Below are 55,270 nucleotides of genomic sequence, written 5' to 3'. Positions count from 1 at the left end.
GCTCCGCACCCATCTCGGCGGCCTCCGGTGATCCCCGACACCTCGGTATGACGATCCCTTGACATGGAAGCGTTGATCGATGTGTCATGCCGGTCACAGAGCGGTTTCTCGTTGGGAGTTCGACCGCCGCACGGTCGAGCCACACGGGGACGACGGAACGCTTGCGAGACGTGCCGGGCCCCGCGCCGCCACGGGGGCCCGGCACCCTCTCAGCCGTGCAGGCGGGGCTGCTGCCCGGGCTCGACGACCACGAACTGGCCCATCATCCCGTTGTCCTCGTGCCTGAGGACGTGGCAGTGGAACATGTAGGCCGTGGTCGGGTCGGCGTAGTCGGCGAACCTCGCGATCACCGTGTACCGCTGGTGCGGCTCCAGGAAGACGGTGTCCTTCCAGCCGCCCAGCTGCGGCGGGGGCGCCTGCCCGTCCACCTTCAGCACCTGGAACTGCACGTCGTGGATGTGGAAGCTGTGCGGCGTGTCGTGGCCGTTGGCGACGTTCCAGACCTCGGTCGTGTCCTTGACGACCACCGCGTCGGCGCGGCCCATGTCCATGCCGCGGCCGTTGATCTTCCGGCCCTGAAACGTGAAGCTGCGGGTCTGCGCGGCCTGCGCCGGGTCGAGGCGCGGCGTGCTGAGCAGCGTCCCGGGCAGCGTCGCCGGGGTCAGCGCCGGCGCGGCGCGCAACTGCAGGATGTCGAAGGAGTCCTGGCCGCCGTTGAACTTGCTGTCCAGGCCCCCGCCCAGCGGCCTGGTGCTGCGCAGCGCCACCCGCTCGCCCGGGCGCAGCGACACCACGATCTCGGCCCGCTCACCGGCCGAGAGGCGCACACGGTCGGTCATGTACGGCTTGTCCAGCAGGCCGCCGTCGGTGCCGACCAGCGCGAACGGGCGGCCGTCGGCGAGGGTGAAGCTGTAGACGCGCGCGGTCGAGGCGTTGAGCAGGCGGAGGCGGACGAGCTCGGAGCGTACGTCGAGGAACGGGGCGGGGGTGCCGTTGACGAGGATCTCGTCGCCGAGCACGCCGATGTCGCTGCCGAAGCGCTCGTCCATGCTGAGCTGGTCGCCGTCGAACTTCTTGTCCTGCACCAGGACCGGGATGTCGTCGACGCCGTAGTCGTGCGGCAGGGCCCGCTGCGCCGGCTCGCCGTCGTCGACGATGAACATTCCCGCGAGGCCGCGGTACACCTGCGTCTCGGTCCGCTCGCTCGGGTGGGGGTGGTACCACAGCGTCGCCGCCGGCTGGTCGATCGTCCACGCCGCCTGGAAGAGCCCGCCGGCCGGGATCGGGTGGTGCGGCCCGCCGTCCTGGCTGGCCGGCAGATGCATGCCGTGCCAGTGCACGGTCGTCGGCTCGGCCAGCGTGTTGCGCACATTGATGTTTACGTGCTCGCCTCGCTTGGCTCGCAATGTCGGGCCAAGGTAGCTGCCGTTGTAACCCCACGTGCGAGTCGAGCCATGCCCCAGGTCGGTGTCGCCCGGCTGCGCGCGCAGCTCGAACACCCGCGCGCCCTGCGCGTCGACGGTCGACTCGGCCAGCGGCGGGATCCGCAGGGACCGGTTGAAGTCGACGTGGACGTCCAGCGGCGACCGGACGAAGTACCAGGCGATCGCGACGGCCCCGCCCCCGCACAGCACCAGGAGCAGCCCCAGGCCGCCCAGCAGCCACTTCCGCACGTTCTTTCTCCCTACATGTAGGTCAGCTACATGTAGGCTCCCTTGTGCCGGCGGCGGGCCGCCAGAGCCGCGACCCGAACCGGGGGAAACCTCAGGGTCAACCCGGAACCCCGCGCGCGGCCCCGTGACCATACTGAGTTGGTGCTTACCGCCGGCCCCATCGACGCCTACGTCGCCGACCTGCGCGGCGCCCTGCGCGGGCCGCGCGCCGCCAAGGCCGACCTCGTCGCCGAGGCCCGCGACGGCCTGATCGACGCCGCCGAGCGCTACGAGCAGGACGGGCTGGACCGCGCCGCGGCCGAGCGCGCGGCGGTCGAGGAGTTCGGGCCGGTCGCCGACCTCGCCCCGGACTACCAGCGCGAACTGGCGCTCGCCCAGGGCCGGCGCACGGCGATCCTGGTCGGCTCGGCGGTCGCGGTCCAGGCGCTCGTGAGCGAGATCGCCTGGCGGCGCGCGGCGACCGGCTGGACCTGGCAGCCCGGCCACGCGTACACCGTGCTGGCCAACACCGTCGACTACGCCACGTACGTCGTCGTCGCCGGCGCCCTGCTCGCCACGCTGGCGTGCGGGATCGGCAGCCGGTGGGTCGGCGTCGACCGCTCGTTCGTGCGCGCGACCGGCATCGCCGCGATCGGCATCGTGGCCTTCTTCATCGCCGGCGGCCTGCTGCTGTCCATGTTCAGCCCGATGTGGGGTGCGCACCAGAGCGGCGACGCGTCCGCGCTGCCGGCGGCCGCGTCGGCGATCACGATCTCGCTGCCGGTCTGGATGACGTACTCCGGCCTGCGCTGCCTGCGCGTCTGCGCCTGAGCCCTCGTCACGGCACCGGGTCGGCCGTGCCCCGCGGCGTCGACGGGTTGCAGCGCCGGATCCGGGCCGCCGTCAGCCGCGAGCCCTCGACGAGACCGTAGCGCTGCACGGCCTGCAGGCCGTAGTTGCTGCAGGACGGGACCTGCCGGCACCGGGTGGGCAGGTGCGGGGAGAGAAAGCGCTGGTACCCGCGGATCGCCGCCATCCCCGCCCGCCCCGGCCCCGAGGCCGTGCGCCGCGGGGTTCGCGACGGCGCGGAGACCGCCATCAGCGACAGCAGCGAGCCGAGCATGAACGGGCTGCAGTCACAGCCGCCGCAGTCCCAGTCCGGCCCGCAGTCGCGGTCGCGACGCCGTCGCTGCTCGTGCTGCCGCATGCGCCGGTGACGCCGCCGCGCCCGCCAGATCCCGGCAATCTCACCCAGCTTCATGACCGGATTGTCGCCATCGCCGCACCTTATGATCAAGAATCGGTCAAGGTTCCGACGGCGGGGCCGCCGATCAGCCGCCGCGCCGCACGCGAAAACGCACCCGGATGGCCGACTTCGTGCGGGCGGCCGGGAATGTCCGGACAGTCCCGGACACCCGGACGAAGTCGAACAACCGAGTGCGTCGCGTACGGGCTGAACTGCTCTTCGTGGGCGGTGGGGCGCCGGCCGGCGGGGCTGATCCGCCGGCCGGGCCGAAGCCACACCATGAACGGGGTCTTTACTTGGCCGCGATCTCCGTCTCGCCGCCGCCCGAGCGGAACTCGGTGCCCTCGGCGAACGCGGTGTCGAGGCGCTGCTGCAGGGCGTCGAGCTCGCTGAACTCGGCCTGGTGCGCGCTCTCGCTACCCTCGGCCACGAACACGTGGTCGTCGACCGACGCGTCGTGGCTGTAGTTCGTGTAGTCGTCCGACTCGAAGTGCACGGCGCCCGGCTGGTCGTACTCCGTGTGGTGGCCCTGCGAGAAGTCCGTGGACTCCTGGGCGTGGTGGTCGTTCTCGTACACGCCGAACTGGCTGTTGTAGTCGGCCTCCGAGCCCTGCGCCTGGTGCAGCTGGTCGAGGGCGTCGTGCTGCTGGCCGGCCTCGTAGTGGCCGTAGTCGACGTCGTTGCCGCCGTTGCCGCCGTCGTAGCCGGTGTCCATGTCGCTCATGGTGCGCTCCTTCTGGGATGTGGTTGGTGTGGCCTTGCAACAAGAACGGTACGGTCGCGGGCCACCCGCCGAATCCCGGAAACGTGCCATGGGCCCACGGCCGCCGCAGCGCCTCCGCACGGCACGGCCACGGACCGCGGGGGCACGAATGCTGGGCGGAGCGTGCATCGGGATGAAAGACTTCGTGGCCGTGGACAGCGATACTTTCTGGTCGATCATCGACGGGGCCCGGTCCGCCGCCGGGGAGCGCGTCTCGCCGGGCTTCGCCGAGCGCTTCACCGCCGCGCTGCGCATGCGGCTGGCCACCCTCGACAAGAGCGAGCTGCTGGACTTCGACGCCCACCGCACGCGGCTGCAGGCCCGCGCCAACTCCTCCGCCATGTGGGCCACGGGCCGCGTGGTCGCCCGCTACGCCGACGCGTTCGTGGACGGCCTGATCGCCCGGGGCCGCGAGCCGTACGAGCGCGCGGTCGCCGACCCGGACTCCCTGGCCGACGACCCCGTGATCCGGGCCGTGGCGGCGGGCGAGATCCCGGCGCACGAGCTCGCCCCGCGCGAGGTGGAGGACCTGGCCGAGGAGCTCTACGGCGAGACGGACGACTACCCGATGCTGCTGCGGGCCCGCACGGGGCAGGTGGCCCCGCTGCTCGAGGACGACTGGGACGACGACAGCGACGAGGAAGTGCGCAAGCACCTGCCTCGCATCGCGGCCCTGTTCCTGCGGTAGGCCGGGCGCTCATCGCGATGAGTCGGGCGCTCCGCGCCACGACGTATCAGATATTTCGTATATGCCGGTTTCCGGTGGCGCGGCTGCTACGCCACCGCGCCGGCGTGTTTGCGATGGTAGGCCCGGACCAGGTCCTCGACCTCGGCGCGCCGGGCCAGGAACTCCGGAGTGCGCTTGGCGGCCAGGTCGCGGTCCTCGGGGAGCGTGACCCGCACGGCGTGTACTCACCGGCGACCGGTGGTTACTTTCGTTTTGCTCGACTATTGCGCGGGTGTAACCAGGCGATCGGTCACCTTGCGCGTCTGCTCCACCTCGTCGGCGAGCACCGTGGCGACGAGCCCGCCCCCGGCAAGCTCCATGACGGCCGCCGCTGACGTGGACGTTGACGCTGACGTGGACGTGGTAATCAACGTTGACGTTGTGATCAGTGTTGACAGGACGCGCGCGCCGCCCAGCAATGCCGGGCCGTTGACGTGGCTCGGGCCCACGGCTACGTCGCTGCGATACCAGGGACGTGAAGCTCGCCTGATCGACGTCGACAGTCGCAAGTCGCCCGACGGCTCGTCGTGGCGGCCGAAGACCGCCTCCTCGCGCCAGATCAACGTCGCGCCGGCCGCCAGGTCGACAACGGCGACGTTGTGGTGGCGGCAACGCGCGGCCGCCACGATCGGCTCGGGCAGGAAGGCCAGGAACGCGTCCTCGGCCACCACCGCGTGCATGGACAACACCGACTCGGCGCCCGAGCGGCCCGGCAGCGCGATGCTCGCGGCGACCGTGCGGACCCACAGCTTCGCGCCCGGGCCGACCTCGATCTCCAGCCTCAGCTCGTCGCCGCCCAGCGGGCCCGCCGCGCCACCGACCAGGTGGACCTCGCCGGGGCCGGTGCGGCGCGGGAGGAGGGGTGCCTCGCCCTTGAGCACCCGCAGTACTGTCCGATCACCCGCACGCTCCGCGACGATCCGCGCGGACGCCCTCATGCGACCGACGAGGCGACCAGGCCGCGGATCCACTCCTGCACCGGCTTGGCGGCGCGGTCCTCGACCAGCGACAGGAACACCGTCGGCAGGTCGCCCCGGCGGACGGCCGCGTCGCGCTGCATGACGGCGAGGTCGGCGCCGACCAGCGGGGCCAGGTCGGTCTTGTTGATGACGAGCAGGTCGGCGCTGGTGACGCCGGGGCCGCCCTTGCGGGGCACCTTGTCGCCGCCGGCCACGTCGACGACGAAGATCTGCCGGTCGACGAGGCCCTTGCTGAAGGTGGCGGTGAGGTTGTCACCGCCGCTCTCGACCAGGATCACGTCCAGCGGGCCGAGGCTCTCCTCCAGCTCCTCGATCGCATCGAGATTGGCCGAGATGTCGTCGCGGATCGCCGTGTGCGGGCAGCAGCCGGTCTCCACCGCGCGGATGCGCTCGGCCGGCAGCACCCCGTTGCGCAGCAGGAAGTCGGCGTCCTCGGTCGTGTAGATGTCGTTGGTCACGACCGCGACCCGCAGATCCTCGGACAGGCTGCGGCACAGCGCGGCGACCAGGGCGGTCTTGCCCGAGCCGACGGGGCCGCCGATGCCGATGCGCACGGCCCGCCGGCTCGCCGGGAGCGGCTCGTGCGGGTCGGCGTCCGGATGCGGGTGCGTGTGGGGAACCTCGTCCGGGCCGTGCTCGTGCCCGTGCTCGTCAGGATGCAAAGAGCCTTACCTCCCATGCGGCGTGGTCCTCGGCGGAGACGTCCAGCAGCGGCGCCGATGCCGCCGGCAGGTCCTCCACGGGGCCACGGGCGTGTGTCGCGGCCTCCCGCGCCACCTCGTCGCACTCGCCCGCGAGTTCGGCGAGGACGGCGTGTACCCGGTACGGATCGAGCCCGAGCAGGCGGACCGCCGCGCTCGCCGGGCCGGAGACGGCGTGGTACGCGGCCAGCAGCGCCGCCTCCTCGGGGCTGAGCCCGGCCGCGTGCGCGGCGACGCCCAGCGCGATCGGCTGTGAGACGCGCGCCTTCGCGGCCCGGGTCACGTGCTCGCCGGGCCAGACCACGAGCGCGGCCCGGCACAGCGAGCGGCCCTGCCGGCGCGCGGCCAGGCGCAGCGCCGGCGACGGGGTCCGCGCGTCCAGATCCTCCTCGAGCGCCTCCATCGCCTCCGGCCGGGCGCACGCGGCCGCCGCGAACGCCGCCCCGACCAGGCCCGCCGTGCGCAGCCGGCCGCGCAGGAACGCGCGCAGGCCGTCGAGGTCGCGCACGCGCCCGTGGGCCACCGCCGCCTCCAGGCCGCCGGAGTGCGCGTGCCCGCCCGCGGGGAACCGGCCGTCGGCCAGCATCAGCAGATCGGTGAAGGCTCTCATGTCAGAACAGGAAGTACCGCTGCGCCATTGGCAGTTCCTCGACCGGTTCCGGCTCGACGACCTCGCCGTCGATGCGCACGGTGAAGGTGTCCGGCTCGACCTCGATGCGCGGCTGGGCGTCGTTGCCCGGCATGTCGGCCTTGCCCGTCGAGCGCGTGTCGGCGACGGCGGCGAGGCGGCGCTGGAGCCCCAGCCGCTCGGCGAGCCCGTCGTCGAGCGCCGCCGGCGCGACGAACGCGAGGCTGGTGGCCGGGGCGGTGCGGCCGTAGGCGCCGAACATCGGCCGGGACAGGATCGGCTGCGGCGTCGGGATGGAGGCGTTCGCGTCGCCCATCGCGCCCCACGCGATCGCGCCGCCCTTGACCACCACGTGCGGGCGCACCCCGAAGAACGCGGGGTCCCACAGCACGAGGTCGGCGAGCTTGCCGACGGCGACCGAGCCGACCTCGTGGGCGATGCCGGAGGCGACGGCAGGGCAGATGGTGTACTTCGCGACGTACCGCTTCGCCCGCTCGTTGTCGGCGGGCCCGTCCCCCGCCAGCGCGCCCCGGCGCCGCTTCATCACGTGCGCGGTCTGCCACGTGCGCAGGACGACCTCGCCGACGCGCCCCATCGCCTGGGAGTCCGAGCCGATGATCGAGATCGCGCCGAGGTCGTGCAGCAGGTCCTCGGCCGCCATCGTCGAGGGCCGGATCCGGCTCTCCGCGAACGCCAGGTCCTCCGGGACGCTCGGGTTGAGGTGGTGGCAGACGATGAGCATGTCGAGGTGCTCGCTGAGGGTGTTGCGGGTGTACGGCCGGGTCGGGTTCGTCGACGACGGCAGCACGTTCGGGTGCGAGGCGACCGTGATGATGTCCGGGGCGTGCCCGCCGCCGGCGCCCTCGGTGTGATACGCGTGGATGCTGCGCCCGGCGATGGCCCGCAGGGTCTCCTCGACGAACCCGGCCTCGTTGAGCGTGTCCGTGTGGATGTTCACCTGCACGCCCGAGGCGTCGGCGACCCGCAGGCAGGCGTCGATCGCGGCCGGGGTGGTGCCCCAGTCCTCGTGCAGCTTGAAGCCCCCGGCCCCGGCGCGCAACTGCTCCCACATCGCCTCCTCGGAGACGGTGTTGCCCTTGCCGAGCAGCAGCACGTTGACCGGCCACGGGTCGAGCGCCTCGAGCATCCGGGCGAGGTGCCAGGCGCCCGGCGTGACCGTCGTCGCCTTGGAGCCCTCCGCGGGCCCGGTGCCGCCGCCGACGATCGTCGTGATGCCGCTGGCGAGCGCCTCCTCCAGGATCAGCGGGGCGATCAGGTGCACGTGGCAGTCGATCGCGCCGGCGGTGAGGATGCGGCCGTTGCCCGCGATGATCTCGGTCGACGGGCCGATGACCAGCGCGGGGTCGACGCCGTCCATGATGTCGGGGTTGCCGGCCCGGCCGATGCCGGCGATCCGCCCGTCGCGGATGCCGACGTCGGCCTTCACGATCCCCCAGTGGTCGAGGATGATCGCGCCGGTGACGACCGTGTCCGGGGTGCCCTCGGCGCGCGTCGCGCGGGACTGCCCCATCGACTCGCGGATCACCTTGCCGCCGCCGAAGACGGCCTCGTCGCCGCCGGCGCAGTGGTCGGCCTCGACCTGGATGAACAGGTCGGTGTCGGCCAGGCGCACGCGGTCGCCGGCGGTGGGGCCGTAGAGGTTGGCGTAGCGCCGCCGGTCGAGTTCACTCACAGTGCTCCCCCCGCCTTGCCGCGCAGGCCCGGCACGATCCGGTTTCCCGCCAGCGGGACCAGGACGACCTCGCGGGCCACGCCCGGCTCGAAGCGCACCGAGGTGCCGGCCGGCACGCCCAGCCGGTGGCCCCAGGCGGCCTCGCGGTCGAAGTCGAGCGCCGCGTTGGCCTCGGCGAAGTGGTAGTGGGACCCGACCTGCACCGGCCGGTCGCCCGTGTTGCGCACGGTCAGCGCCAGCTCCGGGCGCCCCTCGTTGATGATCACCGGCCCGTCGCCGGGGATCAGCTCGCCCGGGATCACGGGATCGGGTGGTGTACGGTCACGAGCTTGGTGCCGTCCGGGAACGTCGCCTCCACCTGCACCTCCACCAGCATCTCGGGGACGCCCTCCTGGACGTCGTCGCGGCCGAGCACGTGCCGCCCGGCCTCCATCAGGTCCACCACGGTCCGCCCGTCGCGCGCGCCCTCCAGCAGGAAGGCGGTGATGATCGCGACGGCCTCCGGGTAGTTGAGCTTCAGCCCGCGGTCCTTGCGGCGTTGGGCCACGTCGGCGGCGACGTGGATCAGCAGGCGCTCCTGCTCGTGGCGGGTCAGGAACAACGGTGACCTCCGTTGGGGCGGTGGTGGCCGGATGCTGCCATCCCGATGTTTCACCCCGATTACCGGCCGGCGCGGTCCGTTCGGATGAATTCCATCGGTACCGCCTGGGTAACACGACCAAAAGCGCTGCAACGGGCGCGTGTTAGGCTCGCGACGCCTCACTACCTGGAGAGTTGCGCATGAGCAATCACCGGTCCGTCGTCATCAACGGAGACCTCGGCAGCGGCAAGTCAACCGTCTCTGTCGAGCTCGCGAGCCGGCTCGGGCTGCGCCGCATCAGCGTCGGCGACATGTACCGGGAGATGGCCCAGCGCCGCGGCATGACCGCACTGCAGCTCAACCTCCACGCCGAGCTCGACGACGCGATCGACAGCGCCGTGGACAACCTGCAGTCCGAGATCGCCCAGTCCGGCGAGCAGCTGATCGTCGACAGCCGCCTGGCCTGGTTCTTCTTCCACGAGGCCTTCAAGGTCCACCTCATCACCGAGCCGAACGAGGCCGCCCGCCGCGTCCTGGCCCGCCCGCACTCCGAGGTGGAGAACTACGCGTCCCTCGAAGAGGCCAAGCGCAACCTGCACAGCCGCAGCGAGAGCGAGCGGATGCGGTTCCTGACGCGATACGGTGCGGACAAGTATCGTCTGCGCAACTACGACCTCGTGGCCGACAGCACCCGCGCCAACCCCGATCAGGTGGTCTCCGCCGTGCAGGCCGCCTTCGAGGGCCAGCTGGGCACCGACATCCTCCGCGAGCGCCCGCCGCTGCTCCTGCTCGACCCGATGCGCATCTACCCCACCCGCGAGATCGACTTCGCGGACGAGACGCTGGCCCAGGAGCTCGCCGACGCCAAGCCCGGGGACCTCGAGCCCCTGACGATCGGGCACAGCGGTCCGGACTACTACGTGATCGACGGCCACCGCCGCCTGAGCGCCGCGGTCCAGAACGGCCTCCACCTCGTGCCGGGCAGCCTGCTGGCCGAGTCCGAGGAGCTGGTGACCAACCGCCTGAGCGCGAACGACTACTTCCGCGCGCACGTCACCCGGTCGGTCATCGAGGCCTGGGAGCGGGTGCACGGGATCGAGCTGCCGGTGCCGGCGCACAACCCGCCCGAGGTCCACGCCGGCCAGCAGCAGTAAATCCGGGTGCGGCTGCGCGAGCACATCCTGCACGGCGAGGTTGCGTGCCCGGCAGCGGCGAGGATGCCGGTAAGCATCCGCGGCAGTAGCCGGCGCTCTCGCCGGACAAGTCACGGCGCGCAGCGCCCGACTTGTCCGTCCGCTCCACTACTGCGCGGCGGACTCGAGCCCGTTGACCCTGACGACCACCGACTCCGCGGCCGCCACGGCCTCGGCCGCGACCAGGACCTCGATCGCGGCCAGCGGCTCCGCGGCCGCCAGGGTCTCCATCGCCGAACGGCGGCGGCAGACCCGGGCGGGGCGGCGCTCCGGCTCGGCGGTGACCCGCTTGCCGAGCTTGCCCATCAGGCCGAGCAGCGGGGCGCCCGCCACGAAGAGCAGGGCCGCCGCCGCGACCAGCAGCAGCGGCAGCCACGACGAGTCGGTCATGGCCGCGCCGCCGAAGTGGCCGAGCAGCGCGCCGTAGGTCGCCCAGAGCATCGCGGCGACCACGTCGTAGGTGGCGAACCGGCGGGTCGAGACGCCGTTGCGGCCGGCGTAGACGGCGGTGATCATGCGGCCCGCGGGCACGAAGCGGCAGAAGAGCACGGCCAGGAAGATGTGGCGGCGCATGGCCTCGTTGAGGCTGGCGGTGACCTTGGCGGCGCGGCGAGGCAGGGCGCGGCCCGCGCGCTCGGCGCCGCGGCGGGCCAGGCGGCGGCCGACCAGGAACGCGAGGAGGTCGCCGGCGACGACGCCCGCGGCGCCGAAGAGGACGAGCAGGAGCAGCTGCACGTGACCGGAGGCGGACAGGATGCCGCCGCCGATCATGAGGGCCTGGGCGGGGACGACCGGGACGAAGGCGTCGACGGTGAGCAGGACGAGGACCGCGGCGTAGAGGACGCCCGGTGTGGACACGAGGTCCAGCACCGCGCTCACCATCTCGGACTCGCCATGGCCCGCCCCTTACCCCGTCACGAAACGGCCGAACATATCCCCGTTGACCATGGCAACACGGCTGCACCGAAGCGCATGCCCAACTGAAGACGATTGTGTCCCGCATCTCCTTTGAAATGCCTGAGAACACGCATACCCGCAGGTGGGATGCGGGGGTGAAACTCAGCCGACGGTCTCGTGGACGTAGCACCAGCGCCAGAACTCACCCGGCTCGATCGACTGCATCACCGGATGATGATGCACCAGGTAGTGCTGGGTGGCGTGGCGGCGCGGCGAGGAGTCGCAGCAGGCCACATGGCCGCAGGCCAGGCACTGGCGCAGGTGCACCCAGCCGGTGAACCCACCCTCCAGGCACTCCGGGCAGCCTTCGGCGACGGGCGGGTCCAGCTTCTCGGCCGCCTCGAGGTGTACGCAGGTCACAGATTCTCCCGCTCCAGCAGTGACTCTTCCAGGTCCATGTCCCGCTGCGCCTGGCGCAGCGTCTCTTCCGGAATTCTCCCGCTGTCGCGGGCCTTGCGGAAAACTTCCCGCTCGGCGTTGAGCATCTCGCGCCGCAGCCGGGCGTAGGCGGCGGACGGCGTCTCCCGGTCGGAGCGGCCCAGCCGCTCCCACGCCAGGTTGGAGCGGCTCAGCGCCACCTGGCGCAGTCGCTCGACCACGCCGTCGGGCGCGTCGTCGGCGACCTCCTCCAGGCGGGCCTTGCCGGCCCGGGACGCCTCGTGCTGCACCGATGCCTCGGCGAGCGCGTCCTGCTTCTCGTCGTCGCCGGGGACCTTCAGCCACCGGGCGACGGTGGGCAGGGTGGCTCCCTGTAGTACCAGTGTGGCCACAATGACGCCGAAGGCCAGAATGACGAAGAGCCCCCGCGGGTACGCCATCCCGTCGGCGAGCGTCGCCGGCAGCGAGAGCGCGGCCGCCAGGGTGACCGCGCCGCGCATGCCGGCCCAGGAGATGACGGCCGGGGCGGCGAGCGCGGGGGCCGGGTCGCGGCGGCGCACGCGCGGGATGAGCCGGGCGAGGTACGTCGTGGGGAACAGCCACACGATCCGCGCCACGATCACCACGCCGACCACGGCGGCCAGCGCGCCCATCGTGAAGCCGAACGAGCGCTCCACGTCGGCGACCAGCGCGCGCAGCTGCAGGCCGACGAGGAGGAACACGGCCCCCTCGAGCAGGAACTTCACCATCCGCCAGAAGGCGTCCATCTGCAGCCGGGAGGCGGCCGACATCAGCGTCGGCATCCGGTGCCCCAGCGACAGGCCGCAGACCACGACCGCGACGACGCCGGAGGCGTGCACCCGTTCGGCCGGCAGGAACACGACCCACGGCGTGAGCAGCGAGATCGCGTTGTCGATGAGCGGGTTGGTGACCCGCTTGTGCACGAAACCCACGAGGAGCCCGCCGGCCACGCCGAACGCCACGCCGCCGACGACCGCGATCGAGGCCTGCTCGGTGATCGACCAGGCGTCGACCGCCTCGCCGACCGCGGCGGCGACCGCCACCCGCAGCGTGACCAGGGCGCTCGCGTCGTTGATGAGGCTCTCGCCCTCCAGGACGGTGACCACGCGCCGCGGCAGGCCGATGCGCCGGGCGACCGCCGTGGCCGCGACCGCGTCCGGCGGGGCGACGATCGCGCCGAGGGCGAAGCAGGCGGCCAGCGGTACGGCTGGAAGCAGCATGTGCAGCGTGAACCCCACGGCGGCGGTTGTGAACAGCACCAGCCCGATGGCGAGCAGCAGGATCGGGCGGATGTTGAACCTGAACGCGGGCACCGAGGTCTCCAGCGCCGCGACGTAGAGGATCGGCGGCAGGATGCCGAGCAGGACGACCTCGGGGTCGAGCTCGACCTCCAGCAGCCCCGGGATGAACGAGATGCCGATGCCGACCACGACCAGCAGGATCGGCGACAGCACCCCGATGCGGCGGGCGACCACCGAGGTGGCGACCACGACCGCGATCAGTCCGACGATGTTCTCCAGCCCGTGCACGCGCGAAAGCTTATCCACGGCACGGATCGACTGTATTACAAGTGACGCGGGGCACTCCGCCGGCGCGGCGCGGGCGGGTCCGGGCTTGAGAGACTTCTCCACGCCATGCACCAAGCCGTGACGTAGGGGAGGATCGTCCACATGTGTGCCGCGCGGCAAATAGCTGGAACCGTCGGTTGGGTGTGAGCATGGCCGACGTCAGCACGACTGTGGATCTTCGCAACCGGCGGATCGGACCGTTCGCCGGCGAGCGGATCCGCGTGCTGCTGGTCGAGGACGACCCGGGGGACGCGTTCCTGGTCCGCGAGCTGCTCGCGGAGGCCCGCGCTCCCTTCGACGTGCAGATCGCGCAGACCATGCGCGAGGCCCGGCCCCGCTTCCGCGACGTGCACTGCGTCCTGCTCGACCTGGGGCTGCCCGACGCCAGCGGCCTGGACGGGCTGCGCCAGGTGCTGCAGCACTCGGGGGGTGCCGCGGTCTGCGTGCTCACCGGCCTGGAGGACGAGCACCTCGGCACTGCCGCCGTCGCCGAGGGCGCGCAGGACTACCTGGTCAAGGGCACGGTCGACGGGGCCGGGCTGGCCCGGGCGGTGCGCTACGCCGTCGAGCGCAAGCGCGCCGACGAGCAGGCCCGGCTGCTGCGCGAGTCCGAGCTGCGCCAGGCCGAGTCGGCCCGCCTGGAGCGCGGCCTGCTGCCGCAGCCGCTGATGCACAACGTGCCGGCGGTGCTGAACAGCATCTATCGCCCCGGCCGCGACCGCGCCCTGCTCGGCGGCGACTTCTTCGACGCGATCGGCGTCGACGGCGGCACCCGCCTGCACCTGCTCATCGGCGATGTCTGCGGCCACGGCGTCGACGAGGCGCCGCTCGGGGTCGCGCTGCGGGTCGCCTGGCGGGCGCTGGTGCTGGCCGGCGTGCCCGAGGAGCAGATCCTCGACTCGCTGGAGCAGGTGCTGGTCGCCGAGCGGCGCACCGACGAGCTGTTCGCGACGGTGGCCGTGGTCACCGTCGACCTGCTGGCCCGCACCGCCCGCATCCGCCTCGCCGGCCACCCGCCGCCGATCCTGATCGCCGGCAACCGCGCGATGCCGTGCGACGCCAAGCCGGGCCTGGTCCTGGGCGTGATCCCGGGGATGCCGCGCCCGGCGGCCGAGGTGCCGCTGGGCCCGGCCGAGGAGTGGTCCCTGCTGCTCTACACCGACGGCCTGATCGAGGGCGCCGCCAGCCCCGACGCCTCGCCGGGCGACCGCCTCGGCGTCGACGGGCTGTGCCGGGTCCTGGAGAGCCCGCTGCGCGCCGAGCCCCGCGACCTGCCCGGCTGGCTGGCGCAGAAGGCCGAGGCCCACAACGGCGGCCCGGTGCCCGATGACATCGCCGTGCTCGTGCTGACCCCATCACCGAGCGACCCGAGGCCCTCATGACTCCTTCGTCCTGGTCGCTGTGGCGGCGCATCGCCGCGCTGTGCGCCGTCGTCGCCGGCCTGCTCGGCGTGGTCGCGGTCAGCGCCACGGTGACCGCGGCGGCCAATCGCTCCGACACGACCCTGGTGATGGACCGGATCACGCCCGCCCTGGTCAATGCCGAGCGGCTGTACTCCCAGCTGCTGCGCCAGCAGTCCAGCGTCCGCACGTTCCTGCTCACCGGCAAGGACTCCGACCTGGACAGCTACCGTGACGCCCAGGCCCAGGAGGCCGCGATCCTGGGCGAAACGGAGCGCCTGCTCACCGACGAGCCCCGCCTGGAGGCTGCGGTGCGCGACATCGCGGCGGCGACCGCGCGATACCGTAGCGAGATAACCGAGCCCCTGATCAGCCAGGCCCGGGCGAACGGCGTGAACCCCGACACCGCCGCGCCGACCGACCAATCGCGGGCCGTCTACAACGAGGCCTCCGGCCGCATCGCCGCGCTGTCACAGGCCCTCATCACCCGCCGGGACGAGGTCGCCGCCCAGGTCCGCGCGACCGGCAACGTGCTCATCCTGCTGCTCGTCCTCGCCGCTGTCGTGGTCGTGGTCGCCGGTGTCACGCTCGCGTACCTGCTGCGCCGCCTGATCACGCGCCCGGTCACCGACCTGGCCGGCGAGGTGCGGCGGGTGGCCGGGGGCGACTACGAGTACGAGATCACCAGCTCCGGTCCCCCGGAGCTCACGGCCCTGGCCGGTGACGTCGACACCATGCGGCGGCGGATCAACGCCGACCTCACCGACGTGCAGGAGGCCCGGCGCTTGGTCGAGGAGGCCAACCGCATGCTGGAGCAGCAGGCGGCCGAGCTCACCCGGTCCAACCGGGACCTGGAGCAGTTCGCCTACGTCGCCAGTCACGACCTGCAGGAGCCGCTGCGCAAGGTGGCGAGCTTCTGCCAGCTACTGCAGCGTCGGTACTCCGGGCAGCTCGACGAGCGCGCGGACCAGTACATCGGCTTCGCCGTCGACGGCGCGCAGCGCATGCAGCGGCTCATCAACGACCTGCTGGCCTTCTCCCGCATCGGCCGCCTGACCTCGGGCTTCACCGAGGTGGACCTCAACAAGGTGGTCCAGGACGCCGCGGCGCAGTTCGACGCCCAGCGCGAGGCCACCGACGCCGAGATCATCTTCACCGGCCTGCCCAGCGTGCGCGGCGAGGAGCCCCTGCTCGGAGCCCTGTTCAGCAACCTCATCGGCAACGCGATCAAGTTCCGCCGCCCCGACGTGCCGCCGCGGATCGTCATCGACAGCCAGGCCGGCGAGGGCGAGTACGAGATCAGCGTCGAGGACAACGGCATCGGCATCGAGCCCGAGTTCGCCGACAAGGTCTTCGTGATCTTCCAGCGCCTCCACGCCAAGGAGACGTATCCCGGCACCGGCATCGGCCTGGCCATCGCCAAGAAGATCGTCGAATACCATGGCGGCCGGATCTGGATCGACCCCGATCACCGCGAGGGTACGCTGTTGCGATTCACGCTGCCGATCCCCGCGCCCGCTGAGGAGTCCGCCCCATGACCGCGCCCGTGGAAGCATCCCTGCCGATCGAGGTGCTGCTCGTCGAGGACGACCCGGGCGACGTGCTCATGACGCAGGAGGCGTTCGAGGAGCACAAGGTCCGCAACAAGCTCAACGTGGTGCAGGACGGGGAGGAGGCGCTGGCGTACCTGCGCCGCGAGGGCCGCTTCGCTGACGCGACCCGTCCCGACCTCGTCCTCCTGGACCTCAACCTGCCGCGCGTGGACGGCCGCGAGGTCCTGCAGGTCATCAAGGAGGACCAGGACCTGCGCCGCATCCCGGTCGTGGTGCTGACCACCTCCCAGGCGGACGAGGACATTCTGCGAAGCTACTCACTGCACGCCAATGCGTACGTCACGAAGCCCGTCGACTTCGACAGTTTCATCGCCGTGGTGCGCCAGATCGACGAGTTCTTCGTCAGCGTCGTGAAGCTTCCGCCGCGCAGCTGAGCCGCCTTTTGAACAACGGCCCGCCGATTTCGTATCGTCCGTCCACACCCACGGTGGCGCGGCATCCTGCTCCTCTCGGGCCTCGGCTCTCCGCGCTACCGCGTGGGTATTCGGATAAATCCGGACACGACCCAGCATCCGGATTTATCCGATTTGCCGGTCATGTCCGCATGCGCCTACGCGGACAGCTGCGACACCTTCGACAGCAGCAGCGTCTCGGCGATGCAGACCCGCTCGAACTCGGCGAGGTGCAGGCTCTCGTTCGGCCCGTGCGCGGTCGTGTCCGGGTCCTCGACCCCGGTCACGAGGATCGCGGCCTTCGGGAACAGCTCCTGGAACGTCGCGATGAACGGAATCGACCCGCCGATCCCCATGTCCACCGGCTGAGCCCCGTCCCAGGCGGCCGTGAACGCCTGGCGCGCCGCGTCGTACGCGGGCCCCGTGGCATCGATCACGCACGGCTCCCCGAGCTGCTCGAGCTCGACGCTGACCTGCACCCCCCACGGCGCGTGCCGGCGAAGATGCTCGGTGACCGCCTCGTACACCCGCTGCGCCGAGTCCCCCGGCGCGATCCGCACGCTGAACTTCGCCTTCGCCCGGGGAATGAGCGCGTTCGGCGCCCCGGAGGTCGGCGGCGCGTCGATGCCGAGAATCGAGATCGCGGGCCTGGTCCAGAGCCGCTCGACGAGCCGCCCGGTCCCGATGAGCTCGACCCCGTCGAGCAGCCCCGCCTCCTCCCGGAAGCGCTTCTCCGGATAATCGAGCGGAGCGGAGGCCGTGCGGACCAGCCCCTCGACGGCCACGTCACCGTTGTCGTCATGCAGGCTGGCGATGAGCCGCGACAGCGAGATCAGCGCATCGGGCACCGCCCCGCCGAACATGCCGCTGTGCACCGCGTTCTCGAGCACCCGAACCTCGACGAACCCGTTGACGATCCCGCGCAGCCCGGTCGTCAGCGCCGGCTGCCCGATGTCCCAGTTCCCGGAGTCCGCGATGACGATGACGTCGGCGGCCAGATCGTCCCGGTACTCCCGCAGCAGGTCCTCGAGCGACTCCGACCCGAACTCCTCCTCGCCCTCGATGAACACGACGACCCCGACGGGCAACTCGTCCCCGAACACCCGCAGCGCCGCGACGTGCGCCATGACCCCGGCTTTGTCGTCGGCCACCCCGCGCCCGTACAGCCGCCCGTCCCGCTCCACCGGCTCGAACGGGTCGCTGTTCCACTGCCCCAGATCCCCGACCGGCTGCACATCATGGTGCGCGTAGAGCAACACCGTCGGCGCCCCGGCCGGCGCCGGCTTCCGCCCGATGACGGCAGGCTGCCCACCCTTACGCACGATCCGCACGTCGGGCAGCCCCACCCCACGCAGCAGCTCCGCCACCGCCTCGGCCGACCGCTCCACGTGACTGTCATCGAACCCGTCGAACGCAATACCCGGAATCCGGACAAGCCGCTCCAGATCGGCCCGCACGCCTGGCATCTCCCGCCGGATCGCGGCACGCAGCTCTTCCTCGGTTCGCACTGTCATACGCAGAACTTACTGCGCACCCTCCCGAACGCACGCAAGCCGCCCCATTTCCCGACCGTCCCGCAACCCTCCCAACTCCCACCGCTGCAGTCCCCACCACCGCACCCCTGCCCGCACCCCCGCGCACCTCTTGCCCGCACCCCCGCGCACCTCTTGCCCGCACCCCCGCGCACCTCTTGCCCGCACCGCCCTGCCCGCACCCCGTTGCCCGCACCCCCTGCCCGCACCGCCTTGCCCGCACCCCCGCCGCAGCGGCTGCGGGCGCACCACCGCCCGCACCGCTGCAGCCACGTGGCCCGTCGCCGACCAGCCGGGACAGCCGGCGGCGACACGCGCCTTCCACGTGACGCCGCCTGCCCCGTCGACCTCCGGCGGGCCACGCTCTTCCCACCGCGCCTTTCGCGGCTGCGCTCTCCTCCGCCCTGCCTTCTACCGCCCCGCCCAACTACACCGTGCTCTTCTCGGGCAGGCCGTGCCCCGCCGCGCTCTCCTCCGCCGCGGTTTCGCGGCCTCCCCGGATTCCGGTGGGCCGCTCTCGCCTACGGCTCCGCCGTGCGCCCGTCCCCTCCATCAGTCCCGTTGCCACGCATCCAGCCGCGCATCCGGCCCGCGCCCGCGCCGACCCAGCCCCCGACGTCCGCCGCGCCGTCGCCGAGCTTCCGCAGCAGCGACACGAGCGGATCCTGCGACCGGTTGAACGCCTCGCGATACGAGGCCGCTGCCGCCTTGATCTCCTCGCTCACCGACGCGTTGCCGTCGTCTTCGCGCCGCGGGTAGTCGCCGGCCAGAATCCGCTGATACTCCCCGCTCTCGATCCACGCCCGCACCTCCGCCGCCCGGGCCACCGGCATCGGGTGCGACCGGGCGGTCACCATGCGGATCTTGATCAGGCTGTCGCGGAGGTCGCCGGCCCGGTCGAACTCGGCCGCCTGCTCCAGGAACGCCGTCGTGTCGACCTCCGACAGATCCCCGCCGCCGGCGAGCTTCATCGCGAGCCGCAGCGAAGCGGCCGGGTCCTGGCAGGCGAGCAGCCCGGCCCGGTCGGCCGACAGCTCCGCCTTGCGCCACCACTCCATGAGCGCCGCGACGATCGCCCGCAAGACCATCGACCCGACGGGCAGCCACGCCAGCCGCACGGCCCAGTCCGTGAGGATCATGACCATCGTCCGATACACCGCATGCCCGCTGATCAGGTGCCCAAGCTCATGCCCGAGCATGCAGCGCAGCTCGTCGTCGTCGAGCAGCTCGACCGAGCCCGAGTTGACCACGATGAACGGCTTGGACATCCCGATGCACATGCCGTTGATGGATCGGTCCTGCTGAACGAACAGCTCGGGCAGCTCGGCGACGTCCAGCGACGCCGCCGCCTCGGCGAGCAGCCGGTGGACCCGCGGATACTGCCGGTGGTCGACCCGGATCGCGTTGCCGAGGAACTGCAGCCGCCACGCCCGCTCGTTCCACAGCGCGTGCAGCGACTTGAGCACGTCGTCGAACCCACGCAGCTCGCGCAGCGCCACCAGGGCGCCCCGGTCGGCCGGATGCTCCCAGGCCCGGGAGCTGATCCCGGTCAGCACCACCCGCCGTCGCGCTGGAGGATTTCCGATCTGCGCCTCGTCAGTGCTCATCCGCTCCGCTCCTCCCAACAGCCCTGCTCTCCGGATCGTCCTCCAGTGTTGCGCGGGCCGTCCACCCGCCCGCGCGGATGATGTACTCAACTTCCGGATCGTGCGTCTCTTCCGACGCCCCGTCCACCAGCACATCCACGGCCCGCTCCGGCTGGTCCTCGGCGAAATGCCCGTCCTCCGCGACCATCCACCGCTCCCACTCCGCCCGCAGCGCCTCGCCGTCGCGCTCCAGACCTCGCCGCAGCCGCAGCTCACGCGGCGCCCCGACGAGCACACTGAGCGTGAGGTCCGCCCGCATCCCCGCGGACGCGCTGCCGACCCCCTCGACGATCAGCACGTCCGGCGGCTCGACCGGCGTCCATTCGTCGACGAGTCGGCCCACCTCCCAGTCATATCTCCGATACGCCCCCGCCGCCCCCCGGCGCAACGGCTCGAACACCCACTCCCGCAGGCGCGGCTGCCAGACGAGCAGCTTCGACCATCCGTCGAGGAAGTCGTCGGTGTGCAGCACCGTTACCCGCCGGCTCTTCTCCAGCTCCCGGGCCAGCCGCCCCGCGAACGTCGTCTTCCCGCTCCCGGCCCGCCCGTCGACCGCGACGAGCCGAACCGCCCCCAGCCGCGCCGGCCGTCCCAGCACAACCTCGGCCAGCTCCGGATACGTCCCCTTCACCGCTCCCCCGTCCTGTTGCCGAGCATCCGAGTGCCGGCCGCCTCCCATCGTTGCCGCCCCGTTTCCGGACCTGCCTCGACCGCCGGCGACTCCTTCCGGCACGCCATCTCTCATCGCAGCGCCGTCATGATCGTCGGCAGCCCCTTCGGCGCGCCGCCCTCGATCAGCCGCCACAGCGCGCCGGTGTCGAGGTGCTCCTCCACCAGGTCACCCAGCACGTCCACGGTCCGCTCACGCAGCGCGGCGAACGAGGTGTCCGGCGCGACCTCGAACCCGTGCCGCCCCGCCAGCCGCGCCGCCTCGGTCAGAAAGACCCGCCGGAACGCGTCCGACTCGAACGCCCCGTGCCAGTGGGTGCCGAAAACGTTGCCCGCGACCGCCCCCTCCGCCGTCCCGTCCGGCCGCCGGATCAGCGGCCGTTCGGCGCTCCGGGTCACCTGCCCGTGGTGGATCTCGTAACCCTTGACGGGCACCCCGTCGAACGCCGTCCCGCTCGGCAGCGCCAGGGTCTTGCGCTCGGCGAAGGCGATGTCGACCGGCAGCAGCCCGAGCCCCGCGACGCTGCCCTGCCGGCTCTCCACCTCGTCGTCGATGCGCTCGGCGAGCATCTGGAACCCGCCGCAGATGCCCAGCAGCGGCCGCCCCGCCTTGGCGTGCCGCAGGATCGCGTCAGCCAGCCCCCGTTCGCGCAGCCACGCCAGATCGTCCACGGTGGACTTGCTGCCGGGCACCACGACGAGGTCGACGTCGGCCAGGTCCGCCGGCTCCACCGTCAGCCGCACCTGCACACCCGGTTCGCAGGCCAGCGCCTCGGCATCCGTCGCGTTGGACAGCCGAGGCAGCCGGATCACCGCCACCCGCAGCCACTGACTCCCGCGCGCCGGGGCCGGCCGGCCGAGCACCCTCCCGTCATATGCGAGCGAGTCCTCGGCATCCAGCCACAGGTCATAGGACCACGGCAGCACTCCGAGCGTCGGCCGCCCGGTGAGCGCCGTCAGCGACTCCACGCCCGGCCGCAGCAGCCCCGCGTCGCCGCGGAACTTGTTGATGACGAACCCGCTCACCAGCGCCTGGTCCTCGGCGTCGAGCAGCGCCACGGTCCCGAACAACGCGGCGAACACCCCGCCCCGGTCGATGTCGCCGACCACGATCACGGGCAGGTCCGCCGCCCGGGCGAGCCCCATGTTCGCCAGGTCCATCGCCCGCAGGTTGATCTCCGCCGGGCTGCCCGCCCCCTCACAGATCACCACGTCGTGCCGGCGCCGCAGGTCGTCCAGCGTCTCCAGCACCGTGCCACGCAGCCGGTCCTTGATCTCCGCGTAGTTCGCGGCACCGATGTGCCCGACCGCCTGGCCCAGCACGATGACCTGGCTGCGCCGGTCGGAGCCGGGCTTGAGCAGCACCGGGTTGAACCGCACGCTCGGCGCGAGGCCGCACGCGACCGCCTGCAACGCCTGCGCGCGCCCGATCTCGCCGCCGGTGCCGTCCGGCTCGATCGCCACCGCCGAGTTGTTCGACATGTTCTGCGCCTTGAACGGCGCGACGTTGACCCCCTGCCGGTGCAGCCACCGGCAGATTCCCGCCGTCAGCAGGCTCTTGCCCGCATCCGACGTCGTTCCCGCGACGAGCAGACCACCCTTGCCTTCCACGCCGCCCATTCTGGACCCGGGGTACGACACAAAACCGCCCCGACCGCGCGGTGTGAACATTTGACTACCGAGAGCTACGCGTCGGCGGGCGGGCGCCGAAAGTGTCAGAGGGCAGCGGTACGTTCCCGGCATGAAATTCTCGGCAGGCGCACGAGCGGACGCGGTCGGCATCGTGCTCGGCGCGGTTCTCGACGCGATCTTCGGCGATCCCCGGCGTTGGCACCCAGTCGCCGGCTTCGGCCGCTTCGCAGGCGCGCTGGAGCGGCGGCTCTACGCCGACAACCGATGGGCCGGCGCCCGGTTCACGGCCGCCGCGGTCGGCGCACCGGTGATGGCCGCAGCGATTGCCGCGCGACTCACCCGCGACCGCCCCGTCGCCCGCACTGCCGTCGTCGCCGCCGCCACCTGGTCAGCTCTGGGCGGCAGCAGTCTCGCCCGCGAGGGCCGGGTCATGGCCCGGCGCCTGTCGTCCGGCGACCTGGCCGGCGCCCGGGCCCAGCTGCCCAACCTGTGCGGCCGCGAGCCGGCCGGCCTGCAGGAACCGGAGCTGGCCCGGGCGACCGTCGAGTCACTCGCGGAGAACACCTCGGACGCCGTCGTCGCACCGCTGTTCTGGGCCGCGGTCGCGGGCGTGCCCGGCATCGTCGGATACCGGGCCGTCAACACCCTCGACGCCATGGTCGGCCACCGTTCGCAGCGATACGCGCTGTTCGGCACCGCCAGCGCCCGCCTCGACGACGCCGCCAACCTGGCCCCGTCCCGACTGACCGCCGCACTGACGGTGGCCGCGGCACCCCTGGTCGGCGGCAGCCCGACCCGCGCCCTGCGCACCTGGCTGCGCGAGGGTTCCCGCCACCCGAGCCCGAACTCGGGCCAGTGTGAGTCCGCCGCGGCCGGCGCGCTGGGTGTCAGGCTGGGGGGCCGCAACGTGTACGGCTCGCGGGTCGAAGAGCGCCCGCACCTGGGAGACGGGCCGCCTCCGAACCCGGTCGACGTGCGCCGCGCCGCAACCCTCACCATCGCCGTCGGCGCTGCGGCGGTCGTCCTGGCCGCGACCACCCGCCTGGCCCTGGGCCGTCGCCAACGCCGCCGAAAAAACTGACATCGGATCGACACAAAGGGAGCACGAACGGGGAAGACCGGCGACGAGGGAGGTGATCGAGCGTGGTTGATGCAGGCCGTGCCGGGTGGCGAAGGGCGAGAAGACCGACCGGCAGTGCTCGCCTAGCAAGCAGATGGTGCAAAAACAAGAGCTTGTCTCACATCCGTCACAGTCTTACCTTGCTGTCGTGCAGCTCGTGCTCCTGCCTGTTCTCGCACCTCTTCGCGACGTTCGGCGCAACGAGGTGCACTCGCCCGTGCTCGATGAGTTCATGGGTGGGCTGGGAGTCGGCTACAGTTACGGGCCGCCGTTCGGCCAGCGTCTCGTCACGTGGGCCGATCTGCAGCGCCTGGAACTTCCCCGCCGCATGCTTCGCCGACAGGCCGCCTACAACCTCGATGCGCGGCTCGACGCCGTCGCCGTCCACGGACAGCCGCCGGCCCTCATGCTCAACTTCGAGGGGATCGCCTCCAGTCTGCTGCTGGCGGAAGGGCTGTGGGCGAGCCTCGAGCGGTGCGTGCCCGGCGAGCTCGTGGTCGGGGTGCCCGCGCGGGACGTCGTCATCGTCACCGGGTCGCAGTCGCCGCCGGGGCTGGCGAAGGTGCGGCGTGCGGTGGACCGGGTGTTCTTCGCCGGGGACCGGCACCTGCTGTCGCGGAAGCTGCTGGTCCGGCGGCGGGGCATCTGGGAACCGTTCGCCACCAGCCAGGGCCGGGCGCCCGAGGCCGCATACTCCGAAACCGTGCGCTATTAGGAGACGACCTGCCCGCGCCCGAGGCCGACGCACACCCTGGGGGTCGGCAACGCCACGCGTCCAAGAGCCTGGACAAGCCAGCCCCGCGCGCTGACCGATGGGCGAACACCAAACGCGCCGGCTCGGGGCGGGTGACGGGGCGGACACCTCGCCGCCGCTGGGACGCGGATCGGGTGACGGGGCGGACACCTCGCCGCTGGGGCGGATCGGGCGCGACCCTGCGCAGCTGGCGGTGCTCGCGACGCACGCGGGAGGGCTCAGGATGAAATCAGGCGCTCAGGGAGGTGCGTTCGACTCATCCGCTTGCGAGGTCGGTGGCGATGCGGCGTAGTACGTCCTCGGCGGGTTCGCCGGTGCGGCGGGTGTGGTCGAGCAGGATGAGTGCGGCGAGGTTGGTCATGCCGGTGAAGGCGCGGCCGATGTCGGCGACCGCGTCCTCGTCGCCGATCATCTGCTGCAGGTAGCCGCTGCGGGTTTCGCTGTCCTGCGGTGACTGGAAGAGCAGTGTCAACACGCCGATGGCGTTGCGGGTGTCATCGATGCGCCGCTCGTCCATGGCACCAAACACTACGCTGGCCTTTTGGAGAGCGCTCTCGCAACCGCCGAAGGGCTGATTGACTTCAATGCCTGCCTGCCCAGAATAAACGCCGGAGCGCGATGCGGAGGGGAGCACCGATGGGCACCGTGGCGAGTCGCATCACCGTGCCGTTCGCGGGTGAGGGGACCGGCACCGCCCCTATGACCTGGGCCCAGGTCGGCATCTGGAAGACGATGGTCGCGACCGGGATCAACATGAACATCGGCGGCACGGTGCCGATGCCGGACGGCACGCCCGTCGAGGAGATGACGACGCTGCTGCGATACCTCGCGAGCCGCCACCAGTCGCTGCGCACCCGCTTGCGCTTCGGGCCCGACGGCTCGGCCGAGCAGGTGCTGTCCGACTCCGGCGAGCTCGAGTTCGAACTGCTCGACGTGGGGCCGGATGACGACGCGGCGGCCGTCGCCGAGCGGCTGCGGGCCCGATACGCGGCCGAGCCGTTCGACTACGAGCGCGAGTGGCCGGTGCGGATGGGAGCCGTACGCCGCGGCGGCTCGCTGACCCACGTCGTGCTCATGTACTGCCACCTCGCCGTCGACGGGTTCGGCATCGACGCGATCGTGCGCGACATGCCGAATCTGGACCCGGCGACCGGTGAGGCCAAGGTGCAGGTCACCGCGCTGACGCCGTTCGAGATGGCGGTCCGGCAGGGCGGCGGCAGCGGGCACCGGGCCTCGGAGAAGTCGCTGCGCCACTGGGAGCAGGTGCTGCGCGCGATCCCGCAGCGGCGCCTGGGCACGTCGAATGACCCGCGCGCGCCGCGCTACTGGGAGCTGACGCTTCGCTCCCCCACACTGCGTCTGGCCCTGCAGGTGATCGCGCAGCGCACCGGAGTCGGCGTCGGGCACGTGGCGCTCGCCGCGTACGCGGTCGCCCTGGCCCGGCGGACCGGCATCAACCCCAGCGTCGCCCAGCTCGTGGTGAACAACCGGTTCCGGCCCGGCTGCGGCGACTCGGTCAGCCAGCTCGCCCAGCTCGGCATCTGCGCGATCGACGTGGACGGCATCGGCTTCGACGAGGCGGTCCGGCGCGCGTTCACCGCGGCGACGAGCGCGAACATGCACGCGTACTACGACCCAGCGGGCCTGGACGAGGTCGTCGCGCGGGTGCGGGCCGAGCGGCCGGAGCTGGAGTACGACATCATCGTGAACGACCGGACGGCCTTCACCGCGCCCGCCACGGTCGGTGACGCGCCGGACGCGGAGCGCATCGAGGCCGCCCGCCCGCTGACCACCACGTGGTGGAGCCGGCGCGTGGACGCGCTCGACGCGGTGCTCAACATCAGCTTCGACACCACGCCGGACGCGGTCGACGTGACGATCTGCGCCGACACCCACCGCCTGGGGCCCGCCGACATCGAGGCGCTGGCCCGCGAGCTGGAGTCGGTGGCCGTCTCGGCGGCGGCACCGAGAATTCCCGCCGGCGCTGTCGAAACCGCGGGGGTCCGTCCGACGCGGGGGTGAAGGCACACCCGCAACCGCGATGTCATTCCAGGCGTACCTCGACGCGCTCGAGACCAAGACCGGCAAGACCCCGCGCGAGCTGCTCACCGTCGCCGCCGAGCGCGGCTTCTGCAGCTCCGCGGTGAAGGCGGGCGCGGTGATCGAGTGGCTCAAGGACGACTACGGCGTGGGCCGCGGCCAGGCGATGGCGCTCGTCCACGTGATCAGGAACGGGCCGAAGATCTCCAGCAAGCACGTCGGTACGACCGGAACCCACCGCGGCGAGAGACGGCTGGACGGCCGGGCCACCAAGCCCGGCGTGTGATCACCGTCGGGCAGCTCGCGGCCTGCGCGGGCGCGACCGTCACGGTGCCGGGAAAGCGTGACCAACCGCGGAGGGTGAGGCTGCGGGAGCAGCGGTCCGGACCACGGCGGACATCGCGGTAGCTCTCCGGATTGTTGAAAAGCGCGGGCGCCGCGGACCGTAACGACCCGCGGCGCCCGTGTCGGTGCCGCGCCGGGCCTATGCTGCGGAGCAGACCACGCCGTTGAGCGTGAACGCCGACGGCAGGATGTTCGGACCGCTGTAGCTGCCCACGAAGCCGATGCTCGTGGTGCCGCCGCTCGCGGGCAGGGTCGTGTTGAAGTCGGCCGGGGTCACTCGGACCGTGGTGCCCGTCTGGGTCCACGTGCCGTTCCAGCCGCTGCTCACGCTCTGCCACGTGGTGGGCCACGTGAAGGTCAGGGTCCAGTTGTTGATCGGGGACGCGCCCGTGTTGGTGATGTCGACGTTGCCGACGAAGCCGTTGCCCCAGTCGTTGGCGTCGGTGATGCGGACGCTGCACGTGCTGGTGGCCGGGGTGCCGGTCACGAACGTCAGCGGCGGCGACGACCAGCTTACGCGGCCCGCTCCGTCGCGGGCGAGGACGTTCACGGTGTACCGGGTGCCCGGCGTCAGGTTCGTGGCCGTGAACGTGGTGCTCGTGGTCTCGCCGAGCTGCTCGCTGCGGGCGCCGTACTGCTTGTAGATCTCGTACTTCACGCCCGGCTGGGATGACGGCCAGGTGAGGGTGACACTACGGTCGGTGATGGCCGAGGTGGACGGGCGGACGGGGGCGGACGGGGCGCCTACACTCGGGGTCGCCGGGTGCAGGGTCAGGACCGTCAGCGAGTAGGGGGCGAGCGTCTGCGCGGCCGCGGTGCCCGTCTGGGCGCTCGTGATGCCGGCGGCGCCGTTGAGGAACGTCTCGACCGTCGGGGCGGCCGTCGCCGGGGAGTAGCCGTCGTAGGCGATCTTCACGGCGTGGGCGTTGGCCGGGTCGAGGTTGAGCAGGAGCACGGACAGGTCGCCGTTGGACCGGCGGGCCGCGTGGGCGGCGACGAGCGCGTTGTCGGTGCCCGCGCGGATCAGCTGGTCGCCGGGCTTGGCGAAGGAGTGCATGAGCTTGAGGGCGTGGTACGGGGCGAAGGGGGTGTTCTTGGCGGGCTGGCACACGGTGTTGTCGGCGTTGCAGTTGCCGCTGGAGAGCATGCCGAAGTCGCCGTAGTCGGTCTGGCCGCCGACGGTGGAGACGGTGCCGATGCCGTTGTGCACGTCCCACCAGTCGACGGTGAAGACGCCGTTCTCCAGCATGCCGCTGTAGGTCTGGGCGAGGAACAGCGCGCCGGGCTGCGTGTTCTGGCCGACGCCGACGTTGGTCTCGGTGAGGCTGACGCCGATGCGGCCGGAGTTCGCGCCCGCGTACTTCGCGATCTGCTCGCGCGTCGCGAACATGATGTCGTCGATCTGGGCCGCCTTGGTCAGCGAGTCCGCCTCGCTGCTGCCGCCCGGGTACCAGTGCAGGTCGACGAAGTCGATGGACGGACCGGCGATCGAGAGCACGACCTGGTTCCAGGTGCCCGCGTCGCCGCCGCCGACGAGCCCGTCGGGCCAGTTCGCCGGGGTGGTGAGCACGGCGCCGACCTTGATGGTCGGGTCGACCGCCTTCATCGCCTGGGCGAACGCGACGACGCCCTCGGCGTAGGCCTTCGGGCTCTTGTCGGCGTGGTCGTCGGCCTCCCACGCGGCGCCGTAGTGGCCGTTGCCGTAGTTCTCGTTGCCGATCGTCCAGTACTTGGCCTTGTAGCTTTTGGTGACGTTGGCGTACCGCACCCAGTCGGCCGCCTCCTGCGCCGTGCCGGTGCCGTAGTTCGCGATGATCATCGGCTGCGCGCCGATTCGCTGCGCCGAGGCCATGAACGTGTCGAAGTCGGTGCCCGGCGCGACGTATCCGCCGGGCGCGGTGTGCGTCTGCCAGTGGTAGATGTCGGCGTACGAGCCACCGGGGTAGCGCAGCATCCCGACGCCGGCGGCGCCGAGCAGGTCGGACACGGCCGTGGTGCCGAGCTCGGAGTCCCAGATGGCGTCGTTGACGCCGAGCGCGGTGTCGGCGACGGTGGCCAGGCCGGCGCGCGCGTTGACGGTGACGTTGACGGGTGCGGGATCGGCGTACGCGCTGGACAGCGGCATGCTGCCCAACGCGCCGGCCGCGACGAGCAGCGCGAGCGCGCCGGCGGCGCGGCGCACTGAACCCTGGGGCATGGCGGCGGACCTCTCGCTCGGGGTGTGAAACGCTTCGATCCGTCAGCTGAGCCGGGCGCGCGCCGCCGGGCAAGCACCTGCCCGTGTTGTCGGCATTTGTCGATCGACCGGCGCGAACCTTTCACTTGTCAACTGCTGCCGATCTGCGGAATCAACTACGACGTGGGCACGCGCACCGGCCCGTTCCTGTCGCGCCGCGATCTCGTGGTCATCCGCGACGAGCTGCGCTGTGCTGGCACCGACCCGGAACGCCGGCTCATGACGGCGGAGATCGTGCTGGGGCTGGACCTTGAGCGTCTCGGGGCGTCGAGCAGCGCGGCGGGATGGCCTGGGCCATCCCGCCGCTTGGCGGGGCCCTTCGTACGCGACGTGGCCCTCCATCGACCTGCTGAACATCCTCGACGAGGAGGGCATGGCGGGCTCATTCGTCTTCACGTTCGCCGCGCCAGCACTGCCGCACCGGCCGGATCCGGCCCACGACCTGGACATGGCCTCGTACGGCGTCGTCCGCTTGGCCGCTGGGCTCTTCCACGCCCTAGCCGAACGCAACGCGGGCTGAGATGTCCGCGATTCGTCGTTCTCGTGGCTGGCGCAGGCGCAGTTCGAAGAATTATCATGTGACGTGAGACCGGCATCTTCCCCCGTGGATGCCGGTCTCCACATTTCTGGCCTGCGGTTTCGCGCGGACGCATAGCAGATCACCGGGCGCCGCGCGACCCCGTCCACAAGCGGTCGGTTATCCACAGATCCGGGGTTCGCGCCCGGCGGCGCTCGGCGTGGTTCGGGCAGGCTCTCCCTCGACACATCCGAGACTTGGAGGGAGAACGGACCGTGTTCGAGACCATGGTCACCATCGTCGGCAACGCGCTCAACGCGCCGGACAGCCGGCGGCTGGTGGACAGTCAGACGCTGGTCACGACGTTCAAGGTGGCGTCGACGTCGCGGCGGTTCGACCGGGCCACCGAGCGGTGGGTGAACGGCGACAGCCTGCGGGTGCGGGTGAACTGCTGGCGCCAGCTCGCCGAGAACGTGGCCCGCAGCGTGCAGGTCGGCGATCCGGTGATCGTGACCGGGCGGCTGTACAGCCGCGACTGGGAGTCCGAGGACCACGTGCGGCGGGTCAGCTACGAGCTCGACGCGCAGACGGTCGGGCACGACCTGACGCGCGGGCGGGCGAAGTTCGCGCGGATCAAGCCGCACACCGCGACGAGCGCCATCGACGACGAGCTCGCCGAGGCGCGCGTGGGCGAGGCGCCGACCACCCCGGCCGACGAGGTCAACGGGCTGCCGCGCCGCCGGGCGTACGACGAGGATCTGGGCGGATACGTGACCGTCGTCGAGGAGGACGACCCGTTCGCCGAGGACGTGCTGGCCTCGCTCGACCCGGACCAGGCCAAGGCGTTCGAGGCCAACCTGACCGCGGAGCTGGAGGCGCTGGCCTCGACCCCCGCGACCGGCGAGGAGCCCGAGCCCGAGGAGGCGGACGACGAGGACGAGGACGTCGACGTGGAAGAGGCCGAGGCGGCCGAGGAGGCGAGCGACACCGCGCCGGGCGGGCGAAGACGGCCGCGCAGCCGCGTGCCGGCGGGCGTCTGAGGACCGGCGGCGGGCCGCGTGCAGGGAACATTCCCCGTCATCGCGGGCGGCCCGCCGCCAACCCGGTTGCCCCACAACGCCGTGGCGTGCTGTCCTTAGGCTCGGCAATCCGGCTCCCCGCAGCCAATCGGGCCCGGGATGGCGGTAGCCTGTGCGACGACATGCGCTCGTAGCTCAGTGGATAGAGCAGGGGACTTCTAATCCCAAGGTCGTAGGTTCGAGTCCTACCGGGCGCACCACATTCCTTCAAGCATTCGCACCGTTCGACGCTGTCGAGGCCGCCGCGACAGGCGGGGTCGGGGTTGTCCGGCCCGCCGAGCGCGTCATCGATTCGCCCGGCAGCCTCCTGCCGCTTGGCCGGGTCGGTGAGAGTCGATCCCGGCTACTCGTAGACGGTGGCTTCGGCGAAGAGCTTCCAGGTGGGTGGGTCGGGGAAGGGCTCGCCGAAGTTGTGGTGGGGCTGCGGGTGAGCGGTGAGGGATCGTGACAGGGCTTCGAGGAAGGTTTCCAGTGTCACGGTCTCCCAGTCGCCTGGGTGCGCTTCGAGGTCGTTGCGCATTTCGTCGACGATGCGTGTGACGTTGGCGAGGGAGGTGACCTGGTCGAGGTCGCCGGTCTCGGCGGGCCGGCCGCTGTCGTAGGGGCTTCTCATCGCGGTATCGCGCCCGCCCGGGGCACTGTGTGCGTCTTGCGGGCCGGCTTGCCTTGAGGTTGCGGACGGGCGGGTGGGTCGCTGTCGTCGGAGGTTGTCGCGAGTTTGGTGTTGGTGACGGTCTTGCCGGCGTGAAGCCGCCCACACGTTGGCGCGGGAGCAGGTGGACGCGGCGCTTGGCGTACTTCGCCCCTTCGTCGGTCGGGCTGTGATCGGGGGCGCGGGGGTGAGCAGGTGACGCGGCGCGGCAACGGGTCACCGGTGCCTGGGAGAAGCCTGCCCTGCGGGTTTCGGCGAGTGCTGGCAGACTGCGGCGATGGCTTCCTTTGATCAATTGTTTGCGCAGCATGTTGCCACGGCTATGGGGCGGCAGCTGGCGTTGGCCGAGCTTGTCGAGGAGCGTGACTGGCAGCTGGATCTCGGCAGCGGGACGGTGGCGTTCGGGGGTGATCTGCGGTACGGCGTTCAGCTTCTGGGCACCGAGAGCCACCGCGACGGCACGTGGTTGTGGGCGTGGGCCAACGAGGCGAGCAACCTTCCGCCGGGCCTGCTGCACCTGTGCACGTGGCTGCGCGACTATGGCCGGCGCGAGGGCGTTGCGGAGCTCGCCACACCCGGCTTGCCATTGGAGCGCGCCGACGGGCACCGTCTGGCCCTGATCGCCTCGGGGCTGACCGGCCGGCCGTACTACCGCGGGCCGTACGACGGCGGTGCGGTCTTCTTCCATCTGGAGGGCATCCCGGCGCAGGTCACGGACCCGGTCCGGCCGGAGCGCGCCCTGAGCGTGCTCAACCAGGTCATCATGGCCTTCGAGGTCGACCACCGCACCGCCGCCGCGGCGTTCCTGCAGCAGCAGGGCTGGCGGGTCGAGGCGGCCGCGGCGGCGATCACCGCCACGCATCCGACCGGCTCGTCGATCCGGATCGAGTTCGATCACCTGGGCCGCCTCAGCGACATGTCCGGCACCCTGGCCGCCGAACGGTAGAAGGCCAGCGGGAGGCGACGGGCGCGGTCAAGTCTGCATGCGTAAGCCCACGTCGTCCCGTGTCTGATCGCGGACGGTGAGGCCGCGGGAGCGGCGGTCCTGACCGCGGCGGACATCGCGGTAGCTCGAATCTGTTTTTGGGTCCTGGTTTTTGCTTCCATCGTGGCCGGGTCGCGCCGATAGGTCGGGCATGGAGGCGCTCCGGCGGACGCGCGTCGTCACGCGACTGGTGGTCGGGTTTCTCGTCGTTTCGCTGTGCGTGGTCGCCATCTGGTTGGCGGCGATCTCGTCGGCGGGCGGAACGCGGGACACCGCCGAACATTTGTCGGCCTCGCAGGCCCAGCTCGACGCGGCCGAGCAGCTCAAGTTTCGCATCACCGACATATCCGGCTGGCAGGTCGGGTACGCGTTCGATGTGGTTCGCGGGGAGCCCGGGTCCACCGACGACACCGCCGAGACGCGGGCCGCGTACCTGCAGTCCATGCGCGACTTCAGCGCCGAGCTCGACACCATGGCGAAGCTGCCGCTCACCGCGGATGAGCAGAGCGTCGTGCAGTCGATCCGGACCGCCTACGCCGACTTCGTCGCGCTCGACGACCGGGTCATCGCCGCCTACCGCGCCGGGACGGCCGCGCAGACGCAGGCCGCCAACGAGCTCGTGGTGGGCGAGGGGCTGGAGGTGTACGGCCGGATCGCCGACGGCGTCGACAAGCTGCTCAGCACGGCGCGGCAGCGGGCGGCCGCGGCGCAGCAGCAGGCGCACTCCACCGCGAACCGGACCAGCCGGACCGCGAACATCGTGGGGATCATCGCGCTCGCGCTGTCGATCGTGCTCGCCGTCGCGCTGTCGCTGTCCGTCATCCGGCCGCTGCGGGCGATCCGGGACCGCCTGGCGGACATCGCGGAGGGCGACGGCGACCTGACCAAGCGGCTCGCGGTGAGCGGGCACGACGAGTTCACCACGGTGAGCCGCGAGTTCAACACGTTCGTGGACAAGGTGGCGGCGACCGTGCGGACGATCGGCGGGTCGGCGCAGACCGTGGCGGTGGCGAGCCAGCGGCTCACCGACACCTCGACGCGGATCATGGCCAGCGCGCAGGAGACGGCGGCGCAGTCGGGGATCATCGTCAACTCGGCCGACGAGGTCTCCGACAACGTGCGGACGGTCGCGACCGGGGCGGAGCAGATGAGCGCCTCGATCCAGCAGATCGCGGGCACGGCGGCCGAGGCGGCGCGGGTCGGCGGGCAGACGGCGGAGCTCACGCAGTCCGCGTTCGATCTCATCGGGCGGCTGTCGGGCTCGTCGCGGCAGATCGGCGACGTGGTCAAGGTGATCACCGACATCGCCGGGCAGACGAACCTGCTCGCGCTCAACGCGACCATCGAGGCGGCACGCGCGGGCGAGTCCGGCAAGGGGTTCGCGGTCGTGGCCAACGAGGTCAAGGAGCTGGCCCAGGAGACCGGGCGGGCCACCGGGGACATCGCGGCCAAGGTGGCGAGCATCCAGTCGGACACCACGGCCGCGACGGAGGCGATCAACCAGATCGTCGAGATCACCGGGCGGCTCGGCGACTACCAGCACACGATCGCGGCGGCCGTGGAGGAGCAGACCGCGACGACCAACGAGATGAGCCGCAACATCTCGCGGGCCGCGGCCGGCTCGGCCGGCATCGCGGCGAACATCTCCACGATCTCGGATGCCGCCCGCGTCACCACGGGCGGCGTCGAGGAGACCCGCACGGCCGCCGAGGAGCTCTCGGAGATGAGCCGTGACCTGCGCGAGCTGGTCGGGCAGTTCCGCGTCTGACGCGGGCCCGCGGCGAGGCCGGGCGGGCCGGCACGCGACGTTCGAGGACGCCACCGGCGGCGGGAATCCTCGCACGGCTCAGGTGTGCCGCCCCAGGGCCTGCTCCGCCTCGGCGGTCATCGCCGCGATCACCTCGGCGGCCGGGCGCACCGACCGGACCAGCCCGACGCCCTGCCCGGCCAGCAGCGCCATCTCCTCCAGGTCGCCGGTCGTGGCCTCGCGCATCGGGACCAGGTTGGAGAAGCGGTGCATCGGCACGCGCTGCCCGCCCAGCACCGTCTCGCCGATCACCGGCAGGGCGGCGTCCGGGATGTCGGCGGTGCGGCCGGCCCACTCGCGGACCACGCGGTTGCGCAGCACGCGCATCGGGTTGAACTGCGGCATGTCGGGGCCGAAGAGGGCGGTGCTCACGGTGTCCCCGGCGGAGGCCTCGACAAGCCTGCTCTTGTACCCCTCGTGCGCCGCCGACTCCGCGGTGGCCACGAGCCGCGTGCCGACCCACGCGCCGTCCGCGCCGAGCATGAGCGCGGCGGCCAGGCCCCGCCCGTCGGCGATCCCGCCCGCGGCGAGCACGAGGGCGTGCGCGCCGACCGCGTCGGCGACGAGCGGCAGCAGCGCGAACAGCGGCAGCGTCGAGGCGTTGTGCCCGCCGGCCTCGCTGCCCTGGGCGACGACCACGTCGACGCCGCCGCCGGCCGCGCGCTCGGCCGCCTCGACCGAGCCGACCTGCTCGAAGACCTTGACCCCGGCGGCGTGCAGCTGGTCGATCCAGGCCTGCGGCGGGTGGCCCCAGTGGAAGGAGACGACCGCGACCCCGGCCTCGCAGGCCGCGTCGATCTGCTCGGACGTGGTGAAGATGGTGATGAAGTTGACGTTGAACGGCCGGTCGGTGCCGGCCCGGATCGCCGCGATCGTCCCGGTGAGCGCGGGCGCGGGCATCAGCCCGACGCCGAGCGAGCCGAGCGCGCCGGCGTTGCTGACGGCGACGGCGAGGTCGGGTGTCATGCCGACGAAGGCCATCCCGGCCTGGGCGATCGGCGTGGTCAGGCCGAACGCGTCGGTGAAGCGGGTCCTCATGCACCCACCGTGTCAGAACCCCGTCGAAACCATGTCGCAGCCGGTGCAGCCGGGCGTTGCATTGGGTGCAGCGACAAGAAGCCGACAGACGCCCGGGGGAGGGGCAGATGCAGTGGTCGACGGGGGATCGGGCGCCGGGTGAGCAGTTCGCGTACTGGCGCGAGCTGATCTGCGCGGCCTTCCTGGCGCTGACGCCGGAGTCGGACCTGCGGGGCGAGTTCGCCGGGCGGGTGACGCAGTGGCCGCTGGGGCCGCTGGCCCTGGCCCGGATCGCCTCGCAGCGCCAGGTCGTCCGCCGCACCGAGGACGACATCGCCCGCTCGCCGGTGCACGGCTACTACGCCAACCTGCAGGTGCGCGGCACGAGCCTGATGGCCCAGGGCGATCGGGTCACCCTGCTGCGCCCCGGCGAGCTGGGGCTGGTCGGCACCGACCGGCCGTTCCGCTTCGAGTTCGGGACGGACTTCGAGCAGCTGTCGCTCTTCGTCCCCGCCGGGCTGCTGCCGGGGCCGGTGCCGACGGCGAGCGCGCTGCCGACGCACGCCGGGGTGGGCGCGGCGGTACGGCTGGCGCTGGAGTCGGTCCCGGCGGTCCGCCGCCCCGAGCGCCTCGCGGTGCACGCGGCCGGGATGCTGGCCGTGGCCCTCGACCCAGGGATCCGCGAGCCGCCGGTGAAGGCGCCGAGAACGCACGCGGCCGCGGTCGCGGACGTCGAGGAGCACCTGACCGATGACGATCTCTCCCCCGCCGCGACCGCGCGCCGGCTCGGCATCTCGGTGCGGCTGCTGCACGGCCTGTTCGCCGGCCGCCCGGAGTCCTACGCGGCGACCATGCGCCGGCTGCGGCTGGAGAGGGCGGCCCGGGATTTGCGCGACCCGGCCCTGTCCCACCTGCGGGTGATCGACATCGCGACGGAGGCCGGCTTCGTCAACGTGGCGAGCTTCCATCGCGCGTTCCGGCGGAGGTACGGGCGCACGCCGAACGAGATCCGAAGCCAGATGCGTGAGTAGACATCCAGGTGATCCTTGGGGACCGGCGGGATCAACTCGGACCGGTGAGGAAGGCCCCGACGAAGCCTCTCACCTGGGCGCGCAGCCATTGGTGGGCGCCGTCGGCGTCGAACCTCGCGTGCCAGGCCTGGGCCAGCTCGATCGGGGGCAGGTCCAGGCCCGGCACGTGCAACGGCACTAGCCCGAGGGCCTCGACGGTGGCCCGCCCGATCCGCTCCGCGCCCAGCCCCACCAGGTCGGTCTGGGCCACGATGAGCATCGCGGCCGCGTACGTCGGCGTGGCCAGCGCCACCCGGCGGTGCAGCCCGCACGCCTCCAGCTGCGCGTCGATCGGCCCGCTGAGCTTGCCCCGCCGCGACGCGCTCACGTGGACCGCGTCAGCGAACCGGCGCAGCGTCAGCCGGCCGCGGGTCAGCGGATGCCCGGCCCGCACCACCGGGACCAGGCGCTCGTGGCCGAGTACCTCCACGCGCACCTCCGGCGGCGGGTCCGCGACCACGCCGATGTCGAGGTCGACGTCGCCCGAGCGCAGGGCGGCGGTTTCGGTCTGCGGGGTCTCGCCGAGGAAGCGCAGCCGCACGCCCGGGGCCTCGGCGCCGATCCGGCCGACGAGCGGGGCGGCGACCGATACCGCGATGTCGCTGGCCAGCAGCGTGAACGTGCGCTGCAGGGTGGCGAGGTCGGGCTCGCCCGGCGGCGCGAAGACGGCCTGGGCCCGCTGGAGCAGGTCGCGTACCTCGTCCCGGATCGCGACCGCGCGCGGCGTCGGCACCATGCGCCGGCCCGAGCGGACCAGCACCGGGTCGCGCAGCGCGGTACGGATGCGGGCCAGGGTGCGGCTCATCGCGGGCTCCGACAGGTGCAGGCGCGCCGCCGCGGCGGTGACGCTGTTCTCCTCGAGCAGCGCGTCGAGCGCGGTGAGGAGGTTGAGGTCGAGGTTCGCGGCATGCATGGGGTGCATTATTGCCGTACGAACTATGCATTTGAAGTTAGGTCATGCCGGCCGCACGATCGATTGGTGACGCTGTTGCTGATGGCCGCGACCGTGGTCCTGCTCCAGGCGATGGTCGCCGGGATTAACCTCGCGATCCCCTCCCTCGCCGGGAGTGCCCTGCACCCGACCCACACCGACCTGGTCTGGGTCGTCGACACCTACGTCCTGGTCTTCGCCGCGCTGCTCATCCCGCTCGGGGCCCTCGGGGACCGGATCGGGCGCAAGCGCGCGGTGCTGGCCGGACTGGCGCTGTTCGCCGCCTCGTGCGTCATCAGCGCGCTCGCCCCGAACGTGCTCACCCTGCAGATCGGCCGCGCGCTGGGCGGCGCCGCGGCGGCCCTGGCTCAGCCGGCCACCCTCGGCGTGCTGCTGGCCGTCCACAAAGACAACCGCACCAAGGCGATCACCGTGTGGACGGCCGCGCTGGGCGTCGGCGGGATCGCCGGCAACCTCGTCGCCGGCACCGTGCTGCGCTCGGCGTCGTGGCCGTGGTTCTTCGCCGTCTTCGCCCCCGCCGCGGCGCTCGTGGCGCTGTTGACCGCCGCATTGGTACCGCAGGTGCCGCGCTTCCCCGCGCGAACCTCCGCCACCGACACCGTACTGCTCGTGGCCGGCCTGTTCACCCTGCTGTACGGCATCATCGAGGGCCCCTCCCAGGGCTGGACGTCCGCCGATGTCCTGCTCGCCTTCGCCCTGAGCGGACCACTGCTGCTCGCCTTCGTCCTGCGGGGCCTGCGGGGCCGCCGCCCGCTGCTCGACCCGCGCGTGTTCACGATCCCGTCGGTGCGGGCCGGCACCCTGGGCGTGGGTGCCTCGTTCCTGGCGCTGTTCGGGCTGTTCTTCGTCAACGCGCAGTTCCTGCAGGAGGTGAAGGGGTACTCCCCGCTGCGCACCGGCTTCGCGATCCTGCCGCTGGCCGCGGGCATGATGGTCCTGTCGGCGGTCGCGTCCCGGCTCGGCCCGGGCCGCCGCGTGATCGGGGCCGGGATGGGGCTGATCGCGCTCGGCCTGGTGCTGCTGTCCTTCGTCCACGCCGGCACGCCCTACGTCTGGTACGCCCTCTGCCTGCTGGTCACGGCGGCCGGGATGGGGCTGTGCGCGCCCGCGCTCACGTCCGGGGTGCTGCACGGCCTGCCGCCGTCGCAGGCGGGCCTGGGCTCCGGCCTGAACTCGGCGGCACGCGAGGTGGGGGCGGCACTCGGCGTGGCGGTGATCGGCTCGGTCCTGAACTCGCACACATCGTTCTCCACGGGCGTCGCGACGGGCTACCGTGTCCTGGCGGCGATCCTGGTGGCCCTCGGAGCCGTGGCGGTGTCGATGTGGCCCCGCGTCTCGGCCCCGACCCCAGAGGCTCCCACGGACGCCCCGGCGCTGGTCTGACCCGACTCGGCCACGCCCGGTCCTGCCCGCGTTCCCGCGCTCGACCTTCCCGCTTCCCGAGAAGCTCCTGCCACGAAAAATCCGGCCGCTCCGCAGCCGGATTTTTCGGACTTATCATGATTTTTCATCATCGCTGCCACACACGGGCACGGAGCGGGCGCAGGCTTGGCACAGGGCACGGAGTGGGTGGCCACGGGCCGGAGCTTGGCAGGCACAGGCTTGGCGGGCGCTGGCTTGACCCAGGCGCGGGCTTGGGCTTCGCACGGGCACGGCGCGGGCAGGGGCTTGGGACGGGCACGGGTGCGGGCACGGCACTGGCGCGGGCACGGGCACGGACGGGCACGGGTTGGCACGGGCACGGGTTGGCACGGGCACCGACGGGCACGGGTTGGCACGGGCGCAGGCACGGCACGGGCGCAGGCACGGGCGCGGTGCGGACACGGACACGGACACGGACACGGGCGCGGCACGGACACGGACACGGGCGCGGACACGGACACGGGCGCGGTGCGGGTGGGAGTTCCTTGTCACGGGGTGGGTACATGGGCGGCTGGTGGCGGTATTGTTGAAGCGTCAACCAGAGGCAAGGAGTGCGCGCTCATGATTCAGATCGAAGTCTGGTCCGACATCGTCTGCCCGTGGTGCTACATCGGCAAGCGGCGGCTGGAGGCGGCACTGGCCAGCTTCCAGGGCGAGGTCAGCATCGAGTGGCGCAGCTTCCAGCTCGACCCGTCGACCCCGAGCGGCGACCCTCGCACGATCGGCGAGTCGCTCGCCGCACGCAAGGGCCTCTCGGCCGCCCAGGTCCAGGGTATGTTCGCGCACGTGACCGGGATCGCGGCGCAGGAGGGCCTGACGTACCACTTCGAGCGCGCCCGCACCGCGAACACCCTCGACGCCCACCGCCTGCTGCACTTCGCCAAGGTGCACGGCCGCCAGGGCGAGGTCAAGGAAAAGCTCATGCACGCGTACTTCACCGACGGCGCCGACATCGGCGACCACGCGACCCTGGCGGGCCTGGCCGGTGCGGCGGGGCTCGACGAGGTGGCGGCGAAGCAGGCGCTCGCGGACGGCTCGTTCGCCGAGGACGTCGAGGCGGACATCGCGCAGGCCCGGGCGTACGGCATCAGCGGCGTGCCGTTCTTCGTATTCAACCAGCGTATCGGCGTCTCGGGCGCCCAGCCGCGGGAGGTCTTCGAGCAGGCGCTGCGGCAGTCCTCGCTGACGGTGCTGCAGGCCCCGGGGGACGCCGCCTCGGGGACGTGCACCGACGATTCGTGCGCGATCTGACGGTACTGCTGCCGGGTCTTGCTCTTGAGGCCCGGCGCACGTGCATGTGCGGCCGACAATATTAGGCCGTGCAGGCGCACCGTCAAGTGTGCGCAACAGCGTCATGAACGTGAATGACTACTTTCCGGCAGGCACACCCCCGCCGTCCGGTTCTACGCTTCACTCATGACCGCTGATGTACTGCACAGCTACCGCCAGCAGGTCGCCCGCGGGGTGCGCCGGCTCGCTCCGGACGACACCGAGCAGGTGGCCCGGCTGCTGGAGCGCGACGGTCATCCCCAAGCCGAGAGCAACATCGCGGAGCGCCTGCAGCGCTGGTGCGAGCACCCGGACGGGGCCGCTTTCGTCTGGGACGAGCGCGGCAAGCTGCTGGGCGTCATCGCCGCGCACGTCATCCCCTCGTTCGAGACCGACGGTGCCTGGCTGCGGATCGTGGCGCTCGCCGTCGCCGAGGCGGCCCGCGGCCGGGGGATCGGGACCAGCCTGGTCGCGGCGGCGGAGACGTTCGGGCTGATGCGCGGCTGCTCCAGTGTGGAGGCGACCAGCCTGCGGACCCGCGAGGGGGCGCACGCGTTCTACCGGGCGCTGGGATACCAGGACCGCACCGACGCCGCCGGCCGCTTCCTGCGCCAGCTCCCCTGACCGGTTCCGTCACCGCGCTTCGCGCCGTCACCACCGCTGAACTGCTCGTCCACGCCCGGTCGCGCTCTCACCGCAGCCAGGCGTCGGCATATTTCGGGATATTTACGGATGTAGCGACCCACGGAATTCGCCCGATCTTGCCCGATTTGTAAGTTGTTGCAGGCCGAGCGAAAGACGATCGGCGAAATTCACGCCCCCAGGCGGGTGCCGAGGGCCGTCGCGACCTTCACGAGCCCGTCCTCAGCCCCGGCGGGCAGGTCGCCCCCGCCGAGATTGACCACCGACAGCACGACGATCAGGTTGCTCACGCGCATGCTGATGACCTGCGGCGCGCCGATCGCCTGGGTCCGCTGCCGGATCGCCTGGTCCCCGACGCCACCGAGCGTCTCGGTGTCGCCGCCGCCCACCGCCGTCAGGTAGCGCGACGCCAGCTGCGGGCCGCCGACGTTGCCACGCTTGGTCACCAGCGTGTAGCCGACGTTGACCTGAACCTGGCCGTCCGTGACGGTGCAGTTGTCCCCGTCGGCCTCGATCTTCGCGGCGGTGACCACGGGCGCGAAGGCCGCGGGGTCGAGGGCGTCACAGCCGGGCACGGCGCTGAAGCGTCCGGCCTCGGCGAACAGGCCCAGCGAGTACGCCATGCCGAGGGCGGTTGCGGCCACCGCCGCGAGCACCGCCACCGAGATCAGGGCAATTCGCTGCAGCCGCCGCATCGGTGCAGTCTAAGACCTGCCATAGCTCCTGGTTGATGCTCAAGCTATGCCGCCGGCACAGTGGCTGTGCCGGGTTCATCCTTTTCGCCGAGCACGCCGACCCCAGAGCGGTGGCTGGTGCTGCGCTGCGGCCGTCGCGGACCGACATCTGGAACGCCATCAGCGTACGGCCATATAGCCCAGTGCAATCGGGCGCGAATCCGATGGCACGTCGCTACATCGTCACCTGAAATCCGCGCTGCGAAAGTGTCGTACCCCTGTGCGAACATGTGCCCCGCAGGCAGCTTGAGCGCAACCTGAAGTCCCGATTAAGGCCCTGGGCCCGGCCCCGGGCCGCTGGTATCACCGATGGCAGTGGAACCACATGCACCGTATGCCGAGACAACCATGACCGTCCCCAGACAGCGCACGGCCGGACAGCTCGCCGCCCCGGCGGCCCGCCCGGTCGAACACAACAACGCCGGACGGTTGCTCCTTCGCACCCTCTTCTGGGGCGGCCTCGCCCTGGCCGTCCTGCCCTGGTGGCTCGGCACCAAGACCGGCTCGGTCGACACGAGCGCCGACGTCCTGCAGGCCGCGGGCCGGGTGACCGGCCTGATCGCCGGCTATCTGCTTCTGGTCCAGGTCATCCTGATGAGCCGCCTGGGCAGCCTGGAGCGCTGGATCGGCGCCCGGCACCTGGGGCTGTGGCACCGCGAGCTCGGCGGCTCGGTGCTGGTCACGATCCTCGCCCACGCGGCGCTGATCACCGTCGGCTACTCCTACGCCGACAACGTGGGGTTCACCGAGGAGCTGGGCACGCTCCTGACCGAGTATTCCGACATGGTCACGGCGTTCATCGCCGCCGGCATGCTGGTCTTGATCGGGCTGCTGAGCATCCGGGCGCTGCGCCGGGCCCTGCCCTATGAGCTGTGGTATTTCCTGCATCTGAGCGCCTACCTGGCGCTGCTGCTCGGCTTCGCCCACCAGTTCTCCAACGGCCAGGAGCTGTTCCGGCCAGGGCTCGGGCGATACGCGTGGATCGGGTTCTACGTGGCGACGATCGCCGCCGTGGTGCTGGGTCGCGTCGTCGGGCCCCTCTCGCTCAACCTGCGCCACCGGCTGCGCGTCGCCGACGTGGTGACCGAGGGCCCGGACATGGTGTCGATCTACATCACCGGCGCCCGGCTGCACGGCCTCGACGCCCAGGCCGGCCAGTTCTTCCGCTGGCGGTTCCTCGGTCGCGGCCTGTGGTGGCAGGCGCACCCGTTCTCGCTCTCGGCCGCGCCCAACGGCCGCTGGCTGCGCCTGACTGTCAAGACCGTCGGCGATCACACCCAGCGCCTGGCCGCGATGGCCCCGGGCACCCGGATCTTCGTCGAGGGCCCGTGGGGCGACTTCACCGCCAGCCGCCGCGTCAAGCAGCGCGCCCTGCTGATCGCGGCCGGCAGCGGCATCGCCCCGATCCGCGCCCTGCTGGAGGAGCTGCCGCCGGGCGCGATCGTGATCTACCGCGCCAGCGCGGTCCACGACCTGCACCTGCGCCACGAGATCGAGCACCTGGCGGAGCTGCGCCACGCCCGGCTGTGGTTCGTGGTCGGCGACCGCCGCGCCCCGGGCCCGCGCCGGCTGTTCACGCCTGGCGGCATGCGCGAGCTGGTGCCGGACATCGTGGAGCGCGACGTGTATCTCTGCGGCCCCGACGGGCTGGTGGAGCAGTCCCTGCACGTCCTGCGCCGCCTGCGCGTCCCGCGCAGCCAGGTCCACCTGGACCCGTTCGAGTTCTGAGCGGTCGTCCCATGATGTCGCACGCCGTGAACGCCCCGGGGCCCGCCACCGGCGCCGGTGCTTCGCCCGGGGTGCGTCCCGCAGCCATGTTCGAGGCGGTGCCAGCCGCCGGAGGAGTTGGAGCCCCATGCGACGCGCCGTGATGGCCCTGATGGGCACCGCCGCGGGCACGATGCTGCTCGTCGGCGCCAAGGCGGGGTTCAGCAGCCCCGCAACCGACCAGGCCATGCAGCCCAAGTCGGCCGGCAGCCCCGCGCCCGGCGCCTCACCCGCCCCGGCCGGCGCACTGCCCCCGGGCGCGGCCCAGGCCGACCCGGGGCAGACCCGGACGACGACCGCCACCCAGCCGGCCGCCAAGCCGACCACCGCCGCGCCGAAGCCGCCCCGCACGACGATGAAGGACGGGACCTTCAACGGAAACCCGATCTATGTCGAGTACGGCAATGTCGAGCTGTCCATCGTCGTGTCGGGCGGCAAGATCACCGACGTCAAGGTCCTCGACTCCCCCAGCGACCACTCCCGATCGGTCCAGATCAACAACTCCGCGCTGCCGAAGCTGCGCGCCGAGGCGCTGACCGCCCAGAGCGCCGACATCGACACGGTCTCCGGCGCCACGTACACCAGCAGTGGTTACAAGCTCTCGCTGCAGTCCGCCATCGACCGTGCCCACCAGGCCTGACCCGCCATGTCCGCGAACGGGACGAGCGCAGGCGAGCCGGACGCCCTGGTGGGTATGACAGCTCGTGTGGGAAAGGGAACCGCTCGCCCCGGCGGCAGGCGATGACGCACAGCCTGATCCGGGTCGAGCACGTCATGGGCATGGCGATCAGCCTCGACCTCGACGACGACCTGCCGGTGCGCGAGCTGGAGCGGCTGGCCGACGGCGTGTTCGACTGGCTGCGGCTGGTGGACGGCATCTTCAGCACGTACAAGCCGCAGAGCGAGATCAGCCGCCTCGCCCGCGGCGAGCTGCGGCGCGAGGACTGCTCCCCGGTCGTGGGCGAGGTCCTGGACCGCTGTGCGGAGCTGTGGGAGGAGACCGACGGCTACTTCGACGTGAACGTGGCCGGAAGCCTGGACCCGTCGGGATACGTGAAGGGCTGGGCCGTCCAGCGCGCCTGCGACCGCCTGCGGGAGGCGGGCTCGGCCAACCACTGCCTCAACGCCGGCGGCGACGTCTTCGTCCGCGGCGCCCCACGCGGCCGCGACCGCTGGCGGGTCGGCGTCCGCCACCCGTGGGAGCCGCTGTCGGTGGCCTGGGTCCTGGAGGTCTCCGGCACCGCGGTGGCGACATCGGGCACGTACGAGCGCGGCCTGCACGTCCTCAACCCCCGCACCGGCGCCCCGGCGGAGGAACTGCGCTCGGTGACGGTGGTCGGCCCGGACCTGGGCACCGCCGACGCCTACGCGACCGCCGCGCTCGCCATGGGCCTCAAGGGCATCGACTGGCTGGCCACCCTCCCCGGCCACGAGTCCGCGGTCGTCACAGAGGACGGCCAGGCCCTGCGCTCGGACGGCCTCCCGGTCGCCCCGTCCCAGACCACCTGACAACCGCCCACGTCCGGCCGCCCGAGGCGAAGCCCCCGGCACGGCCCGCGCAGCGGTAAGGCCACCCTTCGCCCACAGACATCAAGGTTCGGCGTGACCGGGTTGGTCAGGATCGCTGAGCGCTGTCGGCGGGCATGAGGTTGATACTCAGTTGGGCGCCCACTTCGCGGAAGCCGAGCGCTCGGGCCACCCGGCGTGACGGTTCTGGCCGGGCTCGCCACTGAGGGAGCAGGCCGGCGTCGAGTGCGTGGGCGACGGCGGCGGTAGCGACAACGCGGCCAAGACCTCGTCCGCGGGCTGCTGGGGTGCTCAGCACGCTGACGTGGGCGGTGCGCCTGGGCCAGGCTCGGTAACCTGCCGCCGCGATGACGTCCGTTCCGGTGCGGACCACGAATGCCGGGGATGTGATGCCGGCCAGACCGGATTCGTCGGCGTCCCCGGCCGGCACCCGAGCGAGCAGAGCTGTCATATCGGTGTGGACCGCCGAGATCGTCTCGACGGCACTGGACTCGGCCGGGTGGAAGCCGGCCGCATCGCAGTAGGCCAAGGTCGCTGGTCCCAGCGTCTCCTTCACCGGCAACCTGTCACGCACCGGGGCCGGGTCGATCACAGCGGTCGCGGGCAGGTCGGCGAGGGCGTGCTTCACGATCTCGGCGGTGTCGTCGTCGGGCGCGGTGGCGATCACGGCGCGGCCCAGAGCGACGATGCCTACCCAGCCCGGCGGACACAGCAACGACTGCGGGGAGGCCACCACTTCGATGGCTGACTCCGTGAAGGTGACCGGCGTCCCGGCCAGGTCGGCCCAGAGCTGCCGGGCGCGTTCGAGCAGCGGATCGTTGGTCACGGTCGCATGATGGCAATCGGCTGGCGTGCACGCCATCGAGAAACCCGGCCAGTGACCGCGGATGCCGGGACTGCGTCCTGGCCGTCAGGCGGTGGCCAGGTCCAGGTATTCGATCAGGTGCTCGTGGGTGGGGGCGCTGTCGTCGGGTTTGAAGCGGAGGTAGCGCAGCCGCTTGCCCGTGCCCTCCAGCAGGCCGTGCGGGTCCGGCAGGTCGGCGCCGTGTTCGAAGCCGACCGAGACGCAGTCCGCGCCGGGGAAGACCGCCGCTATGCAGCCGCGGGACGGATGGTGGAAGCCCAGGCCGGGCCAGCCGCGGTAGACGCGTTCGGTCAGCTCGGGGCGGGCGGTCAAGATCACTTCGCGCAGGTGGCGGGTCAGGGCGCTGATGCTCGCACAGTGCTCGTCAAGCAGCTCCTCCAGCCCCGCCGGCTCATTCCCCGTCATGCCCACACCTCACCACACAGGTACGACATTTTTCGGGCCCCATTCCCGACAGCTGGAACTACCAGTCGAACTCCACGCCGCGGACCTCGCCGCCGGGCAGGAGGGCGCGGCCGGTGTACGCCCATTTCTCGACGATCACGTAGCGGTGGCCCGTGGGCAGGCGGGCCTCGAACGGGCCGCAGTCGTGGTCGGGGGCGAAGTCGGTGAACATGAGGCCGTTGCACGGGTGCGGGCCGTCGGCCGGGCGGCCGGAGTCGACGTCGAGGACCGACAGGGTGACGTCGGCCTGGACGCCGGGGATGCCCTGCATGTGGCCGATCATGCGGACCCGGTCGGTGGCCAGGGCGTGGCAGGGCCGGGCGAGGAGGGGATGGCCCAGGTCCCAGGTGTACCCGTCGGCGCAGATCCAGGGGCCGAAGATCACCGAGCCCTCGACCTGGGCGCCGGGCTGCAGGGAGGGGGCGGCGCTGTTGCCCTCGGCGCGCGGGGCGGTGGGGTTGCGGCTGGGGGCCGCGGCGGGGGCGGGGCTCGCGACCGTCGGGGGCGGGGCGGCCGGGGCCTGGGTCGCGTGCGCGCCCTCGGCGGCGTCGGTGCGGTGCTCGCGGGTCGCGTAGTGCCAGGCGGGGAGGGCCAGCAGGGCGAGCACTACCAGTACGACCGCGAGAAATGCGGCCCGGGAACGCCGCGGGGACGTGCGCTGTCTCGGGACCACCGGGGGCTGGAGGGTGGTCAGGCGCTCGTCGATCGACTGCGGCGGAAGCGCCGGGTCGTCCCGCGTGCGGCGGGCCACGGCACGCAGGGTGGTCGCGAGCTCACGGGCCGTGGGGCGGCGGCTCTGGCGCTTGTCCATGCACTGCTGCACGACCTGCCAGACGGCGTCGGGCATGCCGTGCACGCGGCGCGGGGACTCGTCGACGTGGCAGCGCAGGATCGCCCAGGCGGGGCCGCCGGCGTAGGCCGGGCGGCCGGTCGTCAGCTCGAACAGCACGACGCCGAGGGCGTAGATGTCGGCTGCCGGGGCGGGCCGGCCGCCGTAGACCGCCTCGGGGGCGACATAGTTGGCGGTACCGACCAGGGCGCCCGGCGTCGTCATGCTCGGGGTGTCCAGGACGCGTGCGATCCCGAAGTCGGTGAGGCGGCAGTGCAGTTCGCCGTCGACGCGGTCCAGCAGGATGTTGTCGGGCTTCAGGTCGCGGTGCACCACGCCGCGGCGGTGGGCGGCCGAGAGGGCCTCGGCGACCTGGGCGATCAGGGTCGCGGCCTCGGCGGGCGGGAGCGTGCCGCGCTCGTGCAGGTAGTCGCGCAGGCTGCCGCCCTCGACGAGGTCCATGACCAGGCCGAGCGAGGTGCCGACGGTGACGAGGTCGCGGACCCGGACGATGTGCGGGTGGCGGAGCATGAGCAGGATCGCGCGCTCCTGCACGAAACGGCTGACCGCCTTCGGCTCGGCCATCAGGTCCTCGCGCAGCAGCTTGACGGCCACGTGCTCGTCAGTGTTGAGGGCGCGGGCCCGCCACACGGTGCCCGTCCCGCCGCCGCCGATGGGCTCGATCAGCTCGTACGCGTCACCGATGCGGTAGCCGGTCAGGTCACCGCTGTGGTGACCATCCGTGTCGTAGCGCGCTTCGGGCGGAGTACGCATCGGGCTATTGGTACAGAATGCAAGATGAAGGCCACAAGCCGTACCAGCAAGTACGCCCCCCAAGGGGGATCTTCGGAGCGTTCGACACCTTCACAGGTAACGATGCATGATATGGAAGTCCACCAACCCGTGCTTCGTGCTCTGGAAGCCGTCGGGGACGGTGCCGACGATGATGAAGCCCAGTGACCGCCACAGCCGCACGGCCACGGTGTTGGTCGACACGACGGCGTTGAACTGCATCGCGGAGTAGCCCAGCGCCCGCGCACGGTCGAGGCAGTGCTCCCCCAGCGTGCGTCCCAGGCCCCGGCCTCGGGCCCGGGACGAGACCATGAAGCTCGCGTTCGACACGTGCGCGCCGAGCCGGCCCTTGTTCGGCCCGACCTTGTACGTCCCGAGCACCTCGCCGCCCTCGACCGCGACCCACTGCTCCCACGGCGCCGGGAGCAGCCAGTGCCCGCGCGCGTCGGCCTCCGTCGAGTCGGGCGCGTTGTCGTAGCTCTCCCCCGCCGAGACGGCCTCGTGCCACACGTCCCACACGCCCGGCCAGTCGGTGTCCGCAAAGCGCCTGATCTCCACGCTGTTCATTCAACACGCAAGATGGCAGGCTCTGCAGTCGTGTTCGACGTGTTGCACGACGCCTGGACCCGCCAGCCCGCCCCGCCCCGCGAGGTGGTCATCGCCACCGCGGTCGCCGCGATCCTGGCCGTGCTGCTGCGGCCGGCGTGGAAGGTCATGCGCAACTTCGTGACGATCGCGCACGAGGGCGGCCACGCGCTGGCCGCGGTGCTGAGCGGACGACGGCTCTCCGGCATCCGCCTGCACTCGGACACCTCGGGCCTGACCCTGTCCAAGGGCCGCCCCAACGGCCCCGGCATGGTCATCACCGGCCTGGCGGGCTACATCACACCGTCCCTGCTCGGCCTCGCCGGCGCGGCGATCCTGGGGGCCGGACGGATCACGATCCTGCTCTGGCTTCTGCTCGTACTGCTGGTGCTCATGCTGATCATGATCCGCAACTTCTACGGGGTCATCTCCGTGGTCGTCGCCGGGGCGATCATCTTCGCGGTGTCCTGGTTCACCGACCCGAAGATCCAGAGCGCGTTCGCGTACGCCTTCGCGTGGTTCATGCTGCTGGGCGGGGTGCGCGCGGTCTTCGAGCTGCAGCAGTCCCGCTTCCGCCGGCAGGCGCCCAACTCCGACGCCGACCAGATCGCCCGGCTGACCCGCGTCCCCGCGATCGTGTACGTCGGGTTCTTCGTCATCGTCGTGATCGGCTGCCTCGCCTTCGGCGTCCGGCTGATGCTGGGCCCGATCGGCGACCTCGTCGGCTGACCTTCTTCCAGGACCACTACGGCGCGCCGAACTTCTGTTCACCCAGCGTCGAATCCGGGTGGGAATCCTTGCGTCCGTCCATTAGAATGTATGTACGAAAGACGCTCTTGACCTGGGAGGAGAGCGCCAGTGACAGCGCCCGTAACCACCACCGGCTCCGTCCCCTACGCGACCCTGCTGAGCTTCACCCGCTACGTCGGGCGCACCGGCCCGCGCAAGGCGAGCTTCGTCGGCGGGCTACGCCGGCAGCGCGAGTCGGGGCACGGCTTCAACCCGCACGGGAAGCTCGTCAAGGCCCTGAAGGCGGACATCCAGTTCCGGACCGGCGGCACCTACCTCAACGCCGTCGTCGACCAGGTCAACGCCCGCTGGAAGCCGCTCTACGAGGCGGTCGTGCCGGGCGCCCTGCGCTACCTCGAGTCCCTGCCGACGCCGGTCGAGGTCACGCCGGTGCGCGACGCGCTGTGCATGATCGGGACGCTACCGGTGAAGATCAATCCACACTTCGGGCTGCGCTATCCGGACGGCCGCGGGGAGGCCGTGCGGCTGCACTTCGACGAGGAGCCGCCGCAGGACGAGGCGGCCGTGGCGACGCTGCACCTCATGGGGCGGCACATGGATCTGGTGCTGCCCAACGCCACGGCGGTGCTGGTGGACGTGCGGCGGGGAGAAGTGCTGCGGCAGAACCCCTCGGTGAAGGGCGATGAGGTCGAGCGGTGGCTGGCCGGGGAGGCGGCGGCGTTCTCGGCCATGTGGGCGGCCTGAACCCCGGCGAAAGGGACTCCCGGGAAGGCCACGAGGTGCGGACGGGGTGCGCGGCCGGGCCGTAACACCAACCAGAGCTTTACTCGCCCCCCGAAGTGCGGAAGCGGGCGCGATTCGCCAGCCCCCCGGTTGTCGCGTCCGCTTCCGCATTGGGGCCATGAGTGACCGCGAGCAGACCGGCGCCGGCGGCCAAGCCAAGGGCACGCTGAGAGCGGCGAGCCTGGCCCGGCATGCCTGCGAGTTCGGCCGGAATTGTCCGCACCCGAGCGCGGCGAAGTGCGGCATTTGCAACAGTCTTCAGATACCGCAAGGCCCGGTCATGATCTTTCGGTGATCATCCCGTCACACATCGACGCCGGCCGGTGCTAGGTTGACCGCATCGCGCAGCGCAGCGACCTGCGAGAACAGCGAAGAACACGAAGAGCAGAAGAGGTGCCATGTCGGAGGGCCGGCATCATCGGCGTCGCGACGACGACCACACGCCCGACGGGATCTACGTCCCGCCCCCGCGTGAGGCGCCCCGACCGCCCTCCCCGTGGGCCCCTCAGGCCATGAGCACTCCCCCACCGGCGCCGGCTCCGGCGGGCGCCCCCACGGACACCGCACAACCGTCGGCGTGGGCCGGACGCTCCTCCCCCTGGGCACCGGCCGACGACGACGAGTACTCCGCGGAGTACAGGGAGGAAGAGCCGTATGCGCCGGCGGAGGACGTCCCCCCGCCTCCGCCGGCGCATACGGCCGCCTCGGCCCGCCGGGCGTGGCGGCCAGCGCCCGCACCGGCTCCCCCGGCGCCGCCGCGCGAGCACAGGGCCGGGTCAGGCACGAAGCTCTGGATCGCGGCCGGCGTGAGCATCGTCGCGCTCGCGGTCGGGGCGGGCGTCGCCGTGGGGCTCAACCTCGCCTCCCGCAGTGGCGGCACGAGCCAGGACGAGAGCGCCGGCGGCGGCGCCGGGGCCACCTGCGGCGGGCGCGAGGTGCTGCGCGTGTCCGTCACCCCCGAACTCGCCCCGGTGGTCGAGCAGGCCGCCGCCGACATCGGCGCCAACCCGCCCGGCGGCTGCCGGCTCATCGCGGTCACCGCCCAGGACACCTACGCCGGCGGCGAGGCCTGGATCCCGGCCACGGCCGCCTGGGCGCGCCTGGCCAAGTTCGACTACGCGCCCGACCCGGTGCCGCTGGCCCGCACGCCCGTCGTGATCGCCGCGCCGAAGGCGTTCGCCCAGACGCTCGGGTGGCCCGAGCACCCGCCGGCCTGGGCCGCGATCGCCGCCGGGCTGAACAACGGGCAGGTGCCGAAGCTCAGCATGGGCAGCCCGCTGCGCGACACCGCCGGGCTGCTCGCCGCGATGGAGGTCCAGAGCGCGATGGCCCGCACGACGACCGACCCCGGCATCGCGCAGACGCGGGCGCTGTCGGTGCGGGCCCGGCTGGCCGATGCCGAGGCGGAGCCGGCGAAGCTGCTGGAGCGGATGGGGCAGCAGAGCGACGCGGGCCGGGCGCTGCGCGACGTCGGGCTGTTCACGCTCACCGAGCAGGACTTCTGGAAGTACCAGCAGAGCCGCCACCCGGTCGCGCTGGCCGCCCTGTACCCAACCGACGCCATCCTCGAGGCCGACTTCCCGCTCCTGCTCACCCCGAAGGCGGCCGCCGACGGCGAACTCAAGGCGCTGGCCACCCGGCTGGCCGACCGGATGCACGCCAAGGAGTTCGCGCCGGGTCTGACCAGCCGGGGGCTGCGGCCGGTCGGCGGCGACGCGGCGCCCAGCGGCGACGGGCTGACCGCGAAGTACCAGGCGTCGATCGACCTGCCCGACAACGTGGCCGAGTGGGCGTCGACGTGGGCGCAGCACCGGCGGCTGGCATAGCACGCGCCGCTGCTCGTGGCCGCGTCCGCCGCGATGAACGACCAGGTGCACGACCGCTCCAGCGTGTCGCGGCGTGAGGCGATGCGGCAGATGGCGTCGGCGTTTCTCGCGATCGGCCACGGTGGCGACGCCGGCATGACCGTCCTGCGCGAGACGGCGGCCAGGCCGTCGCCTCCACCGGCCCGGGCGACCTCGCCAGCGCCATGGCCAAAATCTTTCTCGCAGCACACGCCTCCAGATAGGTGCATCTGCCGCAATCCGGGTAGACACCAGGAGCCCTCGACTGGGGCGATGCCATGTGTACGCGATTGGGGTGATGGCCATGAGCGGGCCTATCGTGGGCAAGCGCCGCCTCCGAGCCGAGCTACGACGGCTGCGGCGCGAGCGGGAGCTGACCCAGGATCTGGTGGCCGCCGAGATGGAGTGGTCGCTGTCCAAGCTCATCCGCATCGAGAACGGCACGGTCGCCATCTCCGTGAGCGACCTGCGCAGCCTGCTGGCCTACTACCGGGTCCACGACCCGCGGACGGTCGACGAGCTGCTCGAGCTGGCCCGGGCGGCGAAGCGGCGGATGTGGTGGGACGAGTACCGCCCCACGCTGCCGGCACAGCTGGTCACGTACGTCGGCTTCGAGGCGGAGGCGGCCCGCGTCGGCGAGTGGGCGCCGATCATGTTTCCGGCGCTGCTGCAGACCCGGCGGTACGCCCACGCGACGTCCGAGACCGAGTCGGAGCGGCGCGTGGAGTTCCACGCCCGCCGGCAGGAGGAGCTCTTCGGCCGCGAGGAGCCGCCGCGCCTGCAGGCGCTGCTCGACGAGTCGGTGCTGCGCCGCAATCCGGTCCCGGGCGACGAGGCGCTGCTGGTCGACCAGCTGGAGCACACGATCGAGATGGCGCAGCGGCCGTACGCCGACGTCCGCGTCGTGCCCCTCAACGCCGGCTACCACCCGGGGTGGGAGGGCGACTTCGCGCTGCTGGACTTCGGCGCCGACGACGGTGTGCTCTACCGCCAGCACCTGCTGTGGGAGGAGCCGGAGCTCATCGCGATGTACCGCGGTGCGCTCGACCGCCTCACCGAGCGGGCCCTGTCGCAGGAGGCCACGCTCGACCTCATGCGGCAGGTGGCCGGCGAGCTGAAGTAGCCCGGGAGGGGCCCCTCGGCGAGGGGCCCCGGCGGGGTCACAGCTTCTCGTCGCCGGGCTTCGCGTCCGTAACCGTTCGGTACCAATGTCACGGCCTGAAACGGGGGGCCAACCGGCGGTAATCCGGACTTTTAGGGTAATAGATATCGATCGGGACGCACGCCTTTCGCCTGGCGGATGCTCACGTTAAGTTAGGCGCTGGCCTGCTCGGCAGTTCGTCATCCACCCCGGATGACACCGGGCAAGCGCCGCCGAATCGAGTTCGAGCGCACCCTCCCCGGGCGCGCCCATCGAACCGGGGACCCATTCATCTGGGGTGAATCCGCAACGCTGCGGTAGGGCGCTATCTCTTCTCGCCCGAACCCGTCAGCTAACCCGGTAGGCGGTCGGTGCATGAAGGGTCTTTCCTTGTCCACTGGACATCGTGCCCGCCGGTCGGTGCTGCGGACCCTTGTGATCGGGTTCATCTCACTCACCGTGCTCGCACCCGCCACGGTCGCACACGCCGACCCGACGCTGGCCGAGATCCAGGCCCAGCTCGACAAGTCGAACGACGAACTCGAGCACACGGTCGAGGCCTGGAACAAGATCAACTCCGACCTGACCGACTCCCAAACCCGGGCGAAGGCGCTCGAGGACAGCGTGACCAACGCCAATGCCGGCGTCGAGCAGATCGCGATCGCCGCGTTCAAGACCAACGGCAACCTGCGCAACCTCAACATGGTCCTCAACGCGACGTCGTCGGGCTCGCTCATGGACCAGCTGTCGATGCTGCAGCAGATCACCCATCAACAGCAGAAGAGCATCGACGACTACAAGGCCGCCAAGTCCAAGATGGACGAGACGATCGCGGCGCAGAACACCCAGAAGGCCGATCTCGAGAACCAGCGCAAGAAGATCGAGGGCGACCTCAAGAAGCTCCAGGACCTGCAGCGGAAGGCGACCGCCGCGGGCGCCAAAAAGGTGAGCTACAACAGCGTCAACGCGCCGCAGGTCGACGACGCCACGCGCCAGAAGGTCATCAACTTCGCCTACGCGCAGCAGGGCGAGCCCTACCACTGGGGCTCGGCCGGCCCGGACTCCTGGGACTGCTCGGGGCTGACGATGATGGCCTGGAAGCAGGTGGGTGCGAATCTGCCGCACGTCGCCGCGGACCAGTGGAAGGTCGTCCAGCACATTTCCGCGTCGGAGGCCCGACCCGGCGACCTCGTCTTCATGAACAGCCTCGGCCACGTCGGCATCTACGTGTCGCCCGGCCGGATGATCCACGCCCCGCACACGGGCGACGTGGTGAGGGTGGCCAATATCAGCGGCAGCGTCTACGGATACGGCCGCGTAAAGATCTAGGCCCCTGACGACGATATGAAGGGCCGCGGACCGCAACGGTCCGCGGCCCTTCATCATTGGGGCCATGGCCTCCTGGGATCCGCAGCAGTACAACCGCTTCGCCGACGAACGCGCCCGGCCGTTCCGCGAGCTCGTCGCCCGCGTCCCCACCACCGCGGCGGTGGCCGTCGTCGATCTCGGATGCGGCCCGGGCGCGATGACCGCCACGCTCGCCGAGCGCTGGCCGGACGCGGCGATCCTGGGCCTGGACTCCTCGCCCGCGATGATCGAGGCCGCGAACGCCTTCGCGACGCCGCAGCTGCGCTTCCAGCTCGCCGACGCCGGGCAGTGGAGCCCCCAGCGCGGCTCCCTCGACGTGATTGTGGCCAACGCCTCGCTGCAGTGGGTCGGCGAGCACGAGCGGCTGCTGCCGCTGTGGGCCGCTGCCCTCGACGACGGCGGCACGCTCGCCTTCCAGGTGCCGACCGCGAAGTTCGACCCGGGCCTGGACGAGGTCGCGACCGGGCCGCGCTGGGCCCCGCTGTTGTCCGGCGCGCTGGGCTCCACCGGGCCACGGGCCGCCTCGCCGGTGCTGAGCCCGGAGGAGTACGTCCGCCTGCTGTCGGCCGCCGGCCTGGCCGTCGACGCGTGGGAGACGACCTACTACCACGTGCTACCCGGCGACGATCCGGTGTTCGAATGGTTCAAGGGCACCGGCCTGCGCCCGTACCTCGACGCGCTGTCCGGCGACGACCTCGAAGCGTTCACCACGGAGGTGAAGGAGCACCTGCGCCGGCGGTACCCGAACGAGCCGTTCGGCACGATCATGCCGTTCCCGCGCCTGTTCGTCGTCGCACACAGGTCATGACCCGCGTCGGGTGGTTTACATCGCGCGTCGCCGCGCGTTCCTAGGCTGGCGCGCGTGAGTAAAACCCTGAAGATCGTCATTTTCAGCGTGATCGGCGCCGTCGTGATCTGCTGCGGCGGCGGCTCGGCCGCGTTTTTCCTGGTCCTCAACTCCTCCACCAAGGCGCCGAAGGCCGCGACCGGGGACTTCCTGAGCGCGCTCGAGGGTGGCAACAACCAGGCCGCGTACAAGCTGCTGTGCGCCAGCACGCAGAAGAGCTACGGGCCGGAGACCTTCGAGGCGTACGTCCAGAAGAACCAGCCGGTCTCGCACGACCTGGACTGGGGCGGCTCCTACTACAACAGCAACGGCCACGAGACCGCGTCGATCTCCGGCACGGTCACGTACAAGAACGGCGCCTCGAACAGCCACGAATTCTCGCTGGTCAAGGAGAGCGGCTCGTGGAAGGTTTGCGGCAATCCCTACTAAAACGCGTCGAAAAAGCCCCAGGTCCGCACCGACCTGGGGCTTTGCCGTCTCTGGGGGAATTCTTCGTCGTTACGCGGCCTGCAGGCCCTCGGCGCGGGCCAGCTCGCGCAGCCGGCCGAGCGCCTGGATCTCCAGCTGGCGGATCCGCTCACGGGAGAGCGAGAACCGCGTCGCCACCTCGGTCAGCGAGTGCTCACGGCCGTCCTCGAGGCCGTAGCGGGCCCGCATGATGCCGGCCGAACGGTCGTCGAGGTGGTTGAGCAGGCCCTCGATCCGCTGCCGCTCCAGGGCGGCCAGGACCACTTCCTCCGGCGACGGGGCGTCGGAGTCGGCGACCAGGTCGCCCAGGTTGGTGTCGCCGTCGTCACCCACGGGGGTGTCGAGCGACACGGTGTCCTGGGACCAGCGCATCAGCTCGTGCACCCGCTCGACCGGCACGCCGAGCGCGGTGGCCAGCTGCTCCGGCTCCGGCTCGTTGCCCAGCTCGCGGGTGAGCTGCCGCGCGACGTTGCGCATCCGGTTGACGTCCTCGACGAGGTGCACCGGCAGGCGGACCGTGCGCTCCTGCTGCGCGATCGCCCGGCTGATCGCCTGGCGGATCCACCAGGTCGCGTAGGTCGAGAACTTGTATCCACGCACGTAGTCGAACTTCTCGACGGCGCGCACCAGGCCGGTGTTGCCCTCCTG

Annotated in this window: 56 protein-coding genes, 1 tRNA gene and 1 riboswitch (1 of these 58 cut by a window edge); of the genes, 29 read left to right on the top strand and 28 right to left on the bottom strand. The window is 71.7% G+C overall.

The features are described 5' to 3' along the window. Positions 1-209: 209 nt before the first annotated feature. Complete coding sequence (locus tag ACQPY0_RS07360) at positions 210-1,673, bottom strand: multicopper oxidase family protein (protein ID WP_432986225.1); 1,464 nt, start codon at positions 1,671-1,673, stop codon at positions 210-212. A gap of 141 nt (positions 1,674-1,814) precedes the next feature. Here ACQPY0_RS07360 and ACQPY0_RS07355 point away from each other — a divergent pair, with 141 nt between their 5' ends. Further along, entirely contained in the window at positions 1,815-2,483 is a 669-nt protein-coding gene (locus ACQPY0_RS07355) for a permease prefix domain 1-containing protein (protein ID WP_432986224.1), read from the top strand. Between the two features lie 7 nt (positions 2,484-2,490). Here the strand turns inward: ACQPY0_RS07355 and yidD are convergent, their stop codons facing one another. Together yidD and ACQPY0_RS07345 are read right to left on the bottom strand one after the other, a co-directional pair. Beyond that, the gene (yidD, locus tag ACQPY0_RS07350; protein WP_432986222.1) at positions 2,491-2,913 is read right to left on the bottom strand and encodes a membrane protein insertion efficiency factor YidD; all 423 of its coding nucleotides are present in this window, start codon (positions 2,911-2,913) and stop codon (positions 2,491-2,493) included. 277 nt (positions 2,914-3,190) lie between these two features. Further along, a complete protein-coding gene (locus ACQPY0_RS07345) occupies positions 3,191-3,622 on the bottom strand; it encodes a hypothetical protein (protein ID WP_432986220.1) in 432 nt (143 codons plus the stop codon). 172 nt (positions 3,623-3,794) lie between these two features. Between ACQPY0_RS07345 and ACQPY0_RS07340 the strand changes: the two genes are divergently transcribed. Then, the gene (locus ACQPY0_RS07340) at positions 3,795-4,349 is read left to right on the top strand and encodes a DUF4240 domain-containing protein (protein ID WP_432986218.1); all 555 of its coding nucleotides are present in this window, start codon (positions 3,795-3,797) and stop codon (positions 4,347-4,349) included. An 86-nt stretch (positions 4,350-4,435) separates the two neighbouring features. On the opposite strand, the gene ACQPY0_RS07335 is transcribed toward ACQPY0_RS07340, so the two are convergent. Genes ACQPY0_RS07335 through ACQPY0_RS07305 form a run of 7 tightly spaced genes read right to left on the bottom strand, consistent with a single transcriptional unit; the run spans position 4,436 to position 8,991 of the window. Continuing rightward, positions 4,436-4,564, bottom strand: a complete 129-nt coding sequence (locus tag ACQPY0_RS07335) for a hypothetical protein (protein ID WP_432986216.1) — start codon at positions 4,562-4,564, stop codon at positions 4,436-4,438. Between the two features lie 45 nt (positions 4,565-4,609). Beyond that, positions 4,610-5,326 carry an urease accessory protein UreD gene (locus ACQPY0_RS07330; protein ID WP_432986214.1) on the bottom strand — a complete coding sequence of 239 codons (717 nt, stop codon included), beginning with the start codon at positions 5,324-5,326 and terminating at the stop codon, positions 4,610-4,612. Continuing rightward, positions 5,323-6,030, bottom strand: a complete 708-nt coding sequence (ureG, locus tag ACQPY0_RS07325) for an urease accessory protein UreG (RefSeq protein ID WP_432986212.1) — start codon at positions 6,028-6,030, stop codon at positions 5,323-5,325. Before ureG ends, ACQPY0_RS07330 begins: the two co-directional genes overlap by 4 nt. Next, a complete protein-coding gene (locus tag ACQPY0_RS07320; RefSeq protein WP_432986210.1) occupies positions 6,020-6,679 on the bottom strand; it encodes an urease accessory protein UreF in 660 nt (219 codons plus the stop codon). The genes ureG and ACQPY0_RS07320 overlap by 11 nt, the downstream gene beginning before the upstream one ends. Before the next feature lies 1 nt (position 6,680). Next, positions 6,681-8,390, bottom strand: a complete 1,710-nt coding sequence (locus ACQPY0_RS07315; RefSeq protein WP_432986208.1) for an urease subunit alpha — start codon at positions 8,388-8,390, stop codon at positions 6,681-6,683. Further along, a complete protein-coding gene (locus ACQPY0_RS07310) occupies positions 8,387-8,692 on the bottom strand; it encodes an urease subunit beta (RefSeq protein ID WP_432986206.1) in 306 nt (101 codons plus the stop codon). Before ACQPY0_RS07310 ends, ACQPY0_RS07315 begins: the two co-directional genes overlap by 4 nt. Continuing rightward, on the bottom strand, positions 8,689-8,991 hold the full coding sequence (locus ACQPY0_RS07305; RefSeq protein WP_259861685.1) for an urease subunit gamma: 303 nt from the start codon (positions 8,989-8,991) through the stop codon (positions 8,689-8,691). The genes ACQPY0_RS07310 and ACQPY0_RS07305 overlap by 4 nt, the downstream gene beginning before the upstream one ends. A 179-nt stretch (positions 8,992-9,170) precedes the next feature. Here ACQPY0_RS07305 and ACQPY0_RS07300 point away from each other — a divergent pair, with 179 nt between their 5' ends. Then, the gene (locus ACQPY0_RS07300) at positions 9,171-10,124 is read left to right on the top strand and encodes an AAA family ATPase (protein ID WP_432986204.1); all 954 of its coding nucleotides are present in this window, start codon (positions 9,171-9,173) and stop codon (positions 10,122-10,124) included. A gap of 147 nt (positions 10,125-10,271) precedes the next feature. On the opposite strand, the gene ACQPY0_RS07295 is transcribed toward ACQPY0_RS07300, so the two are convergent. From ACQPY0_RS07295 to ACQPY0_RS07285, 3 genes are all read right to left on the bottom strand, one after another. Then, positions 10,272-11,033, bottom strand: a complete 762-nt coding sequence (locus ACQPY0_RS07295) for a DedA family protein (protein WP_432986202.1) — start codon at positions 11,031-11,033, stop codon at positions 10,272-10,274. Positions 11,034-11,222: 189 nt separating this feature from the next. Next, positions 11,223-11,480 carry a UBP-type zinc finger domain-containing protein gene (locus ACQPY0_RS07290; RefSeq protein WP_432986200.1) on the bottom strand — a complete coding sequence of 86 codons (258 nt, stop codon included), beginning with the start codon at positions 11,478-11,480 and terminating at the stop codon, positions 11,223-11,225. Beyond that, complete coding sequence (locus ACQPY0_RS07285) at positions 11,477-13,048, bottom strand: Na+/H+ antiporter (RefSeq protein WP_432995054.1); 1,572 nt, start codon at positions 13,046-13,048, stop codon at positions 11,477-11,479. The genes ACQPY0_RS07290 and ACQPY0_RS07285 overlap by 4 nt, the downstream gene beginning before the upstream one ends. Before the next feature lie 188 nt (positions 13,049-13,236). Between ACQPY0_RS07285 and ACQPY0_RS07280 the strand changes: the two genes are divergently transcribed. Genes ACQPY0_RS07280 through ACQPY0_RS07270 form a run of 3 tightly spaced genes read left to right on the top strand, consistent with a single transcriptional unit; the run spans position 13,237 to position 16,474 of the window. Beyond that, positions 13,237-14,469, top strand: a complete 1,233-nt coding sequence (locus ACQPY0_RS07280; protein WP_432986198.1) for a PP2C family protein-serine/threonine phosphatase — start codon at positions 13,237-13,239, stop codon at positions 14,467-14,469. After that, positions 14,466-16,025, top strand: a complete 1,560-nt coding sequence (locus tag ACQPY0_RS07275; RefSeq protein ID WP_432986196.1) for a sensor histidine kinase — start codon at positions 14,466-14,468, stop codon at positions 16,023-16,025. The genes ACQPY0_RS07280 and ACQPY0_RS07275 overlap by 4 nt, the downstream gene beginning before the upstream one ends. After that, positions 16,022-16,474 (top strand): response regulator, encoded by a 453-nt coding sequence (locus ACQPY0_RS07270; protein WP_432986194.1) that lies wholly within the window; start codon positions 16,022-16,024, stop codon positions 16,472-16,474. Before ACQPY0_RS07275 ends, ACQPY0_RS07270 begins: the two co-directional genes overlap by 4 nt. Positions 16,475-16,650: 176 nt before the next feature. Here the strand turns inward: ACQPY0_RS07270 and ACQPY0_RS07265 are convergent, their stop codons facing one another. From ACQPY0_RS07265 to ACQPY0_RS07250, 4 genes are all read right to left on the bottom strand, one after another. Then, complete coding sequence (locus ACQPY0_RS07265) at positions 16,651-18,006, bottom strand: dipeptidase (protein WP_432986192.1); 1,356 nt, start codon at positions 18,004-18,006, stop codon at positions 16,651-16,653. Between the two features lie 539 nt (positions 18,007-18,545). Then, on the bottom strand, positions 18,546-19,631 hold the full coding sequence (locus tag ACQPY0_RS07260) for a M48 family metallopeptidase (RefSeq protein ID WP_432986190.1): 1,086 nt from the start codon (positions 19,629-19,631) through the stop codon (positions 18,546-18,548). Further along, positions 19,621-20,301: a uridine kinase family protein gene (locus tag ACQPY0_RS07255; RefSeq protein WP_432986188.1), complete on the bottom strand. Its 681-nt coding sequence runs from the start codon at positions 20,299-20,301 to the stop codon at positions 19,621-19,623. The genes ACQPY0_RS07260 and ACQPY0_RS07255 overlap by 11 nt, the downstream gene beginning before the upstream one ends. Before the next feature lie 110 nt (positions 20,302-20,411). Beyond that, on the bottom strand, positions 20,412-21,950 hold the full coding sequence (locus ACQPY0_RS07250) for a cobyric acid synthase (RefSeq protein ID WP_432986186.1): 1,539 nt from the start codon (positions 21,948-21,950) through the stop codon (positions 20,412-20,414). 130 nt (positions 21,951-22,080) lie between these two features. On the opposite strand from ACQPY0_RS07250, the gene ACQPY0_RS07245 reads away from it, so the two are divergent. Continuing rightward, entirely contained in the window at positions 22,081-23,052 is a 972-nt protein-coding gene (locus tag ACQPY0_RS07245) for a cobalamin biosynthesis protein (RefSeq protein ID WP_432986185.1), read from the top strand. Between the two features lie 187 nt (positions 23,053-23,239). Beyond that, positions 23,240-23,806, top strand: coding sequence for a hypothetical protein (locus ACQPY0_RS07240; RefSeq protein ID WP_432986183.1), 567 nt, complete (start codon positions 23,240-23,242; stop codon positions 23,804-23,806). Positions 23,807-24,101: 295 nt separating this feature from the next. Here ACQPY0_RS07240 and ACQPY0_RS07235 read toward each other — a convergent pair whose 3' ends face one another. Continuing rightward, positions 24,102-24,479, bottom strand: a complete 378-nt coding sequence (locus tag ACQPY0_RS07235; RefSeq protein WP_432986181.1) for a hypothetical protein — start codon at positions 24,477-24,479, stop codon at positions 24,102-24,104. A 2-nt stretch (positions 24,480-24,481) separates the two neighbouring features. On the opposite strand from ACQPY0_RS07235, the gene ACQPY0_RS07230 reads away from it, so the two are divergent. Next, the gene (locus ACQPY0_RS07230; RefSeq protein WP_432986179.1) at positions 24,482-25,867 is read left to right on the top strand and encodes a condensation domain-containing protein; all 1,386 of its coding nucleotides are present in this window, start codon (positions 24,482-24,484) and stop codon (positions 25,865-25,867) included. A gap of 19 nt (positions 25,868-25,886) precedes the next feature. Next, complete coding sequence (locus ACQPY0_RS07225) at positions 25,887-26,171, top strand: DUF4287 domain-containing protein (RefSeq protein WP_432986177.1); 285 nt, start codon at positions 25,887-25,889, stop codon at positions 26,169-26,171. A gap of 198 nt (positions 26,172-26,369) precedes the next feature. On the opposite strand, the gene ACQPY0_RS07220 is transcribed toward ACQPY0_RS07225, so the two are convergent. Then, positions 26,370-28,427 carry a cellulose binding domain-containing protein gene (locus tag ACQPY0_RS07220; protein WP_432986175.1) on the bottom strand — a complete coding sequence of 686 codons (2,058 nt, stop codon included), beginning with the start codon at positions 28,425-28,427 and terminating at the stop codon, positions 26,370-26,372. A gap of 412 nt (positions 28,428-28,839) precedes the next feature. Between ACQPY0_RS07220 and ACQPY0_RS07215 the strand changes: the two genes are divergently transcribed. The 3 genes from ACQPY0_RS07215 (at position 28,840) to ACQPY0_RS07205 (ending at position 30,262) form a co-directional block, all read left to right on the top strand. Further along, entirely contained in the window at positions 28,840-28,986 is a 147-nt protein-coding gene (locus tag ACQPY0_RS07215) for a hypothetical protein (RefSeq protein WP_432986173.1), read from the top strand. A gap of 272 nt (positions 28,987-29,258) precedes the next feature. Beyond that, complete coding sequence (locus ACQPY0_RS07210) at positions 29,259-30,023, top strand: single-stranded DNA-binding protein (protein ID WP_432986172.1); 765 nt, start codon at positions 29,259-29,261, stop codon at positions 30,021-30,023. Positions 30,024-30,186: 163 nt separating this feature from the next. Continuing rightward, positions 30,187-30,262 (top strand) — tRNA-Arg (locus ACQPY0_RS07205). A 143-nt stretch (positions 30,263-30,405) separates the two neighbouring features. Here ACQPY0_RS07205 and ACQPY0_RS07200 read toward each other — a convergent pair. Then, positions 30,406-30,675 (bottom strand): DUF7660 family protein, encoded by a 270-nt coding sequence (locus ACQPY0_RS07200; protein WP_432986170.1) that lies wholly within the window; start codon positions 30,673-30,675, stop codon positions 30,406-30,408. A gap of 361 nt (positions 30,676-31,036) precedes the next feature. Between ACQPY0_RS07200 and ACQPY0_RS07195 the strand changes: the two genes are divergently transcribed. Beyond that, positions 31,037-31,660 (top strand): DUF6882 domain-containing protein, encoded by a 624-nt coding sequence (locus tag ACQPY0_RS07195; protein ID WP_432986168.1) that lies wholly within the window; start codon positions 31,037-31,039, stop codon positions 31,658-31,660. A gap of 190 nt (positions 31,661-31,850) precedes the next feature. After that, complete coding sequence (locus ACQPY0_RS07190; protein WP_432986166.1) at positions 31,851-33,467, top strand: methyl-accepting chemotaxis protein; 1,617 nt, start codon at positions 31,851-31,853, stop codon at positions 33,465-33,467. Between the two features lie 78 nt (positions 33,468-33,545). Here the strand turns inward: ACQPY0_RS07190 and ACQPY0_RS07185 are convergent, their stop codons facing one another. After that, the gene (locus ACQPY0_RS07185) at positions 33,546-34,544 is read right to left on the bottom strand and encodes an NAD(P)H-dependent flavin oxidoreductase (protein ID WP_432986164.1); all 999 of its coding nucleotides are present in this window, start codon (positions 34,542-34,544) and stop codon (positions 33,546-33,548) included. A 107-nt stretch (positions 34,545-34,651) separates the two neighbouring features. Here ACQPY0_RS07185 and ACQPY0_RS07180 point away from each other — a divergent pair, with 107 nt between their 5' ends. Continuing rightward, a complete protein-coding gene (locus ACQPY0_RS07180; RefSeq protein ID WP_432986162.1) occupies positions 34,652-35,554 on the top strand; it encodes a helix-turn-helix domain-containing protein in 903 nt (300 codons plus the stop codon). Positions 35,555-35,585: 31 nt separating this feature from the next. Here ACQPY0_RS07180 and ACQPY0_RS07175 read toward each other — a convergent pair whose 3' ends face one another. Further along, positions 35,586-36,506 carry a LysR family transcriptional regulator gene (locus ACQPY0_RS07175; protein WP_432986160.1) on the bottom strand — a complete coding sequence of 307 codons (921 nt, stop codon included), beginning with the start codon at positions 36,504-36,506 and terminating at the stop codon, positions 35,586-35,588. Between the two features lie 66 nt (positions 36,507-36,572). Here ACQPY0_RS07175 and ACQPY0_RS07170 point away from each other — a divergent pair, with 66 nt between their 5' ends. From ACQPY0_RS07170 to ACQPY0_RS07160, 3 genes are all read left to right on the top strand, one after another. Then, entirely contained in the window at positions 36,573-37,928 is a 1,356-nt protein-coding gene (locus ACQPY0_RS07170) for an MFS transporter (RefSeq protein ID WP_432986158.1), read from the top strand. Between the two features lie 600 nt (positions 37,929-38,528). Next, a complete protein-coding gene (locus ACQPY0_RS07165) occupies positions 38,529-39,218 on the top strand; it encodes a DsbA family oxidoreductase (RefSeq protein ID WP_432986156.1) in 690 nt (229 codons plus the stop codon). A 165-nt stretch (positions 39,219-39,383) separates the two neighbouring features. Then, a complete protein-coding gene (locus ACQPY0_RS07160) occupies positions 39,384-39,860 on the top strand; it encodes a GNAT family N-acetyltransferase (protein ID WP_432986154.1) in 477 nt (158 codons plus the stop codon). A gap of 188 nt (positions 39,861-40,048) precedes the next feature. Here ACQPY0_RS07160 and ACQPY0_RS07155 read toward each other — a convergent pair whose 3' ends face one another. Next, positions 40,049-40,573, bottom strand: a complete 525-nt coding sequence (locus ACQPY0_RS07155) for a hypothetical protein (RefSeq protein ID WP_432986152.1) — start codon at positions 40,571-40,573, stop codon at positions 40,049-40,051. A gap of 387 nt (positions 40,574-40,960) precedes the next feature. On the opposite strand from ACQPY0_RS07155, the gene ACQPY0_RS07150 reads away from it, so the two are divergent. The 3 genes from ACQPY0_RS07150 to ACQPY0_RS07140 all read left to right on the top strand — a co-directional run bounded on the left by ACQPY0_RS07150 (position 40,961) and on the right by ACQPY0_RS07140 (position 43,888). Beyond that, positions 40,961-42,340 (top strand): ferredoxin reductase family protein, encoded by a 1,380-nt coding sequence (locus ACQPY0_RS07150; protein ID WP_432986150.1) that lies wholly within the window; start codon positions 40,961-40,963, stop codon positions 42,338-42,340. 127 nt (positions 42,341-42,467) lie between these two features. After that, entirely contained in the window at positions 42,468-43,019 is a 552-nt protein-coding gene (locus ACQPY0_RS07145; RefSeq protein ID WP_432986148.1) for an FMN-binding protein, read from the top strand. A 101-nt stretch (positions 43,020-43,120) separates the two neighbouring features. Beyond that, the gene (locus tag ACQPY0_RS07140; protein ID WP_432986146.1) at positions 43,121-43,888 is read left to right on the top strand and encodes an FAD:protein FMN transferase; all 768 of its coding nucleotides are present in this window, start codon (positions 43,121-43,123) and stop codon (positions 43,886-43,888) included. A gap of 106 nt (positions 43,889-43,994) precedes the next feature. Here ACQPY0_RS07140 and ACQPY0_RS07135 read toward each other — a convergent pair whose 3' ends face one another. From ACQPY0_RS07135 to ACQPY0_RS07120, 4 genes are all read right to left on the bottom strand, one after another. Further along, positions 43,995-44,732: a GNAT family N-acetyltransferase gene (locus ACQPY0_RS07135; RefSeq protein WP_432986144.1), complete on the bottom strand. Its 738-nt coding sequence runs from the start codon at positions 44,730-44,732 to the stop codon at positions 43,995-43,997. Positions 44,733-44,816: 84 nt separating this feature from the next. Beyond that, positions 44,817-45,176 (bottom strand): DUF1801 domain-containing protein, encoded by a 360-nt coding sequence (locus ACQPY0_RS07130; RefSeq protein WP_432986142.1) that lies wholly within the window; start codon positions 45,174-45,176, stop codon positions 44,817-44,819. A gap of 58 nt (positions 45,177-45,234) precedes the next feature. Beyond that, positions 45,235-46,818, bottom strand: coding sequence for a serine/threonine-protein kinase (locus ACQPY0_RS07125; RefSeq protein ID WP_432986140.1), 1,584 nt, complete (start codon positions 46,816-46,818; stop codon positions 45,235-45,237). 90 nt (positions 46,819-46,908) lie between these two features. Further along, positions 46,909-47,403 (bottom strand): N-acetyltransferase family protein, encoded by a 495-nt coding sequence (locus ACQPY0_RS07120; protein WP_432986138.1) that lies wholly within the window; start codon positions 47,401-47,403, stop codon positions 46,909-46,911. Positions 47,404-47,415: 12 nt separating this feature from the next. Here ACQPY0_RS07120 and ACQPY0_RS07115 point away from each other — a divergent pair, with 12 nt between their 5' ends. From ACQPY0_RS07115 to ACQPY0_RS07085, 7 genes are all read left to right on the top strand, one after another. Beyond that, positions 47,416-48,150 (top strand): M50 family metallopeptidase, encoded by a 735-nt coding sequence (locus ACQPY0_RS07115; protein ID WP_432986136.1) that lies wholly within the window; start codon positions 47,416-47,418, stop codon positions 48,148-48,150. A 129-nt stretch (positions 48,151-48,279) separates the two neighbouring features. After that, positions 48,280-48,915, top strand: a complete 636-nt coding sequence (locus ACQPY0_RS07110) for a hypothetical protein (RefSeq protein WP_432986134.1) — start codon at positions 48,280-48,282, stop codon at positions 48,913-48,915. A gap of 845 nt (positions 48,916-49,760) precedes the next feature. Beyond that, entirely contained in the window at positions 49,761-50,780 is a 1,020-nt protein-coding gene (locus ACQPY0_RS07105) for a hypothetical protein (protein ID WP_432986132.1), read from the top strand. 322 nt (positions 50,781-51,102) lie between these two features. Continuing rightward, positions 51,103-51,921: a DUF5753 domain-containing protein gene (locus ACQPY0_RS07100; protein ID WP_432986130.1), complete on the top strand. Its 819-nt coding sequence runs from the start codon at positions 51,103-51,105 to the stop codon at positions 51,919-51,921. A 239-nt stretch (positions 51,922-52,160) separates the two neighbouring features. After that, positions 52,161-52,322, top strand: a riboswitch (cyclic di-AMP (ydaO/yuaA leader). Positions 52,323-52,359: 37 nt separating this feature from the next. Beyond that, positions 52,360-53,268 carry an NlpC/P60 family protein gene (locus ACQPY0_RS07095; protein ID WP_432986128.1) on the top strand — a complete coding sequence of 303 codons (909 nt, stop codon included), beginning with the start codon at positions 52,360-52,362 and terminating at the stop codon, positions 53,266-53,268. Positions 53,269-53,332: 64 nt separating this feature from the next. After that, positions 53,333-54,115, top strand: a complete 783-nt coding sequence (locus ACQPY0_RS07090) for a methyltransferase domain-containing protein (RefSeq protein WP_432986126.1) — start codon at positions 53,333-53,335, stop codon at positions 54,113-54,115. A gap of 54 nt (positions 54,116-54,169) precedes the next feature. After that, on the top strand, positions 54,170-54,583 hold the full coding sequence (locus tag ACQPY0_RS07085) for an Rv0361 family membrane protein (RefSeq protein WP_432986124.1): 414 nt from the start codon (positions 54,170-54,172) through the stop codon (positions 54,581-54,583). Positions 54,584-54,652: 69 nt separating this feature from the next. Here ACQPY0_RS07085 and ACQPY0_RS07080 read toward each other — a convergent pair whose 3' ends face one another. Then, a protein-coding gene (locus ACQPY0_RS07080; protein WP_432986122.1) for a sigma-70 family RNA polymerase sigma factor crosses the window boundary here: on the bottom strand, positions 54,653-55,270 show its 3' portion. It continues 306 nt past the right edge of the window; the window shows 618 of its 924 coding nt (coding positions 307-924); its start codon lies beyond the right edge, outside the window; it ends in the stop codon at positions 54,653-54,655.

Origin of the sequence: Dactylosporangium sp. CA-233914 (assembly GCF_050942935.1) — a bacterium.
In the GTDB taxonomy this organism is placed as follows: domain Bacteria; phylum Actinomycetota; class Actinomycetes; order Mycobacteriales; family Micromonosporaceae; genus Dactylosporangium.
Note: the sequence above shows the minus strand (reverse complement) of the source record. Positions and strands in the feature narration are given on the sequence as shown.

Excerpts from the sequence above, each read along its gene's own strand:
- yidD (WP_432986222.1), bottom strand. The coding sequence starts at position 2,913 with ATGAAGCTGGGTGAGATTGCCGGGATCTGGCGGGCGCGGCGGCGTCAC.
- ACQPY0_RS07345 (WP_432986220.1), bottom strand. The coding sequence starts at position 3,622 with ATGAGCGACATGGACACCGGCTACGACGGCGGCAACGGCGGCAACGAC.
- ACQPY0_RS07340 (WP_432986218.1), top strand. The coding sequence starts at position 3,795 with ATGAAAGACTTCGTGGCCGTGGACAGCGATACTTTCTGGTCGATCATC.
- ACQPY0_RS07330 (WP_432986214.1), bottom strand. The coding sequence starts at position 5,326 with ATGAGGGCGTCCGCGCGGATCGTCGCGGAGCGTGCGGGTGATCGGACA.
- ACQPY0_RS07320 (WP_432986210.1), bottom strand. The coding sequence starts at position 6,679 with ATGAGAGCCTTCACCGATCTGCTGATGCTGGCCGACGGCCGGTTCCCC.
- ACQPY0_RS07300 (WP_432986204.1), top strand. The coding sequence starts at position 9,171 with ATGAGCAATCACCGGTCCGTCGTCATCAACGGAGACCTCGGCAGCGGC.
- ACQPY0_RS07280 (WP_432986198.1), top strand. The coding sequence starts at position 13,237 with ATGGCCGACGTCAGCACGACTGTGGATCTTCGCAACCGGCGGATCGGA.
- ACQPY0_RS07275 (WP_432986196.1), top strand. The coding sequence starts at position 14,466 with ATGACTCCTTCGTCCTGGTCGCTGTGGCGGCGCATCGCCGCGCTGTGC.
- ACQPY0_RS07270 (WP_432986194.1), top strand. The coding sequence starts at position 16,022 with ATGACCGCGCCCGTGGAAGCATCCCTGCCGATCGAGGTGCTGCTCGTC.
- ACQPY0_RS07265 (WP_432986192.1), bottom strand. The coding sequence starts at position 18,006 with ATGACAGTGCGAACCGAGGAAGAGCTGCGTGCCGCGATCCGGCGGGAG.
- ACQPY0_RS07260 (WP_432986190.1), bottom strand. The coding sequence starts at position 19,631 with ATGAGCACTGACGAGGCGCAGATCGGAAATCCTCCAGCGCGACGGCGG.
- ACQPY0_RS07245 (WP_432986185.1), top strand. The coding sequence starts at position 22,081 with ATGAAATTCTCGGCAGGCGCACGAGCGGACGCGGTCGGCATCGTGCTC.
- ACQPY0_RS07230 (WP_432986179.1), top strand. The coding sequence starts at position 24,482 with ATGGGCACCGTGGCGAGTCGCATCACCGTGCCGTTCGCGGGTGAGGGG.
- ACQPY0_RS07225 (WP_432986177.1), top strand. The coding sequence starts at position 25,887 with ATGTCATTCCAGGCGTACCTCGACGCGCTCGAGACCAAGACCGGCAAG.
- ACQPY0_RS07220 (WP_432986175.1), bottom strand. The coding sequence starts at position 28,427 with ATGCCCCAGGGTTCAGTGCGCCGCGCCGCCGGCGCGCTCGCGCTGCTC.
- ACQPY0_RS07215 (WP_432986173.1), top strand. The coding sequence starts at position 28,840 with ATGGCGGGCTCATTCGTCTTCACGTTCGCCGCGCCAGCACTGCCGCAC.
- ACQPY0_RS07200 (WP_432986170.1), bottom strand. The coding sequence starts at position 30,675 with ATGAGAAGCCCCTACGACAGCGGCCGGCCCGCCGAGACCGGCGACCTC.
- ACQPY0_RS07195 (WP_432986168.1), top strand. The coding sequence starts at position 31,037 with ATGGGGCGGCAGCTGGCGTTGGCCGAGCTTGTCGAGGAGCGTGACTGG.
- ACQPY0_RS07190 (WP_432986166.1), top strand. The coding sequence starts at position 31,851 with ATGGAGGCGCTCCGGCGGACGCGCGTCGTCACGCGACTGGTGGTCGGG.
- ACQPY0_RS07185 (WP_432986164.1), bottom strand. The coding sequence starts at position 34,544 with ATGAGGACCCGCTTCACCGACGCGTTCGGCCTGACCACGCCGATCGCC.
- ACQPY0_RS07180 (WP_432986162.1), top strand. The coding sequence starts at position 34,652 with ATGCAGTGGTCGACGGGGGATCGGGCGCCGGGTGAGCAGTTCGCGTAC.
- ACQPY0_RS07175 (WP_432986160.1), bottom strand. The coding sequence starts at position 36,506 with ATGCATGCCGCGAACCTCGACCTCAACCTCCTCACCGCGCTCGACGCG.
- ACQPY0_RS07165 (WP_432986156.1), top strand. The coding sequence starts at position 38,529 with ATGATTCAGATCGAAGTCTGGTCCGACATCGTCTGCCCGTGGTGCTAC.
- ACQPY0_RS07160 (WP_432986154.1), top strand. The coding sequence starts at position 39,384 with ATGACCGCTGATGTACTGCACAGCTACCGCCAGCAGGTCGCCCGCGGG.
- ACQPY0_RS07155 (WP_432986152.1), bottom strand. The coding sequence starts at position 40,573 with ATGCGGCGGCTGCAGCGAATTGCCCTGATCTCGGTGGCGGTGCTCGCG.
- ACQPY0_RS07150 (WP_432986150.1), top strand. The coding sequence starts at position 40,961 with ATGACCGTCCCCAGACAGCGCACGGCCGGACAGCTCGCCGCCCCGGCG.
- ACQPY0_RS07145 (WP_432986148.1), top strand. The coding sequence starts at position 42,468 with ATGCGACGCGCCGTGATGGCCCTGATGGGCACCGCCGCGGGCACGATG.
- ACQPY0_RS07140 (WP_432986146.1), top strand. The coding sequence starts at position 43,121 with ATGACGCACAGCCTGATCCGGGTCGAGCACGTCATGGGCATGGCGATC.
- ACQPY0_RS07130 (WP_432986142.1), bottom strand. The coding sequence starts at position 45,176 with ATGACGGGGAATGAGCCGGCGGGGCTGGAGGAGCTGCTTGACGAGCAC.
- ACQPY0_RS07125 (WP_432986140.1), bottom strand. The coding sequence starts at position 46,818 with ATGCGTACTCCGCCCGAAGCGCGCTACGACACGGATGGTCACCACAGC.
- ACQPY0_RS07120 (WP_432986138.1), bottom strand. The coding sequence starts at position 47,403 with ATGAACAGCGTGGAGATCAGGCGCTTTGCGGACACCGACTGGCCGGGC.
- ACQPY0_RS07115 (WP_432986136.1), top strand. The coding sequence starts at position 47,416 with ATGGCAGGCTCTGCAGTCGTGTTCGACGTGTTGCACGACGCCTGGACC.
- ACQPY0_RS07100 (WP_432986130.1), top strand. The coding sequence starts at position 51,103 with ATGAGCGGGCCTATCGTGGGCAAGCGCCGCCTCCGAGCCGAGCTACGA.
- ACQPY0_RS07090 (WP_432986126.1), top strand. The coding sequence starts at position 53,333 with ATGGCCTCCTGGGATCCGCAGCAGTACAACCGCTTCGCCGACGAACGC.